General features: G+C 26.8%; 54 protein-coding genes (1 of these 54 cut by a window edge). 10 read left to right on the forward strand and 44 right to left on the reverse strand.

What is annotated here, in order from left to right:
* The 14 genes from AC4FQ1_RS03620 to gdhA all read right to left on the reverse strand — a co-directional run.
* Nucleotides 1–17: the 5' end (the start) of a propanediol/glycerol family dehydratase medium subunit gene (locus AC4FQ1_RS03620; protein ID WP_303128387.1), read on the reverse strand. Its footprint begins 559 nt before the window's first position; 17 of the gene's 576 nt are visible here — the first part of the coding sequence; the start codon lies at nt 15–17; the stop codon falls past the left edge of the window.
* A 17-nt stretch (nt 18–34) separates the two neighbouring features.
* Nucleotides 35–1,699 carry a propanediol/glycerol family dehydratase large subunit gene (locus tag AC4FQ1_RS03625; protein ID WP_491146753.1) on the reverse strand — a complete coding sequence of 555 codons (1,665 nt, stop codon included), beginning with the start codon at nt 1,697–1,699 and terminating at the stop codon, nt 35–37.
* Nucleotides 1,700–1,948: 249 nt separating this feature from the next.
* Nucleotides 1,949–2,704, reverse strand: a complete 756-nt coding sequence (locus AC4FQ1_RS03630) for a response regulator (RefSeq protein WP_303130908.1) — start codon at nt 2,702–2,704, stop codon at nt 1,949–1,951.
* A gap of 5 nt (nt 2,705–2,709) precedes the next feature.
* Nucleotides 2,710–3,963 (reverse strand): sensor histidine kinase, encoded by a 1,254-nt coding sequence (locus AC4FQ1_RS03635; protein WP_303130910.1) that lies wholly within the window; start codon nt 3,961–3,963, stop codon nt 2,710–2,712.
* Nucleotides 3,964–4,140: 177 nt separating this feature from the next.
* Complete coding sequence (nifJ, locus tag AC4FQ1_RS03640; protein ID WP_303130911.1) at nt 4,141–7,653, reverse strand: pyruvate:ferredoxin (flavodoxin) oxidoreductase; 3,513 nt, start codon at nt 7,651–7,653, stop codon at nt 4,141–4,143.
* Between the two features lie 297 nt (nt 7,654–7,950).
* On the reverse strand, nt 7,951–9,009 hold the full coding sequence (gene murG, locus AC4FQ1_RS03645) for an undecaprenyldiphospho-muramoylpentapeptide beta-N-acetylglucosaminyltransferase (protein ID WP_491148124.1): 1,059 nt from the start codon (nt 9,007–9,009) through the stop codon (nt 7,951–7,953).
* 49 nt (nt 9,010–9,058) lie between these two features.
* On the reverse strand, nt 9,059–10,825 hold the full coding sequence (gene recJ, locus AC4FQ1_RS03650; protein ID WP_491168937.1) for a single-stranded-DNA-specific exonuclease RecJ: 1,767 nt from the start codon (nt 10,823–10,825) through the stop codon (nt 9,059–9,061).
* A gap of 14 nt (nt 10,826–10,839) precedes the next feature.
* Nucleotides 10,840–11,385 carry a DJ-1 family glyoxalase III gene (locus AC4FQ1_RS03655; RefSeq protein ID WP_491146749.1) on the reverse strand — a complete coding sequence of 182 codons (546 nt, stop codon included), beginning with the start codon at nt 11,383–11,385 and terminating at the stop codon, nt 10,840–10,842.
* Nucleotides 11,386–11,413: 28 nt separating this feature from the next.
* Nucleotides 11,414–14,320, reverse strand: a complete 2,907-nt coding sequence (locus tag AC4FQ1_RS03660) for a DNA topoisomerase IV subunit A (protein ID WP_491168938.1) — start codon at nt 14,318–14,320, stop codon at nt 11,414–11,416.
* Between the two features lie 20 nt (nt 14,321–14,340).
* Nucleotides 14,341–16,290, reverse strand: a complete 1,950-nt coding sequence (locus AC4FQ1_RS03665) for a DNA gyrase/topoisomerase IV subunit B (RefSeq protein WP_491168939.1) — start codon at nt 16,288–16,290, stop codon at nt 14,341–14,343.
* Between the two features lie 13 nt (nt 16,291–16,303).
* Nucleotides 16,304–17,341: a tRNA 2-selenouridine(34) synthase MnmH gene (mnmH, locus tag AC4FQ1_RS03670; protein WP_491168940.1), complete on the reverse strand. Its 1,038-nt coding sequence runs from the start codon at nt 17,339–17,341 to the stop codon at nt 16,304–16,306.
* A 116-nt stretch (nt 17,342–17,457) separates the two neighbouring features.
* On the reverse strand, nt 17,458–17,955 hold the full coding sequence (tpx, locus tag AC4FQ1_RS03675; protein ID WP_491168941.1) for a thiol peroxidase: 498 nt from the start codon (nt 17,953–17,955) through the stop codon (nt 17,458–17,460).
* 212 nt (nt 17,956–18,167) lie between these two features.
* The gene (locus AC4FQ1_RS03680) at nt 18,168–19,556 is read right to left on the reverse strand and encodes a glycosyltransferase family 2 protein (RefSeq protein WP_303128367.1); all 1,389 of its coding nucleotides are present in this window, start codon (nt 19,554–19,556) and stop codon (nt 18,168–18,170) included.
* Nucleotides 19,557–19,783: 227 nt separating this feature from the next.
* Nucleotides 19,784–21,130 carry an NADP-specific glutamate dehydrogenase gene (gene gdhA, locus AC4FQ1_RS03685; RefSeq protein ID WP_491168942.1) on the reverse strand — a complete coding sequence of 449 codons (1,347 nt, stop codon included), beginning with the start codon at nt 21,128–21,130 and terminating at the stop codon, nt 19,784–19,786.
* A gap of 161 nt (nt 21,131–21,291) precedes the next feature.
* Here gdhA and uvsE point away from each other — a divergent pair, with 161 nt between their 5' ends.
* Nucleotides 21,292–22,530: a UV DNA damage repair endonuclease UvsE gene (uvsE, locus tag AC4FQ1_RS03690; RefSeq protein ID WP_491168943.1), complete on the forward strand. Its 1,239-nt coding sequence runs from the start codon at nt 21,292–21,294 to the stop codon at nt 22,528–22,530.
* A 30-nt stretch (nt 22,531–22,560) separates the two neighbouring features.
* Here the strand turns inward: uvsE and AC4FQ1_RS03695 are convergent, their stop codons facing one another.
* The 4 genes from AC4FQ1_RS03695 to AC4FQ1_RS03710 form a co-directional block, all read right to left on the reverse strand.
* On the reverse strand, nt 22,561–23,163 hold the full coding sequence (locus AC4FQ1_RS03695; protein ID WP_303128359.1) for a DUF2238 domain-containing protein: 603 nt from the start codon (nt 23,161–23,163) through the stop codon (nt 22,561–22,563).
* Nucleotides 23,164–23,179: 16 nt separating this feature from the next.
* Complete coding sequence (locus AC4FQ1_RS03700) at nt 23,180–24,148, reverse strand: rhomboid family intramembrane serine protease (RefSeq protein WP_303128357.1); 969 nt, start codon at nt 24,146–24,148, stop codon at nt 23,180–23,182.
* Between the two features lie 99 nt (nt 24,149–24,247).
* On the reverse strand, nt 24,248–26,044 hold the full coding sequence (gene pepF, locus AC4FQ1_RS03705; protein ID WP_491168944.1) for an oligoendopeptidase F: 1,797 nt from the start codon (nt 26,042–26,044) through the stop codon (nt 24,248–24,250).
* 99 nt (nt 26,045–26,143) lie between these two features.
* Complete coding sequence (locus AC4FQ1_RS03710; RefSeq protein WP_491168945.1) at nt 26,144–26,548, reverse strand: DUF6762 family protein; 405 nt, start codon at nt 26,546–26,548, stop codon at nt 26,144–26,146.
* A 158-nt stretch (nt 26,549–26,706) separates the two neighbouring features.
* Here AC4FQ1_RS03710 and AC4FQ1_RS03715 point away from each other — a divergent pair, with 158 nt between their 5' ends.
* From AC4FQ1_RS03715 to AC4FQ1_RS03725, 3 genes are all read left to right on the forward strand, one after another.
* A complete protein-coding gene (locus AC4FQ1_RS03715; protein ID WP_303128348.1) occupies nt 26,707–27,084 on the forward strand; it encodes a hypothetical protein in 378 nt (125 codons plus the stop codon).
* A 72-nt stretch (nt 27,085–27,156) separates the two neighbouring features.
* Nucleotides 27,157–27,831, forward strand: a complete 675-nt coding sequence (locus AC4FQ1_RS03720; RefSeq protein ID WP_491146741.1) for a metal ABC transporter ATP-binding protein — start codon at nt 27,157–27,159, stop codon at nt 27,829–27,831.
* A gap of 16 nt (nt 27,832–27,847) precedes the next feature.
* The gene (locus AC4FQ1_RS03725) at nt 27,848–28,642 is read left to right on the forward strand and encodes a metal ABC transporter permease (protein WP_303128339.1); all 795 of its coding nucleotides are present in this window, start codon (nt 27,848–27,850) and stop codon (nt 28,640–28,642) included.
* 16 nt (nt 28,643–28,658) lie between these two features.
* Here the strand turns inward: AC4FQ1_RS03725 and AC4FQ1_RS03730 are convergent, their stop codons facing one another.
* Entirely contained in the window at nt 28,659–29,078 is a 420-nt protein-coding gene (locus tag AC4FQ1_RS03730; protein WP_303128336.1) for a Fur family transcriptional regulator, read from the reverse strand.
* Between the two features lie 269 nt (nt 29,079–29,347).
* Between AC4FQ1_RS03730 and AC4FQ1_RS03735 the strand changes: the two genes are divergently transcribed.
* Nucleotides 29,348–30,565 (forward strand): 6-phosphofructokinase, encoded by a 1,218-nt coding sequence (locus AC4FQ1_RS03735; RefSeq protein ID WP_491146740.1) that lies wholly within the window; start codon nt 29,348–29,350, stop codon nt 30,563–30,565.
* 335 nt (nt 30,566–30,900) lie between these two features.
* Here the strand turns inward: AC4FQ1_RS03735 and AC4FQ1_RS03740 are convergent, their stop codons facing one another.
* On the reverse strand, nt 30,901–32,205 hold the full coding sequence (locus AC4FQ1_RS03740; RefSeq protein WP_491168946.1) for an aminotransferase class V-fold PLP-dependent enzyme: 1,305 nt from the start codon (nt 32,203–32,205) through the stop codon (nt 30,901–30,903).
* A gap of 135 nt (nt 32,206–32,340) precedes the next feature.
* Here AC4FQ1_RS03740 and AC4FQ1_RS03745 point away from each other — a divergent pair, with 135 nt between their 5' ends.
* Together AC4FQ1_RS03745 and AC4FQ1_RS03750 are read left to right on the forward strand one after the other, a co-directional pair.
* On the forward strand, nt 32,341–32,880 hold the full coding sequence (locus tag AC4FQ1_RS03745; protein WP_491168947.1) for a hypothetical protein: 540 nt from the start codon (nt 32,341–32,343) through the stop codon (nt 32,878–32,880).
* Between the two features lie 8 nt (nt 32,881–32,888).
* Complete coding sequence (locus AC4FQ1_RS03750) at nt 32,889–33,509, forward strand: DUF4397 domain-containing protein (RefSeq protein WP_491146738.1); 621 nt, start codon at nt 32,889–32,891, stop codon at nt 33,507–33,509.
* A gap of 43 nt (nt 33,510–33,552) precedes the next feature.
* Here the strand turns inward: AC4FQ1_RS03750 and AC4FQ1_RS03755 are convergent, their stop codons facing one another.
* A complete protein-coding gene (locus AC4FQ1_RS03755; protein WP_303128317.1) occupies nt 33,553–34,158 on the reverse strand; it encodes a TetR/AcrR family transcriptional regulator in 606 nt (201 codons plus the stop codon).
* A gap of 148 nt (nt 34,159–34,306) precedes the next feature.
* Between AC4FQ1_RS03755 and AC4FQ1_RS03760 the strand changes: the two genes are divergently transcribed.
* The gene (locus AC4FQ1_RS03760; protein ID WP_491168948.1) at nt 34,307–36,241 is read left to right on the forward strand and encodes an ABC-F family ATP-binding cassette domain-containing protein; all 1,935 of its coding nucleotides are present in this window, start codon (nt 34,307–34,309) and stop codon (nt 36,239–36,241) included.
* 37 nt (nt 36,242–36,278) lie between these two features.
* On the opposite strand, the gene AC4FQ1_RS03765 is transcribed toward AC4FQ1_RS03760, so the two are convergent.
* The 3 genes from AC4FQ1_RS03765 to AC4FQ1_RS03775 all read right to left on the reverse strand — a co-directional run bounded on the left by AC4FQ1_RS03765 (nt 36,279) and on the right by AC4FQ1_RS03775 (nt 38,559).
* Nucleotides 36,279–36,755, reverse strand: coding sequence for a dUTP diphosphatase (locus AC4FQ1_RS03765; RefSeq protein ID WP_303128313.1), 477 nt, complete (start codon nt 36,753–36,755; stop codon nt 36,279–36,281).
* 89 nt (nt 36,756–36,844) lie between these two features.
* On the reverse strand, nt 36,845–37,225 hold the full coding sequence (locus AC4FQ1_RS03770) for a SpaA isopeptide-forming pilin-related protein (RefSeq protein WP_303128310.1): 381 nt from the start codon (nt 37,223–37,225) through the stop codon (nt 36,845–36,847).
* Between the two features lie 68 nt (nt 37,226–37,293).
* Entirely contained in the window at nt 37,294–38,559 is a 1,266-nt protein-coding gene (locus AC4FQ1_RS03775; RefSeq protein ID WP_491146735.1) for a uracil-xanthine permease family protein, read from the reverse strand.
* Between the two features lie 348 nt (nt 38,560–38,907).
* Between AC4FQ1_RS03775 and AC4FQ1_RS03780 the strand changes: the two genes are divergently transcribed.
* Complete coding sequence (locus tag AC4FQ1_RS03780) at nt 38,908–39,609, forward strand: polysaccharide deacetylase family protein (protein WP_491168949.1); 702 nt, start codon at nt 38,908–38,910, stop codon at nt 39,607–39,609.
* Between the two features lie 221 nt (nt 39,610–39,830).
* On the opposite strand, the gene AC4FQ1_RS03785 is transcribed toward AC4FQ1_RS03780, so the two are convergent.
* From AC4FQ1_RS03785 to AC4FQ1_RS03820, 8 genes are all read right to left on the reverse strand, one after another.
* Complete coding sequence (locus tag AC4FQ1_RS03785) at nt 39,831–39,953, reverse strand: hypothetical protein (protein ID WP_303128305.1); 123 nt, start codon at nt 39,951–39,953, stop codon at nt 39,831–39,833.
* A 121-nt stretch (nt 39,954–40,074) separates the two neighbouring features.
* Nucleotides 40,075–40,263, reverse strand: a complete 189-nt coding sequence (locus AC4FQ1_RS03790; protein ID WP_303128304.1) for a DUF4250 domain-containing protein — start codon at nt 40,261–40,263, stop codon at nt 40,075–40,077.
* A 21-nt stretch (nt 40,264–40,284) separates the two neighbouring features.
* Nucleotides 40,285–41,040, reverse strand: coding sequence for a carbohydrate deacetylase (locus AC4FQ1_RS03795; RefSeq protein WP_491168950.1), 756 nt, complete (start codon nt 41,038–41,040; stop codon nt 40,285–40,287).
* Between the two features lie 22 nt (nt 41,041–41,062).
* On the reverse strand, nt 41,063–42,394 hold the full coding sequence (locus AC4FQ1_RS03800; protein WP_303128296.1) for an MATE family efflux transporter: 1,332 nt from the start codon (nt 42,392–42,394) through the stop codon (nt 41,063–41,065).
* Nucleotides 42,395–42,633: 239 nt separating this feature from the next.
* Nucleotides 42,634–42,996, reverse strand: a complete 363-nt coding sequence (locus AC4FQ1_RS03805) for a C-GCAxxG-C-C family (seleno)protein (RefSeq protein ID WP_491168951.1) — start codon at nt 42,994–42,996, stop codon at nt 42,634–42,636.
* Between the two features lie 317 nt (nt 42,997–43,313).
* Nucleotides 43,314–44,180 carry a tRNA 2-thiocytidine biosynthesis TtcA family protein gene (locus AC4FQ1_RS03810; protein WP_491146733.1) on the reverse strand — a complete coding sequence of 289 codons (867 nt, stop codon included), beginning with the start codon at nt 44,178–44,180 and terminating at the stop codon, nt 43,314–43,316.
* Between the two features lie 84 nt (nt 44,181–44,264).
* Nucleotides 44,265–44,831 carry a DUF3867 domain-containing protein gene (locus AC4FQ1_RS03815; protein WP_303128284.1) on the reverse strand — a complete coding sequence of 189 codons (567 nt, stop codon included), beginning with the start codon at nt 44,829–44,831 and terminating at the stop codon, nt 44,265–44,267.
* Nucleotides 44,832–44,919: 88 nt separating this feature from the next.
* The gene (locus AC4FQ1_RS03820) at nt 44,920–45,426 is read right to left on the reverse strand and encodes a hypothetical protein (protein ID WP_491168952.1); all 507 of its coding nucleotides are present in this window, start codon (nt 45,424–45,426) and stop codon (nt 44,920–44,922) included.
* A 175-nt stretch (nt 45,427–45,601) separates the two neighbouring features.
* Here AC4FQ1_RS03820 and AC4FQ1_RS03825 point away from each other — a divergent pair, with 175 nt between their 5' ends.
* On the forward strand, nt 45,602–45,751 hold the full coding sequence (locus AC4FQ1_RS03825; protein ID WP_491168953.1) for a hypothetical protein: 150 nt from the start codon (nt 45,602–45,604) through the stop codon (nt 45,749–45,751).
* 36 nt (nt 45,752–45,787) lie between these two features.
* Here the strand turns inward: AC4FQ1_RS03825 and AC4FQ1_RS03830 are convergent, their stop codons facing one another.
* The 12 genes from AC4FQ1_RS03830 to AC4FQ1_RS03885 form a co-directional block, all read right to left on the reverse strand.
* Nucleotides 45,788–46,543: a sirohydrochlorin cobaltochelatase gene (locus tag AC4FQ1_RS03830; RefSeq protein WP_303128273.1), complete on the reverse strand. Its 756-nt coding sequence runs from the start codon at nt 46,541–46,543 to the stop codon at nt 45,788–45,790.
* Between the two features lies 1 nt (nt 46,544).
* On the reverse strand, nt 46,545–47,831 hold the full coding sequence (hemL, locus tag AC4FQ1_RS03835; RefSeq protein ID WP_491168954.1) for a glutamate-1-semialdehyde 2,1-aminomutase: 1,287 nt from the start codon (nt 47,829–47,831) through the stop codon (nt 46,545–46,547).
* 13 nt (nt 47,832–47,844) lie between these two features.
* The gene (gene hemB, locus AC4FQ1_RS03840) at nt 47,845–48,810 is read right to left on the reverse strand and encodes a porphobilinogen synthase (protein ID WP_303128269.1); all 966 of its coding nucleotides are present in this window, start codon (nt 48,808–48,810) and stop codon (nt 47,845–47,847) included.
* Between the two features lies 1 nt (nt 48,811).
* A complete protein-coding gene (gene cobA, locus AC4FQ1_RS03845; RefSeq protein ID WP_491168955.1) occupies nt 48,812–50,284 on the reverse strand; it encodes a uroporphyrinogen-III C-methyltransferase in 1,473 nt (490 codons plus the stop codon).
* Between the two features lie 17 nt (nt 50,285–50,301).
* The gene (hemC, locus tag AC4FQ1_RS03850) at nt 50,302–51,171 is read right to left on the reverse strand and encodes a hydroxymethylbilane synthase (RefSeq protein ID WP_303128265.1); all 870 of its coding nucleotides are present in this window, start codon (nt 51,169–51,171) and stop codon (nt 50,302–50,304) included.
* A 9-nt stretch (nt 51,172–51,180) separates the two neighbouring features.
* Nucleotides 51,181–51,855 (reverse strand): NAD(P)-dependent oxidoreductase, encoded by a 675-nt coding sequence (locus tag AC4FQ1_RS03855; RefSeq protein ID WP_491168956.1) that lies wholly within the window; start codon nt 51,853–51,855, stop codon nt 51,181–51,183.
* Nucleotides 51,813–53,009 (reverse strand): glutamyl-tRNA reductase, encoded by a 1,197-nt coding sequence (gene hemA, locus AC4FQ1_RS03860; protein WP_303128252.1) that lies wholly within the window; start codon nt 53,007–53,009, stop codon nt 51,813–51,815. Before hemA ends, AC4FQ1_RS03855 begins: the two co-directional genes overlap by 43 nt.
* A 244-nt stretch (nt 53,010–53,253) precedes the next feature.
* Entirely contained in the window at nt 53,254–54,225 is a 972-nt protein-coding gene (gene asrC, locus AC4FQ1_RS03865; RefSeq protein WP_491168957.1) for a sulfite reductase subunit C, read from the reverse strand.
* A gap of 13 nt (nt 54,226–54,238) precedes the next feature.
* A complete protein-coding gene (gene asrB / locus AC4FQ1_RS03870; RefSeq protein ID WP_491168958.1) occupies nt 54,239–55,033 on the reverse strand; it encodes an anaerobic sulfite reductase subunit AsrB in 795 nt (264 codons plus the stop codon).
* Nucleotides 55,023–56,042 (reverse strand): anaerobic sulfite reductase subunit AsrA, encoded by a 1,020-nt coding sequence (asrA, locus tag AC4FQ1_RS03875; RefSeq protein ID WP_303128244.1) that lies wholly within the window; start codon nt 56,040–56,042, stop codon nt 55,023–55,025. Before asrA ends, asrB begins: the two co-directional genes overlap by 11 nt.
* A 13-nt stretch (nt 56,043–56,055) precedes the next feature.
* Complete coding sequence (locus AC4FQ1_RS03880) at nt 56,056–56,829, reverse strand: formate/nitrite transporter family protein (RefSeq protein WP_491168959.1); 774 nt, start codon at nt 56,827–56,829, stop codon at nt 56,056–56,058.
* Between the two features lie 53 nt (nt 56,830–56,882).
* A complete protein-coding gene (locus tag AC4FQ1_RS03885) occupies nt 56,883–57,566 on the reverse strand; it encodes a Crp/Fnr family transcriptional regulator (RefSeq protein WP_491146725.1) in 684 nt (227 codons plus the stop codon).
* Between the last annotated feature and the right edge of the window lie 105 nt (nt 57,567–57,671).

Raw genomic sequence — 57,671 nt, forward strand, 5'->3', positions numbered from 1 at the left:
TTTGCTCCATTTTCCATATGTATACCACCTTTTCTTATTCAATATCTTCTGGTTTTATTACGTTAGGAATATTTTTAATTTCTTCCCATCTTTCTTTACTTAATCTGTATCCTGTTCCTGGTCCTTTATAGTCATTTACATCATTAACAGCACTTATTACATCAAAATCTCTATCAAGTATTGCTGATGTTTGAAGATAATCTCCAGTAACTCTTTGCTTAAGCATATTTAATATATTGTTTGCTACATCTTCAAATCCATTTGAACCTAAAGCTTTAACAATATCTAATCCTGTTATTCTTTTCTTAAGCATTTCTTCTGCAGCCTTTAAATCTTCAACTACATTTCTTTCTGGCATATCTTTACTTCCATGTGCATAAGTTGCAGCTATAACTTCTTCATCAGTTATTTTAGGGAATCCAAGCTCTCTAAATACTACTTGAATAGCTTTTGCAGCTTTATTTCTTATTGCAATTGTTTCCTCTTCTGATACTGGTCTTAATCCACCATCTACCATTAAGTCTCTTTGAAGTACATTATAATCATCAAAATCTTCCGCATCAAAGTTTGAACCTGCAAACATGTTATCATAGTTTGGAACTGCACTATATCCTGAGAATATAAAATCTGTTCCTGGAAGCATTTGCATTAATGTTCTAGCTGTTCTTCTTATATCTGAATGTGAGAATGTTTGGTCATTAGCTGATGCTACTTCTATATCAAGCATTGAAGCTATTAAGTTTTCAGCAAGTACTGCTCTTATTCCTGATGGAACTGCTCCTGTCATACCTATACAACTAACTGCTCCATTTTGAAGTCCTTGAACTCCAGCTCCTTTAGTTATGTAAATACATCTTGATTCTAAGTAAAGCATTGATTTACCTTCTGCATATCCCATTAATGCTTCTGAACCAGTTCCTGATGTATATCTCATTTTAAGTCCTCTTGAAGCATAAGCTGATGCTAAAAATGCTTTTGACCATGGAGTATCATCTCCATCTGTAAATACTGATTCTGTTCCATATACTGAAACTGTTTCTGCATAACTTGTAAGTCCTCTCATTCCAAGATCAAGTTCTGTAGCTTCCTCAACTGAACATTGAGTTAATACTCCAGGACGACCAACTTGTGAACCTATAAGTATTGCTAATGCATTAAATGGTGCATATCTTACTATACCAACTGTAGTTTCTTGTTCTGAGAAACCTCTTATACCAGCTTCTGCTGCATCTGCTGCAATTTGTACTGGATTATCTTTAAGGTTTGTAACGTGACATTGGTTTGATGGTGTTTTTCTAGCTCTCATCTTTTGAAGTGCCATCATCATCTCAACAACATTCATATGAGTCATAACTTCAACAGCCTTAGCTGGAGTTATTGCTGTAGTTATTTTAACTATTTCATCTCTACCAACATTTATATCTACTAATTTTCTAGCTATTTCAACTGAATCTAATTTCATAGCTTCTTCTGCATTTTCTAAATTTATTGCATAGTCAGCTATGAATCTGTCTATCATATCAAAATCTTCTCTTTTTTTACTATCTAATTCTACTACTATTCCATTTTCTATTTTTATAGATGACTTTGGATCATTAGGACTTTCCATTGCTATTAGACCTTCATCAGCCCATTCTCCAATTAAACCATCTTGATTTACAGGACGTTTTGCTAAAGCTTCAAATCTTTTTGATTTCACTGTAAAATTCCTCCCTCAGAATATAATTACGTTATATAATTGCATTTGTTATTTTTTTATCGATGTATACATTTTAATATAATTAAAATAAAAATCCATTAAAATTTATTGTCTTCTTCTATGACTATATTGTTTACTTTTTATCAACGAAAATAGTACTTTTTTGTCTTTTAGAAAAACTAGAACTTTTTTGCTATTCATATAACAATAAAAGGGAATGTATAAAATTTTATACATTCCCTTTTATTGTTATATTATTTCTCTATATCTTTTAGGCGTTAAGCCTTCACTTTTTTTAAAGACCTTTATAAAATAACCGCAATCCTCAAACCCCAAGTCTAAAGCAATATTAAGAATAGGAGTGTCCGTTGTCTTCAATACTTCCTTTGCATATTCTATTTTCTTATTATTTAAATATGTATTAAAATTTATTCCCATTTCTTTTTTGAATAACTTACTAAAATAACATGGACTCAAATTACAAATAGATGCTATTTTATCTAAAGTTATGTTTTCTTTAAAGTTATTCTTTATGTAATCTATTGCTGTCCTAATCTGATTATTATTAGAATTTGAAGTTTTATTATTACCTTCTTTATTTTGAACAGTATTATTGAATTCATTATAATCGTTAATTTTATAATTAACAATTATCTTTTCAATTATATCACATATTTTTTTAGGATTTATTGGTTTTAATATATAATCATCAACTCCAAAGCTTACTGCTTTTCTAACTATACTTAAATCATCATGAGCAGTTACCATTATTATTATCTTATCTTTATTGTATGCTTTTATTATTTCAGTAGCTTTACATCCATCTATACCTGGCATTTTTACATCCATTATTATTAAATCAGGATTATATTTTTTATCTAAATCAATTGCTTCCCTGCCATTTGATGCTTCTGCAACTATACTTAAATTATCTATTGATCCTAATATTACTCTTAATGCTTCCTTTTCTAAACTTTCGTCATCAACTATCATCACTTTTAACATTTTTATCAACTCCAGCTAAAACTTCTATCAAAAAACTTTATTTTTATAATAGTTCCTTCCCTAACTTTACTAATTATATCTATTTTATAATCTTCACCATAATAGTTAGCCATTCTTTTATTTACATTATTAATTCCTATTTTATCTAAATTATTATCATATTTAGTTTCTAATTCCTTTTGTACTTCATATAATCTTTCTTCTGTCATTCCAACACCATTATCCTTTATAATAATACTAAAACCATCTTCTTCTTTTTCAGAATATAATAAGATTTTTCCACCTTCTTCTTTATTTTCAATTCCATGAACTATAGAATTCTCTACAAATGTTTGTATAGTCATAAATGGAACTTTTTTTTCTATAAATTCATTATCAACTTTAATATCATAATCTAATCTTTTTCCAAATCTCACCTTCTGAAGACTTAAATATGATTTTATATATTCTAGTTCTTCTTCTAAAGAAACTATCTTATCAGATTTTTTTAAAGTGTATCTTAACATGTTTGATAAATTATAAATTACTTCTTGTGTTCTAGTTGCATTTTCAATTATAGCTAAAGATGAAATGCTATTTAAAACATTAAATAAAAAATGTGGATTTATTTGAGATTGAAGCGCTTTAAGTCTACATGCTTCATATTCTTTTTCTAATTCAGCTTTTTCTCTCTTTGCTTCTATTATTTTTATATTTTTATCATTCAATTCCTTTTGAGCCATTTTAAGTACAGCTTCTTCAACTATATAGTTGCTTATATGAAACATCATATTTGCTGTAGCTTTTATTTTTTCAAACTCAACTATCGGTAATTTTCTATAAGCCTCTAAAAATTTTTTATTTTCTTCATTATCTAAGTCATTTAATTTATCTTTAGTTGATACTATATCTTCTAATTCTAAATTATCTTCTTTTGCTAACACTTGTCCTGCCATTACGGAACCTAAATATTGTCCGTCAACTATTATAGGTGTAGCAAAATCAATTAGACCTTTATGACATTTATATATATATGGTTTTTCAAGCCTTGCTGCTTCAAGCCCTCCTCTTGAATCACACCTTTCACATAATTCTGAATATGATTTTTCTTGTCTCATAAGATTACAGAAATCACTACATTTACTATGTTTCGTCGCGGGTTTGCCTTTATAATCTACTGTTATTATTGATATTCCTGTTGCTTCTGCAATATCATCTTGAATTTTTTGAAATATATCTATATCTATGACATCATTCAAATGTAGAATTTTTTTACCCATATTAATCTCCTATTACAAATAAACTTATTTAATAAATTTATTTTTTAAGCTTTTAAATTTTATTAAATACTTATTTATTATACTTTGCAATAACGATAAATTTCAACATATTTTTTAATCTTAATAAAAAAGACTAGATAAGAATTAACTTATCTAGTCTTTATATTTAATAAGCTATTATTTTCCAGCTAATTTCTTGTAGCCTTCTAATCTTTCCATAGCGTCATTATAAGTCTTTTCAAATAAAGCATCAGCAGCTTCTGGGAATGCCTTAGCAAGTGAAGCATATCTAACTTCTCCCATTAAGAATTCTTTGAAATCTCCCTTTGGCTCTTTTGAATCTAATGTGAATGGGTTCTTATCAGTTCCCTTTAATTGTGGGTTGTATCTGTACATAGCCCAGTATCCACATTCAACAGCTCTTTGAGCTTCTAATTGGCTGTTACCCATACCAATCTTAATTCCGTGGTTAATACATGGTGCATAACCAATGATTAATGATGGTCCTGGATATGCTTCAGCCTCAGCTATAGCTTTAAGAGTTTGGTTCTTGTCAGCTCCCATTGCTATTTGAGCAACATATACATATCCGTAGCTCATTGCTATCATACCAAGATCTTTCTTCTTAGTTTTCTTACCTGATGCAGCAAATTTAGCTATTGCAGCAGTTGGAGTTGATTTTGATGATTGACCACCAGTGTTTGAGTAAACTTCTGTATCAAATACAAATATGTTTACATCTTCTCCTGATGCTAATACGTGGTCTACTCCACCAAATCCGATATCGTATGACCATCCGTCTCCTCCGAAGATCCATTGTGATGGTTTTACTAAGAAGTCTTTTTCTTTTAAGATTTCTTTAGCAAATTCATTATCTAATCCTTCTAAAGCAGCGATAACTCTATCAGCTCTATCTCTAGTTCCTTCTCCGATTTCAACTTTTTCAACCCAAGCTTTAAGAGCTTCTTTAGCTTCTCCTTCTTCTAATGATTCGATAGCTAAGTTAGCTTTTTCAACTAATCTTTCTCTTATAGCTTTTGCTCCTAAGAACATACCTAATCCGAATTCAGCATTGTCTTCGAATAATGAGTTAGCCCAAGCTGGACCGTATCCTTTATGGTTAGTTGTGTATGGAGTTGAAGGTGCTGATCCTCCCCAGATTGATGAACATCCAGTAGCATTTGCTATCATCATTCTGTCTCCGAATAATTGAGTTATAAGTTTAGCGTAAGCAGTTTCTCCACAACCTGCACAAGCTCCTGAGAACTCGAATAATGGTTGTTCAAATTGGCTACCCTTAACTGTATTTTTGTTCATTGGGTTCTTCTTAACTGATACTTCATGTGTTACGTAATCCCAATTAGCAGCTTCTCCTTCTTGAGTGTTAGCTGGCTTCATAACTAAAGCTTTTCCTGGAGCTGGACAAACTTGTGCACAGTTTCCACATCCTGTACAATCAAGTGGTGAAATAGCCATTGTGTAGTTCATTGGCTCTTCTGTCTTTAATGCTCTAGCAGCAACAATCTTTAATCCTTCTGGAGCATTGTTGCTTTCTTCTTCAGTTAATAAGAATGGTCTAATTACAGCATGTGGACATACATATGAACATTGGTTACATTGGATACATTTATCCTTATCCCATTCAGGTACATTTATAGCTATACCTCTCTTTTCAAATGCAGCAGTACCTTGTTCAAAAGTACCATCTTCCATTCCATCGAATGCTGATACTGGAAGTTCAAATCCTTCTTGTCTATTCATTGGATCAACAATGTTTTTAACGAATTCTGGTCTTGGTCTTCCTTCTTCTTTAACTTCATCTTTAGCATCTTTCCATGTTGCTGGAACATTAATTTCAACAATTGATTCAATTCCTTTATCAATAGCTGCATTGTTCATATCAACAACTTTTTGACCTTTTTTACCGTATGAAGTTACAACGGCATCTTTAAGATATTTAACAGCGTCTTCTACAGGGATAATGTTAGCTAACTTGAAGAAAGCTGATTGCATTATCATGTTAATTCTTCCGCCTAATCCGATTTCTTGAGCTATCTTAACAGCATTTAAAGTGTAGAACTTAATGTTGTTTTCAGCAATATATCTCTTATATGAAGCTGGTAGATGTTCTTCTACTTCTTCTGGGCTCCAGATAGTATTTAATAAGAATGTTCCATTCTTCTTTAATCCTTCTAGAACATTATATTTGAATACATATGATTGGTTGTGACAAGCTACGAAATCAGCTTTATTTATTAAGTAAGGTGATTTAATTGCTTTCTTACCAAATCTTAAGTGTGATACAGTTATACCACCTGATTTTTTTGAGTCATATGAGAAATATCCTTGAGCATACATATCTGTATGGTCTCCGATGATTTTTATAGCACTCTTATTAGCACCAACAGTACCGTCTGATCCTAATCCCCAGAACTTACAAGCTGTAGTTCCTTCTGGAGTAGCATCGATATCTTCATGAACTTCTAATGAAGTGTTAGTTACATCATCAACTATTCCTATAGTGAATCCATTCTTTGGTTCATCTTTAGTTAAGTTTTCATATACTGCAGCGATATGACCTGGGTTTGGATCTTTTGATCCTAATCCGTATCTTCCACCAACTATTACAGGTGCATTTTCTACTCCGTAGTATGCGCTCATAACGTCTAAGTATAATGGTTCTCCATTACATCCTGGCTCTTTAGTCTTATCTAAAACAGCAATTTTCTTAACTGAAGCAGGAATAACTTTCTTTAATCTTTCAACGTCGAATGGTCTGTAAAGTCTTACTTTAACAACTCCAACTTTATTTCCGTTAGCATTTAAGTAATCAACTGTTTCTTCACATACATCTGTACATGATCCCATTGCTACGATAATTCTATCTGCATCAGCAGCTCCATAGTAATCGAAACAGTGATATTCTCTTCCTGTTAACTTAGTGATTTCAGCCATATATCCTTCAACGATATCTGGAACAGCATCGTAGAATTTATTAACAGCTTCTCTTTCTTGGAAGTAGATATCAGGGTTTTGAGCAGTACCTCTAGTTACTGGGTGATTTGGGTTTAATGCTCTATCTCTGAATGCTTGTAATGCTTCCATATCAACTAATGGTTTTAATTCTTCTTGATCTAAAACTTCAATTTTTTGTATTTCATGTGAAGTTCTGAATCCATCGAAGAAGTTACAGAATGGAACTCTTGATTTAATAGCTGATAAATGTGCTACAGCTGATAAATCCATTACTTCTTGAACTGATCCTTCTGCAAGCATAGCAAATCCAGTTTGTCTTGCAGCCATAACGTCTTGGTGATCTCCAAAGATGTTTAATGCTGAAGTAGCTAATGCTCTAGCTGATACATGGAATACTCCTGGAAGTAATTCTCCAGAAATTTTGTACATGTTAGGAATCATTAATAATAATCCTTGTGATGCAGTATAAGTAGTTGTTAATGCACCAGCTTGTAATGATCCGTGAACTGCTCCTGCAGCTCCAGCCTCTGATTGCATTTCCATAACCTTAACTGGTTGACCGAAAATATTTTTTCTTCCTTGCGCTACCCACTCATCAACGTGCTCTGCCATTGGTGATGATGGTGTTATTGGATAGATAGCTGCAACTTCTGTGAATGCGTAAGATATATGAGCAGCAGCTGTATTACCATCCATAGTTTTCATTTTTCTCATCGCGTGACCCCTCTTTCTGAAAATAAAAATCAACTTTTTAAATTCTTTTGTGTATCAATAAAAAGCTAGGAACTTCTTATTAATCTTATATAAAATAAAATTATATATTATAGCAATAATAAATGCATAAAATACAATTTTATTTAATATCTGTTTAAGTTTAATGTTAAATTAATAAATAAATTAACTTAACACAAACTTTCTCTTTTATTATATAACACTATTTTAAATTTGCAAGAGTGTCATAAGCTTTAATACACTAAATTTTAGTGTTAATTTTTTAACTTTTATTTTTTCTTATCTCTTAGCTGTAATACTACTTTTTATCACATTTATAATCTCTTTAACTCCGTCATTCATCTTACTATTTTCCATATTTTTAATAAGTTCTTGTTCATTTTCTTTTAACATTTTTATTCCCTTTAAAATTCCGTCCTTTTGAACTTCCTCTTCTTGCATAACAATTGAAAATCCTTCTTTCTTAAATGAGTTTGCATTCAAGATTTGGTCTCCCCTACTTGCATTTTTTGAAAGTGGAATTAATAGTGTTGGTTTTCTAAGAGCTAAAAATTCAAATATTGAGTTTGCTCCTGCTCTTGAAATTATATAATCTGCATAACTCATTAAATGGCTTAACTCCTCGCTTACATACTCAAACTGTTTATAACCTTCAATATTCTTCATGCTGTCACATATATTACCTTTACCACAAATATGAATAATATTATTAAATTTCAGAATATTATCTATATTCTCTCTTATGGCGTCATTGATTACTTTTGAGCCCAAACTCCCCCCCATTATTAATATTACGTCTTTTTCATTTTTAAAGGAACAAATCTCTTTCCCTTTTAACTTTGAACCATTTAAAATTTCTTTTCTTATAGGACTACCAGTCAATACCCCTTTATTATTTTTAACAAACTGTAAACTCTCCCTAAATGTTACACATAATTTATCACAAAATGGTGATGCAAGCTTATTTGCAAGACCTGGTGTAATATCTGATTCATGAGAAACTACTGGTATTTTAAGCATAGAAGCAGCTATAACAACAGGAACTGTAACAAATCCCCCTTTTGAAAATATAACATCTGGTTTCTCTTTAGATAATATTTTTCTAGCTTGAACTATTCCTTTTAATACTTTAAAGGGATCTGTAAAATTTTTAACATCAAAATATCTTCTAAGCTTTCCTGAAGATATTCCGTAATAAGGTATATTGTTTGATGTTATTATTTCTTTTTCTATACCATCTGTACTTCCTATGTATTTTATTTCAAATCCTTCTTCTTTTAATGATGGAACTAATGCTAAATTTGGAGTAACATGACCTGCTGTTCCCCCACCAGTCATTATTATTTTATATTTACTCAAAAAATATCCTCTCCTTATTTTATATTTATTATATTCTAAAACTCTTTATAGATAATTGAATATTTCTATTTCCATTAAATTCATTTACTTCTGGATAGTATAATATATCCATCTTAAAGTTACAATATCCTACATCTTGAAGCTTTAAAAATTGTTCTTTTCCATATTTATTTTCATACAACTCTTTAAAGTAATCATATTTATTAAAATTTACACCATCTATCATTTTGCCATCTTTCATTTGAATTTTGAATCTTAAAAATTTCTTTTCTTTTCCCATAAATATTACTCTTTTTATAAGTATATCTTTTACAGCAAATATAGGACTATTATTTCCTTTCCCAAAAGGTCTCATATCATTAATCTTTTCTATTATATTAAAATCTATATATTCTAATGATAAAGGAGAATCTATAATAACCTTTGGTATTATGTCATCTTCTGTCAATGTACAATTTTTATTTAAAGTTTCCTTAAGTAATTGTATATTTTTTTCTTCAACTGATAAACCTGCTGCCATTGGATGACCACCAAACTTAAATATAAGTTCTTTGCATTTAACCAATTCTTCAAACATATTGTATTCTTCAATGGATCTTCCTGATCCTTTTGGCATATCTTTTCCTCTAGTCATAACTATACTAGGTAGATTATACTTCTCTCTAATTCTTCCGGCTACTATTCCAGCAATACTTTCATGTATATCCTCTTGATATACTAATATTACCTTTTCTGATTCTTTTTTAGTAGCTTCTATTTGTTCTATTACCTTTTCAGTGCTTTCAACTGTTAATTCTTGTCTAGTTTCATTTAAATCATTAAGTTTAATCGCTAATTCTTTAGCTCTTTCATCATCTTCTGTTATTAAAAGTTCTAAAGATATATCTGCAATTTCTAGTCTACCAGTAGCATTTATACAAGGGCCTATAACAAATCCAAAATGATATTCTGATATTTCTTTACCTGAAAGTTTTTTAACTTTTATAAGCTCTTTTATACCTTTTTTATTTGTATTATTTATAAGTTCCAAACCTTTTTTTACTATTATTCTATTTTCATCTAAAATATCTACTACATCACAAACTGTTGCAATAGCTGCATATTCTAAAAGTTCTATAATTTCTTCTTCATCTTTGTTAAAAGCTTTATATAATCCTTGAACAAATTTATATGCAACACCTGCCCCACAAAGACTTTTAAATGGATAACTACAATCTTCTCTTTTAGGATTTATAACAGCATCTGCATTTGGCATAATATTTCTTTTAATTCCATCTTCTTCTATAAAAGGTATGTCGTGATGATCTGTTATTACAACTGATAAACCTAATTCTTTTGCATACTTAACTTCTTCAATAGCTGATATTCCATTATCACATGTTAATAAAATTTCAGCTCCTTCATCCTTTAAAATTTTGATTCTATTTGAGTTCATACCATAACCTTCGTTTTCCCTATTAGGTATATGATAATCAAAGTTTGCATTTAAATTTTTAAGTGCTTTATAAAGTATGGCGGTGCTACAAACTCCATCACAATCATAGTCCCCATATATTACTATCTTCTTCCCTTTTTCTATGGCATCTTTTATTATATTAACTCCTTTTTCTAAGTCCTTCATTAAAAAGCTATCATACATATCAGAAATTGTACCACTAAGAAAAAGAGAAGCGGATTTTTTATCAGAAATTCCTCTATTAGCTAATAACCTTAATATAAGACTATTTTCATTAAATTCTTTAGCTAAATTTTGAAATTCTGATTTTTTATTTCTTACTAGCCACTTCTCTTTCATTCTAATTCACCTTTTTATTTCAATAAATTATATAACATTTCTTCTCTTAAAATTTCAGCTTTATCTGAACCTAATTCTTTTAATATTGTATAAGCAAATTCTAATGCAGTTGCAGGACCTCTACTTGTTATTATATTTCCACTTACAACAACTAAATCTTCTTTGTAATTTGCTCCTTTTAATTCATTCTCGAAACCAGGATAAGATGTAACGCATTCCCCATCTATTACAGAAGCTTTTTCTAAAACAATTGGAGCTGCACATATAGCTGCAACCTTTTTATTATTTTCTAATAAATTCTTTATTAAATTTATAACTCTAGAATCATCTCTTAAATTAGTAGCTCCTGGCATTCCACCTGGAAGTATTAACATATCTACATTTTTTATATCATCAATTAAAACATCAGCTTTGACTGTTATATTATGTGCTCCAGTAACATATTCTTTTTCAATTGATACAAGTTCACATTCTATATTAGCTCTTCTTAAAACATCAACAACTGTTAATGCTTCAATTTCTTCAAAACCATTTGCTAGTAATACACAAACTTTTTTCATAAATACTCATCCTTTCTAAAATTAATATTTAATTATATTGTATAGTTTTTATTTCATCATCTAAAGAAACTATCATAATATCAGTTCCTCTACCTGCTCTATTTTGTAATTTTATATCAGTTAAGTTTATTTCTTTAGTATCTTTATTAGATGTTATTAATGTAAAAGTCTTATCAAAATCAGAAGTAATTGCTATTTCATCATTATTAATATCAATAACTTTAGCATATATAACTTCATCATCTTCTTTTAAACTTATTCCAGTTACTCCTGATGCAATTTTACCCATAGTATTTATATTAGATGATAAGAAACGAATTGCCATTCCTTTTTTAGTTATAAGTACTATTTGACCATTATTTACTTTACTTATTTGAACAGATACAACTTCATCATCTTCATGCTTTAATTTATAATATTGAGTTTCTGAAAAATTATTATTAAACTCATTTAATAATGTCTTTTTTATAAGACCACTATTTATAGTTGCATAAACTGCTAAATCATCACTATATTCTTTTAAAGAAACTATTTTAATAATTTTCTCGCCTTTTAATAAACCATCAATTACTTTATTTAATTCAATATCATTTTTAGTAACACTATCTATTATAAATGATTTTACTTTAAATGATTTACCTTTATTTGTGAATAATAATATATCACTTAAAGTATCAGTATAAGTTTTTAAATCATCATTTTTATTCATTCTTGAAAATACTTTTAAAGTATTTTTATTAGTTACACCGACTATAAACTCTTTAACTTCTAATTTATCTACATATTTACATTCTATAACCTTATCTTTATCTACAAGTTTAAATAATTCACTTCCTAATACATTTCTAGGAGTTTCTATTATTTCTTTAAGTTCTAAATTAAACTCTAATCCAAGTTTAGTTTTTACTTTTAAGAACTCTTTATTTTCTTCTTCATTTAATACAATTACATTTATAACATTTTCTTCATTTTTAAGTTTTAAAGCTTGAAGCTTAGTATATGAAGTTTGGAATTTATCTAATGATGTTTTCTTTATTATTCCTCTATCTGTTATAAATTGAACATATTTATTAGGACTAAATGTAGTTTGAGATGTTACAAATAATATTTCCTCTTCATCTAAATTAATAGTCTTAATTAAAGTATCTAACTTTTCACCTTTATCTTTCCATTTACCCTCCGGAATATTTATACCTTTAATTTGATACATATTACCTTTATTGGTAAATAGTAATATATTGTCTCTTGTATTTGATTCAAATAAAAACTTAAGTTTATCTCCTTCTCTATACTCAATAAGATTTACATCTTGATTTGATCTTATATAATTTTTAGTTGGGATTCTCTTTATAAATCCATCCTTTGATAATGTAACCATTACATCTTCAATAACTATAAGTTCTTCAACATCTATTTTTGCTTCACTATCATCTTCTATAATTTTAGTCCTTCTATCATTTTTATATTTATCAGTAACTTCTTTAAGTTCTTTTTTTATTACTTTTAAAAGTTCTTTTTCTTCTGATAATATTTTCTTTAATTTTTTTATTAATTTTAAAAGTTCCTCATACTCTTTTTTAAATACTTTTATTTCAAGACCAGTAAGTCTGTAAAGCATAAGTTCAAGTATTGCACCAGATTGTATTTCTGTAAATCCAAAATTATTAATTAGATTTTCTGATGCATCTTTTTTAGATTTTGAAGCCCTAATTGTTTTTATAACTTCATCCATAATATCTATAGCTTTTATAAAACCTTCGACTATATGAAATCTCTTTTCCGCTATTTCAAGCTCTTTTTTAGTTCTCCTAGTAACTATCTCTTTTTGATGATTAACGTAATGACTTATTATAGTCTTAAGTCCCATAGTTTCTGGTTTTCCATTAGCTAATGCAACCATATTAAAACTTATATTACATTGAAGATCTGTTCTTTTAAATAAATATTTTAAAACTTTTTCTACTTCAACTTCTGTAAATGCTTTTTTAAATTCTATAACGGCTCTAATCCCATTTCTATCCGATTCATCTCTTATATCTGTTATTCCCTCTAAAACTTTAGCATGCTTTTTATCAGCTGTCATTTCTGAAATTACTTGAAGAAGTTTTGATTTATTTCTTCTATATGGGAATTCAGTAATTACAATACCTAACCTTCCATTTTCTAATGTTTCTATAGATGTCTTAGCTCTACAAGTTACCTTTCCTTCACCTGTTGCATAAGCAGATTTTAATGAATTTTTACCAATTAATACTCCACCAGTTGGAAGGTCTGGACCCTTTATGTATTCCATAAGCCCTTCTGTTGTTATTTCAGGATTATCAATATATGCTAATACTCCTTCTGTAACTTCTCCTAAATTATGTGGAGGTATATTAGTTGCAAGTCCAACCGCTATCCCAAAGGTTCCATTAACTAAAAGATTTGGATATCTACTTGGAAGCACTGTTGGTTCCATTTCACTATCTGAATAGTTTGGAACCATATCAACAGTATCTTTATCTATATCTCTTATCATTTCCATTGCAATAGGAGCAAGTCTTGCTTCTGTATATCTCATAGCAGCAGCTCCATCTCCATCTATTGAACCCCAGTTACCATGACCATCTATTAGAGGTTCTCTAGTTGAAAAATTTTGCGCAAGTATTACCATAGCATCATATACTGATGAATCCCCATGGGGATGAAATTTACCCAAAATATCTCCAACTATTCTTGCTGATTTATAATAAGGTCTATCTGGAAATGCCTTTAAAAGATAAGCTCCATAAAGAATTCTTCTATGAACTGGTTTAAGCCCATCTCTTACATCTGGAAGTGCTCTATCTTTTGCAACTTCTATAGCATAAGGCAAATAATTATCTGGCATAGCTTCTTCAAGTGGAACTCTTATTATATTTCTATCTATCGGTATATTATTAACTTTTTTAGCCATAACATTACTCCATTTCTATTTTAAAATTCTCCATATTTGTACATATACTTTCTTCTAGGCTCAACTATATCTCCCATAAGAAGTGATACCATTTTTTCAGCTTTTGCTGCATCTTCTATTGTAACTTGAAGTAAAGTTCTAGTTTCTGGATTTAAAGTTGTATCCCATAGTTGATCAGGATTCATTTCCCCAAGTCCTTTATATCTTTGAATAAGAGCACCTTTTCCTATTTCCTTTTTAACATCTTCAAGTTCTTCATCTGAATAAGCATATTTGCTTACTTCCTTGCCTTTAACCTTTTTATAAACTTTATAAAGAGGTGGCATAGCTAAATATAAATGACCATTTGCAATTAATGGTCTCATATATTTATATATATAAGTCATCCATAAAGTTCTTATATGGTATCCATCTACGTCAGCATCACTCATAATAATTATTTTGTTATATTTTAAATCATCTTCACTATAATTATCTAAAGTTCCTGTACCTATAGCTGTATTAAATATTTTTAACTCTTCTGAAGCTAGTACATTTTCAAGTTTTTGCTTTTCTGTATTCATTATTTTACCTTTTGATGGCATTATACTTTGAAATCTTCTATCCCTAGCTTGCTTTACTGAACCTCCAGCTGAATCTCCTTCCACAACTATAAATTCATTGTATTCTTTAGATCTTCCTGTACAAACTGCTACTTTACCAGCAAGTGGAGCAGTTCCCTTTCCTATTTTTTTCTTTTCAGCTTCATTTATTTTTTTAATTTTCTCTCTTCTTTGAGCTGCTGATAATGCATTATTTATTATTTTAGATGCTAAATCTTTATTATCTTCTATCCATTCTGAAATCTTAGTATATGCAAGTTCATTCATCATAGTATATGCTTCTGCATTTCCAAGCTTAGTTTTAGTTTGCCCTTCAAAAACTGGATTTGAAACTTTTATTCTCACTATGGCAGTCATACCTTCTCTTAAATCATCGCCCTCAAACTCTTTATCCTTTTCTTTAACAAGCCCAAGTTTTTTAGCCCATTCTTTAAAAGCTCTAGTCATACCTGTCTTAAATCCAGTTTCATGAGTACCAGCTTCAGTTGTTGGTATATTATTAACATAACTTGCTATATTATCAGTTGTTGAATCTGTAAATTGTATACAAACTTCTCCTGACATAAATATACCACTAATTTCTTTATCACCTTCAAATAATATTGGATCTTTGTGAAGTGGTACCTTGCTTTCATTTAAATATTCTATAAAATCTAAAAGACCTCTTTCTGAATAATATTCTTTTTTAACTTCCTCATCTTTTCTATTATCTATAAGTTCTAGTTTCATTCCTTTATTTTGGAATGCTAATTCTTGAAGTCTTTCATCTATTATGTCAAACTTAAATTCAGTTGTTGAAAATATATCTTTATCAGGCAAAAAAGTAACCTTAGTACCTGTATCTTTACATTTTCCAATGACTTCTAAAGAAGTTACAGGGGTTCCTGGCATATCTTTTTTAAGTTCTTTATCATAAGCATATTCAAATCTTTGCTTATAAATATTACCGTTTTGATGAACTTCTACTTCTACCCATTTAGATAGAGCATTTACAACAGCAGCTCCAACTCCATGTAATCCACCTGAAGTTTTGTAATTTTTATTATTAAATTTACCACCAGTATGAAGTTCAGTATAAACCATCTCAACTCCACTCTTTTTTTTAATAGGATGTATACCTGTTGGTATTCCTCTTCCATCATCAATTATAGTTACACTTTTATTTTTATTTAAAATAATAGTTGCTTTACTTCCATAACCATTTGATATTTCATCTATAGAGTTATCTAATATTTCCCAAACGCAATGATGTAAACCCTTGCTTCCTGTAGAACCTATATACATTCCTGGTCTTATCCTTACTGGTTCTAATTTTTCTAAAGACGTTAAATCAGTAACATCATATGATACTTTACTTTCCTTTACCATCATTACCTCCATGCTAAGAATTTTTATTATATATATCAATTAATTTATTTATCGTATCTTCTTTATTTTCATTAATTATAGTTTCATAAAACTCCTTTACCTTAAACCCATTTAAATAGAGAGGATCATAATATTTAACCATAAGTTCTTCACATACAGTTTTATAATCTCCTTTTTCTAATAAACTTTTATATTCGTCTATTCTTTTTCCACTTATATATTTCTTTAAATTATTTAAAGCATTAATAAGCTCTTTTACACTATCTTCACCATTTATGTATTCATTTATCAATAATTTACTTCTATTTTCTATAGAATCTTCTATGCATACTCTTATACTATTATTATTCATTGAATTCCATATAAAATCTGGAATTATTACATTACCTATTCTTTTACTTTCACCTTCAACAAATACTAAGTTGTTTTTTCTATTTTTAAGTGTTTCAAAAATTTCTGTTTCAAATTTTTTTTGAGAATTACATCCACCAAGAGCTACTGCACCTAAAAATGAACCTCTATGATTAGCTGCACCTTCAAGATCTAAAATATCATATCCTCTTTCTTTTAAAGCCTTTAAATATTCAGTTTTTCCAACTCCTGTTTTACCATGTAATACTATATATTTAACATCTTCATTTATTTTTTCAAAGTTTTCATTTATATAATTTCTATAAGCTTTGTATCCACCTCTTAATTTATATACCTTTATACCCAATGAATATAATAAAGAATATATACTTCCGCTTCTCATTCCACCCCTTGAGCAAAATACTATAATTTTTTTATTTCTTATCTTATATAAATCTTGCATCTTATTAAAAATTTCTGGAAGTCTCTTTGAAATAAATTCAATCCCTTTACTTCTTGCTTCTTCTACTGACTTTCTAACATAAAGAGTACCTACTTCTGCCCTTTCATCATCTAAAAGAACTGGTATATTTATTGCTCCCTTTATTGTTGATTTATTAAATTCACTTTCGCTTCTAACATCAACAAAAATACAATTTTTATCATCTGCTATTTTCTCGTAATCTATTATGTTAAACATATCAAAACTCCTATTCAAATTATTAACCATTCTATTCTATCACATTTTTATCAAATTAAAAAAGAAAAAAAGTCGTACATATGTTTGTACGACTTTTTTAAGTTAATATTAATTTATTATTTACTTAAGTTATCTAAAACCTCTAAAACTTTATCATAATTTGGATGATCACTTACATTTTCACAATATTCTGTATATACAACTTTATTATCTTCATCAACAACAAATACTGCTCTTGCTAAAAATCCTACTTCTTCTATGTATACACCATAGTTTTCTCCAAAACTTCTATCTTTATAGTCTGATAAAGTAATTACATTATCAACATCTTCAGCTCCACACCATCTAGCTTGAGCAAATGGTAAATCTACTGAAACTACATATATTGTAGTATCTTTATATTTTTCTGCTTCTTTATTAAATCTTTTAACCTCTAAATCACATACTGGTGTATCTATTGATGGAACAGTTAAAAATACTCTTTTACCTTTTGTATCTTTTAATGTAACTGGTTTTAACTCAACGTTTGAAACTATAAAATCTGGTGCTTCTTGACCAACTCTAATTTCACTTCCTCTTAATGTTACCTTTTCTCCATTTAATTTTATATTCATATAAATCTCTCCTTCTCATAATTTTTATATAATATCTCTTTTTATTTAACAATCATTATTTATAAATATATTATACAATTAACCAAAATAATTTCAATATAAATTTTTTTAATATTTTATTAATTGAAAAATCTATAAACAACAATATTATTATTATCAAAACTATTTATTTTTATTAAAAAAAGATTTAAGGTAAAAAACCTTAAATCTTTTTATAAATCGCATATCTCAACATTTCTTACGTGTTTAGTATGGCTCCATTCTTTATTATTTTTATTTAGTATACCTTGAATTGTAATTGGAATCCAAGTTAAAGTATACAATCCATATAATAGGAATCTTATAAATAATATTAAACCACTTTTTCCTAAAGCAATAAATGTAATTATAAGCATAATTAAATTAAATAATGCAGTTACAATCCAAAAGGCAAACTGGCCATCTAACATGCTTGATAATATTGGTAATATGAATACATTCATTGAATATATAAATATTATCGCAAAGAATCCCATTGAAACTTTTTTCTCTAATTTTAAAACTAAAGGTGTTACTAAGAATTGACAAATTATAAATACTTTCCATCCAATATCACTAAATACATTACTTATTACAAATATATCTGATGTTCCAAAATTACCTTGAATTAATGTAAGTATAGCTGATGCCGCTAATAAAAGTGTTACAAATGGTTGTAATACATAAAGTGCACAATCAAACATATACCATTTTCTCTTTTTAATAGATTCTTTTATTAATTTAAAGAAATATCTTGATGATACATCAGCAAACCCTTGCATCCATCTTTTTCTTTGTGACCATGATTGCTTCAAAGTTAATGGTTTTTCATCAAATATTCTTGCATCATGCGCCCAACCAACCTTCTCTCCATGAGATACAAGTTTACAAGTAAACTCTAAATCTTCTGTAAGGCATGTTGCACCCCATCCTAATTTTTGTAACATATTTGTATCTATAGCAAATCCAGTACCACCTAATTGATTTGATAATCCAACATTATTTCTTGATAATTGGAACATTCTATTTTGTGACCAGAATGCTATTGAATATGAAGTTGCAATCCAAGAGTCATTTGGATTTTTACTATCTATATATCCTTGTACAACTTTATATCCTTCTAACATCTTTGAGTTTATTTCTTTTAAAAAGTCTTCATGAACTAGATTATCTGCATCAAATATACATATAGCGTCATATTTATCATCCATTTTAAAAAGTTTATCAAACATCCACTCAAGAGCGTATCCTTTACCTCTCTTGTCTTTATTAAAACGTTCAAAAACATTTGCACCATGTTTTCTTGATATTTCCGCAGTTTTATCTGTACAGTTATCAGCAATTACAAAAACATCATATAATTCTTTTGGATAATTTAGTTTTTGCATACTATCAATAAGTTTGCCTATAACTACTTCTTCATTATGTGCCGCTACAATCATAGCAAACTTTTTAGTTGGCGTATAATTTTTCTTTTCTTTTTTTCTGTATAGCCCAAAGAAAGCCAATACTAAATAATACATAGTTATGAAAAATACTAAGAATTGAAAAATTGCTGTTACGGCATAAATTATCTTTCCCATTAAATTCACTCCTAATGACAAATGGAAATTCTTCCCCATTCATTTTTCTATTTTCTCTAAAATACATCCTTTTAAATATAATTCAATATAACATAAAAATCAAGTATATAAAAATTAAATTTATTTAAGAATTTATAGTTAATTTTCCATTTTATAAATTTATGTTTGACTTTCTTATAATTATAAAAAAATAGGTTTAGAATTTACTAAACCTATTCTTACATATATTATACTATTCCTTGTGCAACCATTGCTTCAGCAACTTTTAAAAATCCTGATATATTTGCTCCCATTAATAAATTTCCTTCTTCTCCATACTCCTTAGCTGCATCTCTTGAGTTTATATATATATTTCTCATAATGTCTTTAAGTTTTTCTATAACTTCATCTTTAGTCCATGATAATCTCATACTATTTTGTGACATTTCAAGAGCTGAACATGCAACCCCTCCAGCATTTGCTGCTTTAGCAGGTCCAAACATTACATTATTATTTTGAAATACTTCTATAGCTTCCAAACTTGATGGCATATTAGCTCCTTCTGCAACTAACAACACTCCATTTTTAACAAGTATTTCTGCTGACTCTTTATTTATTTCTCCTTGTGTTGCACATGGAAGAGCTATATCACATTTTATTTTCCATATATTTCTATGACCTTCTTCGTATTTTGCAGTTTTAACATAATCTATATATTCTTTTATTCTACCTCTTTTAACTTCTTTTATTTCTTTTACAACATCTAAATTAATTCCATTTTCATCATATATGTATCCATTTGAATCACTAAGTGCAACAACTTTTCCACCTAATTCTTTTACCATTTCTGATGCATATATAGCAACATTTCCTGAACCTGATATTACAACACTTTTATTTTTAAAACTATCTCCTTTATCTCTTAGCATTTCATCTACAAAATATACTAATCCATAACCTGTAGCTTCTTTTCTTCCAAGACTTCCACCGTAAGTTAAGCCTTTTCCTGTTAATACACCTTGCTCACTTAAATTTCTTATTTTTTTATAATATCCATACATGTATCCTATTTCTCTTGCTCCAACTCCAATATCTCCAGCTGGTACATCTATATCGCTGCCTATATGTCTACAAAGTTCTGACATAAAGCTTTGACAAAATCTCATGACTTCCATATCAGACTTTCCTTTTGGATCAAAATCTGATCCTCCCTTGCCACCACCTATTGGTAATCCTGTAAGTGAATTTTTAAATATTTGCTCAAAACCTAAAAACTTTATTATACTTTGATTTACTGATGGATGGAATCTAAGTCCTCCCTTGTATGGTCCTATTGCACTATTAAATTGAATTCTAAACCCTCTGTTAACTCTAACATTTCCTTCATCATCAACCCAAGGTACTCTAAAGAAAATTTGTCTTTCTGGTTCTACAATTCTTTCTAATATTCCATTTTTAATAAACTCTGGATTTTTATCTAATACAGGAACTAAAGAATTTAATACCTCTGTTACTGCATCTATAAATTCGTTTTCACCATAGTTTCTTTGCTTTACTAATTCTAATACATTTTCTACATATTTTTGTCCATTCATAATTTAAGCCCCCTTAAATATTTTATTTATATAATACAACTTTTCTATATAATTTTCCATATAATTATATATTTTTAAAAATTATTCCTTTAAATTCATGAATTTTTTCTATAATAGTTTCTAAAACTATATATAAAAATAAATATGCTTGGAGAGTAATTATGAAAATAGGTTATGCATGTATCCCTTTAAAAATACCAAATAGAACTAATAGAAGTTTTTCAATAAAAAACTATAATGAAACATTACTTATAGAAAAAATTAATTCAAACTTAGATGACCTTTTAAAAATTTTAAAATATAATATATCGAATGATATATATTTATTTAGAATCGCTTCTGATATTATACCTTTTGGCAGTCATCCTATAAACAATTTTAATTGGAGTTATGAATTTAAAGATAAACTAAAAATTATAGGTAATTTTATTAAAAAAAATAATATAAGAGTTTCTATGCATCCTGGTCAATACACAGTAATAAATAGCAATAACTCTGATACAGTAAAAAAATCTATAAAGGATTTAGAATATCATACTAAATTTCTAGATAGTTTTGACTTAGATAATAAACATAAAATAATTTTGCATATTGGTGGTATATATAATGATAAGCCCACAGCAATAAATAACTTTATAAATACTTACAACTCTCTTCCTTTAAATATAAAAAATAGATTAGTTATAGAAAATGATGAAAAAAACTATAGTATTGATGATTTAATATATATTAGTGAAAAATGTTCTATACCAATAGTTTATGATAATTTGCATAATTATTGCTTTAATGAATTTTATGAAAATCCATGCTCAATTTTAAGTAAAATAAAACACTCTTGGAAATATACTGATGGAAATATAAAAGTTCATTACAGCGAACAAGATATTAATAAAAAACAAGGTTCTCATTCTTTTACTATAACTTCTCAAAAAATATTAGATTATATTTTAGAAACTCAAAATTTTGATATAGATATAATGCTAGAAGTTAAAGATAAAGATTTTTCAGCAATAAAAGCTATTAATTTATTTAAAGAATATAATAAATTAACTAATATATTAGATATAAAAAATGAACTAAACGCTTATGAATTTTATTTAAAAGAAAAAGATAAATTTGCTTATGAAAAAGGAGAATACTTATTAAATACTTATGGATTTAATAAATTCTATTCATTTATAGAAAGCCTTTATTATAAAACTTCAAATGAAGATACTTATATATTAGCATTGAAAGAAATATATTTTAAATTAGAACCTTTATTATCTAACTTTGAAATAAATCATTTTAATAAATTAATACAAAATAAGGACTTTATAAAAGGAAAAAATTATTTATATAAATTATGCCAAAAGAAAAATTTATATAATATGATTTCTATGTATTATTTTTATGTTTAAACAAAAAAGTAGGAGAAAAAACTCCTACTTTTAATCTTCTATTTCCTTTACTATTTTATCTAAAATTTTAAATTTCTTTCCTTTTGTATATAAGTAAATCGGAATTGATACTATTATCCCACTTAAACTACCAAGTATTATATCATACATAGTATCATGTAACCCATTTTGTGCCATAAGTCCAAATAATTGATCTGTAGTAAACTCCCATATCTCCCACGCTCCTGCTGATGCAATAGAAAACATAATAGTAAATATTACAACAGCTATACTTTTTGCATTTTTATTTTTTATTCCAAATAAAAATACATAAAGTGCAAATCCAAATATACCTATTAGAAAGCCTGATGCAAAGTGAAGTATTTTATCATAGCCATTTATGGAATAAAAATCTAATACATTGGCTAGATACATTGAAAAGAATATAAAAATAATAACACAAACATAAAGCATTTTACATTTTTTTAAGAAAGTAAATTTAAATAGTAATTTAACCCCAATAACTGTAGCAATTATAAGTAATATTCTAGGAAATTTTACTCCACCTCTATATATAAAATCCCAGATACCTGTTATTGCTACTAAAACAATAAATCCATAAGTTATTATACTATCATAGCTTAACTTTTTCATCTTATTACTCTCCTTTCTAATCTCTATCTTTATATAAGAATATTGACAGTATAAATCCTCCTAAAAATCCGCCTATATGACCTAAATTATCTATACTTGTTGATGTAAATCCAATATAAAGATTTAAAACTATAACTGCTATAATATTTCCTAAAGTACCTCTTTGAAGATGTTTTCTTTCTTTAATTGCAAAATATAAGAAAGCTCCTAAAATACCAAATATAGCTCCTGATGCCCCAACTGATATAGTCATAGGTGCTAACATATAACTTAAAATACTTGATGTTAATGCTGATAATATATAAATACTAATGTATTTCTTCCAACCATATATCTTTTCAACAACTGTACCTACTATATATAAAGAATACATATTAAATAATATATGCATTATTCCTCCATGTAGAAATGCTGCTGTTAAAAGTCTAAAAATCTGTCCTTTATTTATTAAATAATTTACTTTTGCTCCACATTCAACTAAAACAATAGTATTTATATCAATAATACTTTTTGATAATATAGCTGTTATTATAAAGATAATTACATTAATTAATATAAGTATCATTGTAACAGGATATTCTTTAAATATTTTAACTCTTTTATTTATATCATTTTCTTTATCTATAATATTAATACATTCTTTAAGAGGAATAGCACTTTCACTACAAAATAAAACCTCTTTAGTAATAGTATTGTATACAATCTTGCTATATTTATTTTTATATGAGTTTATATAATTATCATTAACCAATACCAAAATATTTAACAAAAAATTTTTTCCTAAAGTTTTTAAATAATTATATGCTTCATCATAATCTATATCTTCTTCTGAATCTTTTGATATTATTACAGCATAAATACCACCTTCAACATCTTTTAATGCAATCCATAAGTTATCATTATGAAAATTACTATAATATTGATTCATATAAAATCCTTGTGTATTAGCAAGAAAAGAATAAATTTTATTTTTTAAATTTTTCATATCTCCTCCTAAAGTACATTCATAATATTACCATTATAAAAGATTATTATATAATAAGGCAATCTAATAAAATATATTTTAGATTGCCTCTTGTTAATATTATAAAGTTCTTTCTAACATTTCCAATAATTCGTTGAATCTATTTATTGTAGCTTCTAAAGGTTTTGATGTTGTCATATCTACACCAGCATTTTTAAGTAAATTTATAGGATAATCTTTTCCTCCACTTTTTAAGAATTCTATATATCTATTTACTGCATTTTCCTCTTTATTTAATATTGAATTTGCAAATGCTGATGCTGCTGCATATCCTGTTGCATATTGATATACGTAAAAATCTGAATAGAAATGTGGTATTCTAGCCCATTCAATATCAATTTCTTCATCAATTATTATATCATCACCAAAATATTTTTGATTTAATTCATGCCATTTATTTGAGTATTCAGAAGCTGTAAGTGGATTTCCACTTTCTATACTTTCATGAGAAAATAACTCAAATTCTGCAAACATTAATTGTCTAAATACTGTAGTTCTTATTTGCTCAAGCTCTTGATTTATTAAATATAATTTTTTATTTCTATCCGTTTCTTTTTCTATTAAATAGTGTATAAGTAATGCTTCATTTGTTGTTGAAGCTACTTCTGCACAAAATAAAGTGTATCCTGCATAAAAATAAGGTTGAGTCTTTCTTGAATAATATGAATGTATTGAATGACCCATTTCATGTACCAATGTAGATACATCATTTAATTCAAAATTATAGTTAAGAAGTACATAAGGCATTGTATCATATGAACCCCAAGAATATGCTCCCCCTCTTTTACCTTTATTTTGATATTTATCTATCCATCCTGAATTAATTCCTTCTTCAAATATATGAAGATATTCTTCTCCAAGTGGATTTAAACCCTCTTTTGCAATTTTTACACCTTCATCAAATTCTATATGTTCCTTTTCTATCTCAATAACTGGAACATATAAATCATACATATGCATTTCATCAAGACCAAGCATCTTTTTCTTTAAGGACACATATTTATGAAGAGATCCTAAATGTTTATTTATAGTGTTAACAGCCTCTTTATATACTTCTACAGGTATATTATTAGGTTTAAGTGAGGCTTCTAAGCATGATTTATAATTTCTTACTTTAGCATTAAAATAGAAATTTTTTATTGATGATGTAAGAGTTGTTGCAAAAGTATTTTTTAATTTATTATATGAACCAAATAATGCTTTAAATGCTTCTTCTCTAACTTTTCTATCTTTAGATTTTATAAAACCAGAGTAGTTTCCTTCTGTAAGCTCTATAAGTTTTTTGTTTTCATCCTCTATTTCTGGAAAAGTCATATCTGCATTACTTAATATATTTTGAATTGAACTTGGAGCATCTAAACAATCTGATACTTTAGCCATAAGTTCTTCCATTTCTTTATTTAAAACATGATCTTTTTCACTTAAAATGCTTTCAAATATAAATTTATATTTTTTAAGCTCATCTTCTATTTCCATAGCTGATTTAATATACTCTTCTCCAAGTGAAAGTATTTCTGGAACAAAATATGCTGTATAACTTGAAAATTCAGCCATATAACTATCAATTTTACTCATTCTAGCTTGATTTTCATTATTTGTAGTATCTTCATCACTTTTTAAATGGGCATATACATATAATTTTTCTGCAAGTCTTGAAAATTTTTCTGTTTCTTTTAAATAATCTACAATATTTTTAGGATTATTTAATTTTCCATTAAATTCTTTAAGTTTTGGTGCTTCCTTTTTTAAAAATTCAAACTCATCTTCCCATTTTTCTTTTGAATTATATATTTTTTCTATTTGCCATTTATCTTCTTCTTTTATTTCGCTTCTATTTTTTAATATATCATTTGCCATTCTCTTTCCTCCTTTTATTATATTAATAGGTGAAGCTATATTTTGAGCTTCACCCGTTATGTTTTAGCACTAATTTTATTATATGTTTTAAAAAAAATTCTAATCTTCTTTATATTCTTCTTCTTTTCCTTTTATATTATTAAATACAACTTCCATTTCATTTGAAATTAAAAATAAAATTTCATTAACTTTATCTTGCATTTTATTATGGTCATCTACATAATTAAATTTTAAAATAAATGTAGGGTTATATTCATCTAAATCTTCTTCTACTTTATATCCCTTTTCCTCAAAAACATCTTTATTAAACAAATCATATATAGCTGAATATTCCCATTCTTCAACATCTTTATTAGTATCAAAATAAAGATTAACTTCTTCACCTTCTAAAAAAAACTTTTTTACAAATAAAGCACTTTCATCTACACTATAGCTTCCTAACTCCTTCTTTATAAAACCTGTTTCTTTATCTTTTTCCATTAAAACTAAACTTGAAAAATCCATAGTTTACATCCTTTCTATTCTGCCTAATTTATTATTTGTTTTTATTATAAACCATACTTACTAATTTATGAAATAATTTAATATAATATTCTTTACATATTTACTTTATGGTAAAATATGGTAATATTTTATTATAAGGTATTTTTGGGGGAGATATTATGGGAAAAGCTAAAATAAAAAGAAATAGAAGACTTACTAGAAGAGAAAAATATATACGTATGCAAAAAAGAAGAAGAACATTTTTTATTTTAATTTTATCAATTTCTTTAATTACTGTATTTACTACAAAAAAAGTATATGCCTATATAAAGTGTCAAGATATTTCTTCTGCTGTTGAATATATTATGACATCTAATATTGACAATGCATTACTAAGAGTTCAAACTATGAAACTTAAATTTTCAGATGGAAATTCTGCTGTTGTTGAGATTTCAGGCCTATCAAAAAATAAACCACATGAATCTCTGAAGGTTGAGTGCCACTTAAAATACTCTAATAATCACTGGAAATTAGAAAACTCATATTTATTAAAATAACCCTATTAAACTTGCAAATTATTTGCACAAAAGTGTATAATAAGGAGTAATTATTTTTTAGGAGATGATAATATGATTGATATAAATAATCTTACATTTTCATATACAAATAAACCTCCTTATCTTATAGATAATGTTAATTTAAAAATACCTAAGGGTGTTTATCTTTCGATAGTTGGAGAAAATGGTAGTGCAAAAACTACTTTATTAAAACTTATATTAGGTCTTTTAAAGCCAACCTCTGGAACTATAGATGTTAATGCTAAAGGAATAGCTTATGTTCCTCAAAAATTAGAAAGCTTTAACTCTCAATTCCCTATTTCTGTATACGAAATATTAAAAACTCATGGTAAATCAATTGGAGTATGTAACAAAAATGAAATTAAAAAAGTTCTAGATAAAGTTAATATGATAGAATTTACAAATAAATTAATAGGAAGTTTATCAGGTGGTCAACAACAAAGAATTTTTATTGCTAGAGCTCTTATGGGAAATCCTGAACTTATTATTTTAGATGAACCATCAACAGGAGTTGATTATAAAAATCAATCATCAATCTATTCTTTACTTCATAAATTAAATACAGAAAACGGTAAAACTATAATTTCAGTAGAACATAATATTGATATGGCTTTAAAATATTCAACTCATATACTTGAAGTAATAAATGGCTCTCCAACTTTATATACTAAAGAAGACTATTTAAAGCATAGAGCTTCATTTGACAAAAAAATTTTAAATCTATAATAGAAAGGAGCTTTTTATGTTTGAATTAGATTTTATGAGAAATGCCTTCATAGCTGGTTCTGTTATATCTATACTATGTCCTTTTATAGGATTATTTCTAGTTTTAAGAAGGTATTCAATGATTGGTGATACTCTGTCACACTCATCTTTTGCAGGAGTTGCAATAGGTCTTGTTATAGGGGTTAATCCAATTATAACAGCATTTTTATTTACTACACTTTGTGCAATAATAATAGAGTTTTTAAGAGATTATTATAAACGTTATGCAGAACTTGTAATGTCCATAGTACTTACACTTAGTTTAGGTATAGCTATAATTCTTATAAGTAGCGGAAAAGCATCTGCAAATGTTAATTCTTTTTTATTTGGAAGTATACTTACAGTAACTAAACAAGATATTATTTTAATACTTATAACAGGATTTATATGCTTAGCTATTCTTCTTTTAATATATAATAAACTGTTATATGTTACTTTTGATGAAGAAGGTGCTAAAACTTCTGGAATAAGAGTTAAACTTATAAACTATATTTTTACTATGCTAATAGGTGCAACTATATCAATGTCAATAAGAATAATGGGGATACTTGTTATATCTTCAATAATAGTAGTTCCAGTTGCAACAGCAATACAATTGAATAAAAATTTTAATAAAACACTTATTTTTTCAATATTATTTGGTTTATTTGATATAATGTTTGGACTAGTCTTATCTTATTATATAAATAGTGCACCAGGTGGTACTATTGCTATAGTATCTGTATTTACTCTACTTTTAACAATTCTTATTAAAAATTTATTTTCTAAATAAAAAAACATCTCAAAATTTATTTTTGAGATGTTTTTTTACACTCTTCGCATATTCCTTTTATTTCAATATTATGCTCTGTTAATGTAAATCCTGTTTGTCTTTTTATTAACTCTTCTATTTGCCCTATAGGACATGGCATTTCAACTTCTTTATGACATATATCACATTCTAATAAATGACTATGATTATGCTTATGAATTTTATAAGATGATACTCCATCTTCTAAAATATATTTATCAACAATTTTATTCTCATGAAAAGAATCTAAAGTTCTATATACTGTACTTAAATTTATATTTACTCCTTCATCTTTACATACTCCTAAAATTTCTTCAGCTGTTATGCCATCTTTTTTATCTAATAAGACTTTTAAAATTTCCATTCTAGCCTTAGTTACTTTTATTTTTTTACCTCTTAGTATCTTTTGAATATCCATTAAATATACTCCACCCTAAATTTAAAAGATTTTATATTTAAATATTAACACTTATTTATGTATTTTTAAAGGAATAGGTATGTAAAAATTTATTTTCTTTTAGTATATTCTATTTTAAAAATTAATTTAAAATAATATATTTTTTAATTTTTTTAATAAAAATACTTTATTTTATACATTTTTTATTGTATATTAATAAACAGAGTAGATTAATTTTTAAATAGTATATCACATATACTAAATATATGTTGTTCTAAAGGAGAGTATTTATGTCAAATTGTATTATAGCACAATCAGGAGGTCCAACTTCAGTAATTAATTCAAGTGTAGTTGGTTTAGTTAAAGCAAATGAGGAATTAAAATTATATGATAAAGTATATGGCGGATTAAACGGAATTGAAGGCATACTAAAAAATAATATTATAGAATTGTCCTCTAAAAGTTGTGATGAATTAAATACATTCACATACACTCCATCATCAGGATTAGGATCTTGTAGATATAAATTAAAGCCAATTGAAGATTCAACTGAAGAATATGATAAATTATTAGATATTTTATCTAAATTAGATATAGAAGCATTTTTCTATGTAGGCGGAAATGATTCAATGGATACAACTGCGAAGTTATCTAAATATGCTAAAGAAAATGGTTTAAACATAAAATTTATAGGAATTCCTAAAACAATAGATAATGATTTAATGTATACTGATCACACTCCTGGTTTTGCAAGTGCTGCAAAATTTATTTCAACTGTAGTTCTTGAAACTTATCTTGATGCATCAGTATATACTAATAACGGAATATTTATTATTGAAACAATGGGAAGAGATACTGGTTGGCTTGCAGCATCTGCATGTTGTGCAAAAATTAATGGTAGACAAGTTGCTGATTTTATTTATCTTCCTGAAGTAGCTTTTGATAAAGAAAAATTTTTAATTGATGTAAGAAAAAAATTTGAAGAACAAAATCAAGTATATATTGTTGTTTCAGAAGGATTAAAAGATGAAAATGGGAAATTTATAACTGAATTTAACTGTATCTCACAAGATACTTTTGGACATACCCAATTAGGTGGAGTAAGCGAATGCTTAAGAAACCTTATATTAACTGCTGGTATTACAACTAGAGTTAAAGCATTAGAACTTGGTGTACTTCAAAGATGTGCTATGCACTGTGCTTCAAAGGTTGATATCGAAGAAGCTTACCTTGCCGGATATGAAGCATTAAAGTATGCTATGGATAATAAAAATGGTTCTATGGTTGCTATAAAAAGAGAAAGTAATTCACCTTATAAAACATCATTTTTTGAGGTTGAAGCATCTAAAGTAGCCAATAATGTTAAATACTTTCCTAAAGAATGGATTAATAAAGATGGAAATAATTTAACTGAAGAAGCTTTTGAATATTTTTCACCATTATTTGAAGGAACTCCTTCTTTATGCTTGGAAAACAATCTTCCAAAGTATAAAGTTTTTTATAAATAATATATGACCATAATGTAAAAAAGCACAGCATATTCGCTGTGCTTTTATTCATATGAATATAATAAAGGTCTTATTAAATCGATAAATAATATTACCCATAAAGCTATAAAGCTGAATTTAGTAATATATCTTATAGGAAATATTATTATCAAAGCCGAAATTAAAATTAAGGTAGAGTCTGCAAATAACTTAGATATTTTATTCACCTTTAACTCTTTAGTACAATAAGGACATTTTATTTTATTAATATCCTTTTGCTTTAATAAATATTTTATCTCTATTTCTCTATTACAATAGACACATCTTTTCATATTTAACTACTCTCTTCTATTTTATTAAATTTTTTTAGAATAATTTTTTGATATATATTCAAGTTCATTTAATAAATCATATATTTCATCTATTGTATTATATGGAGAAAGGCTAACTCTTACCATTCCATACATTTTCTTTGAATTATCTATAAGATACTCGGAAGCTTTAACCTCATCAATTCCCATAAGCCTTCTACAATATGGATGAGCGCAAAACCACCCATGTCTAACTGCTATTCCTTTGTGTTCTGCTAAAAGTTTTGCTACATCTCTATGATAAATACCTTTTATATTAAATACTTCTATACCTAATCTGTCTTGTATATTTTTACAATCTCCATAAAGTACTATATTATTTATATTTTTAAGTCCTTCATTTAATACTCCTAATAACATTTTTTCCCTAGCAATAAGTTTATTAAAGCCTATTTTATCTAATTCTTCTAAAGCTTTAACTAAAGATGCTACACCAAAAAAATTAGGTGTTCCAGCTTCATTTTTTTCTGGAGTATTTAAATACTCTACATCAAAATCCTTTACTAATTCAACAGTCCCACCACCTTGCATATTAGGTTTCTTTGAATTAAATTCATCTTTTTTACATATTATTGCTCCTCCTCCAAAAGGAGCATATAATTTATGAGCTGAAAAAACTAAAAAATCTATATAATCATCTGAGCTTTTTCCACTCATATCTACCTTTACATGAGGAACTAATTGGGCTCCATCAACAATTATCTTTCCCCCAACTTTATGAATTAATTTACTAGCTTTATAAATTTCATTCATATAACCTGTTACGTTTGATGCACCAGTTATACTTAAAAATTTTATATTACCATTATATTCATTAATTTTTTCATTTAAAGAATTAAAATCTATTCTTCCAAGTTCATCAACCTCTACATAATCAACTTTAGAATTTTCTCTCCATGGAAGGTCATTTGAATGGTGTTCCATCCTTGTTGTTAATACTACATCTTTTTTATTTACTAATGTTTGAGCAATTTTATTTATTCCTTCTGTTGTGTTATGAACAAATATAGCTGTATATTTATCTTTGTTTTTTATATTGAAAAAATCTAAAAGATATTCCCTTGCTTCATTATAAATTTTTGTTGTAAAACTTGCCTTCTGCCCTGTCCCTCTTCCTATAGATGCATAATAATTTGATAATAAATTTATATAATCAATCACGCTCTTTAATGGAGGTGTTGTGGCAGCATTATCAAAATTTATTTGACATGATTTATTACCATTTTTCAATGTAATTTTACTATCTAAACCTATAATCTTTTCTCTTAATTCATTTCGATACATTTCCATTTAAACAACCTCCCCACTATATAGTACTCACCCTAACTTATATTGTTCTATATAATAAAATTTAAGAATATGTATAAGTAACAACAATATTTTAAATTCATATATTTAATATATATTATTCTTTGGAGGTAAAAAATGAAACCAGATAAAAAATATATGTATTTTCTAGAAGAAGATGAGCCTATCTTTGAAACTTTTAATATAGATTCATCCTTTAGAAATTTAAGTTCAGGATTTAGTCCAAACGTTGATTCAATAAAATTAGCTAATTTTTCAAACTTTGATAATAAACTTCCTGAAGGTTTTGGTTTTCAATTTGACTTAAGAAAACAAGCTATAGAAGATGCTTTAGGTAAAAATAATGAACTTTATTGTTATAACAAAGCAGTTAGTACTGAATTGAAAAATGAATTTAATGTTCCTATACCAACTGAAATTTTAAGAAATTTTGATATGGATTTAGATGAAAATGACCTTATAGATATTTGTAATGATAATAAATTTAGACCAGTACCTCAAAACAAATGTAATCCAAATGAAATATTCGAAAAAATTAGAGTTAATAATCCAATGATTTTAAAAACTATGCAATCTTATAGGATTCCATTTCCGATTGCTAAAACTCTAATAAAAAGAATTATAAAATTAACAAATATGTATTGTTATAGAGAGTAGGTGTTTAAATGTTTTTATTAAATTCTAATCTTCCTAACTTATCATGTAAAATTAGATTTATTCACGCAGTTTCAGGAGCCGAATCTTATGATATATATGCTAATGGTTCTTTATTAGCATCAAATGTTAAATTTGGCACATTAACTCAATATGTAAATATGGCTCCTGATACTTACTTAATAGAACTCTTTAAAGCTGGAACATACGATAATCCAATTTTAAAAGAAAATATAACTTTACTACCTTCTAACGTATATACTGTAAGTTTAGTAACTAATAATTCTAATCTTTCATTATTTAGCTTAAAAGATGCAGGTAGTAAAACTAACTCTGAAATATCTTTTTTAAGATTTATAAATTTATCTCAAAATTCTCCACTTCTTACATTATCACTTAAAAATTCTGATCCCCTATTTAATGAAGTTGAGTATTTAGAGACAACCGGCTATTATCCTCTCTCCCCTGGAATATATGATTTTGATTTACTATTTTCAGATAGTAATATAACTACTAAGACATTAAATGACGTATCTTTAGTTCCTGGAGAATTTGAAACATTATATATTATAGGCTTATTAAAAGGTGAACCTCAACTTGGTTATATACTTGCAAAAGACGGTGATAAATAATTTAATTTTGGAGCTTATCTTGAAGTGATAGCTCCTTTCAAAATTATCTAAGCATACATCTAACCTTCTTAAATAAAATAGGTTTTATAACTTCTATATCTGCTGGCTCATTTAAAATTATTGAACTATAACATACACTTCCAACTAGCTCTAATATCATGAATAATGTTATTTCTCCTTCTTCTTTCTTAATCCCTTTTTTAGATAATTCTTCTAAAAATACATCTATTATTTCTTTTACTTCTTTATTACTCTCTAAAAGTTTAGAATCTTTATGTATAGCATAAGAGAAATTTTTATTTATAACCTTTAATAAAAGTTTGTCCCCCTTAAAATAATCTATTATATATTCTATAAAGTAAAATACCATATCTTCAAACTCTTTAAAATTTTTACTTTGAGTTTGCTGATAAGCTTTTTTTATTAACATTGAGCTTTTTAAGTTAATTAATTTATCTACAACATCATACTTATCTTTAAAATATAAATAAAATGTCCCCTTTGCAACCCCAGCTTTTTTTACTATTTCATCTATAGATGTATTATTAATCCCCTTGTTTTTAAAAAGCTCATAAGCCGAATTATACAAATCTAATTCTTTTTTTTTCTTTTTCAAAAGTAAAGTACTAACTATATTATTTTCCCTCATATTATCCTCCATAAAAATACTTATAATTATATTTATATTATCACCTATTAAAGGATATTAAAACCTCTATTTATGTAATAAATTGATATAAAACTTTATAAATAGTATAATAAAACAAGATTATAAAAATACGAGGCGAGGATAAAATATGATTGTTTTAAGTTGTAGAAATATAAAAAAAAGTTATGGTATACAAGATGTATTAAAAGATGTAACTGTATCTATAAATGAAGGTGATAAAGTTGGTTTAATTGGTCCTAATGGTGAGGGCAAATCTACTTTATTTAAAATATTATCTAAAAATTTAACGCCTGATTCAGGTGAAATATTTTTAGACAAAAATAAAACTATAGGTTATCTTGCTCAGCACTTAAACCTTGATTCAACAAATACAATATATGAAGAAGCATGTACTGTTTTTAATTCACTAATTCAATTAGAAAATAAAATAAAAAATTTAGAAATAAAAATGAATGAACCTTATGATGAGTCTAATTCTAGCTATCATGAAAAATTAATAAAAGATTATACAACAGCTCAAGACTTATATACTCATAGAGGTGGTTATACATATAAAGGGGACATAGCTAGAGTACTTAAAGGTTTAGGTTTTTTAGAAGAAGATTTTGATAGAAAAATTCAGAATTTAAGTGGTGGACAAAAAACTCGTGTTGCACTATGTAAATTACTTCTTCAATCTCCAGATATACTTTTATTAGATGAGCCTACAAACCACCTTGATTTAGAAGCAATTGAATGGCTTGAAGAATTTTTAAAAACATATAAAGGTACTCTTCTTGTAATATCCCATGATAGATTTTTCTTAGATGCTGTAACAAATAAAACATTTCAAGTTATAAATGGTCATGTTAACTGTTATAATGCACCTTATACAAAATATTTAGAACTTAGAAAGAAAGACTATGAATCTCAGCTTAAAGCTTATAATCTTCAACAAGCTGAAATAAAACGACAAGAAGAAATAATTCAAAAATTTAGATCTTTTAATAGAGAAAAGAGTGTAAGAAAAGCTGAAAGTAGAGAAAAGGCTTTAGAAAAAATGGAAAGATTAGATGCTCCAGATAAAGAAAAAGAAGCTTCTAAAATCTCTTTTGAAACAGCTATAAAAAGTGGTTATGATGTTCTTCACATAGAAAACTTATCAAAATCATTTGAAAATAATAAGCTATTTTCAGATATATCTTTTGATTTAAAACGTGGAGAAAAAGTTGCTTTAATTGGTGAAAATGGAAGGGGTAAAACAACTCTTCTTAATATAATTATGAAAAAAATTAATAGTGATAAAGGAAAGGTTGTACTTGGTACTAATGTAAATATAGGCTATTATGATCAAGAACAATCAGACCTTGATTATAATAAAACTATTTTAGATGAAGTATGGGATGCTTTTCCTGACCTTACTACTACAAAAATACGTAATGCTTTAGCTTCATTTTTATTTACTGGAGATGATGTATTCAAGAAAATTGAAAATTTAAGTGGTGGTGAAAAGTGTAGAATAAATTTATTAAAGCTTATGCTATCTAAATCGAACTTTTTACTTCTTGATGAACCTACAAACCACTTAGATATTCCATCTCGTGAAGCATTAGAAGATGCAATTTTAAGCTATGATGGAAGTATGCTTATAGTATCTCACGATAGATATTTCTTAAATAAAGTAATAAATAAAATCATAGAACTTAAAGAAAATGGCATGAATGAATATCTTGGTAATTATAATTATTATATAGAGAAAAAAGAAAACCCTACAAGATTTAAAGAATTTGAAGATTTCTCTAATGGTAAAACAAAAACTCAAATAAAAGAAGAAAAGAAAAAAGTTAAACTTGCTCAAAAAGAAATTAGAATTAAACGTACAAGACTTAGAGAAATTGAAAGTGAAATATCTAATTCTGAAGAACTTTTAGAAAAACTTAATAATGACTTATGCTTAGAAGAAATCTATTCTAATCCTAAAGAATCAGAAAGAGTTAACAAAGAAATTTCTGAAACTGAAGCTAAAATAGAAAGTCTTTATGAAGAATGGGAAATTTTAAGTGAAGAATTAAATAATGATTAAAAAAAGACAAAAGCTTCAAAGCTTTTGTCTTTTTTTATTATCTTTTGCCTGTGCTTCCAAATCCACCACGATCAGAATTTCCAAATGATTCAACCTCTAAAAACTCAATTTCTGGCATAACTTCCATTATTCTAAACTGAGCTATTTTATCTCCTCTTTTAATCCAAGTTCCTTCAAACTTTTCATTTTTATCTAAATTTTTTTCATCTTTAAAATGTTTGCCTTCAAGACAATATACAGGCATATGCCACTGATCATTATCTCCTATATATGTATCATCAACAACACCTACTGAATTTGTTTGTATTATACCCCATGTTTTAAATGTTGAACTTCTTGGAGCTAAATGAGCTTCCCATCCACTCGGTAATTCTAAAGCAAATCCAAGTGGTATCATAGCTCTTTCATTGACAGGAACAAATACATCCTTATTTGAATATACATCAATCCAATTACCTTTTTCTATTTTTTTTAATCTAGTTGCACCTTCAAAATATTTAACTCTTATCTTCATAAGTGTATCTCCGTTTCTTCTATCTATTAAAGTTTTTATAAATTATATCATAAAACAAAGAAAAAAATCCAATTTAATGGATTCTCTTATTAACTTTTATATGTTTTCTTTTCTTTATTAATTATATATATAGTTTCTTCAGTGTAATTATTTGTAATATTTATTTCATTCCATTTTATATAAACTGGCTTATCATATTTACTTTTATCAATTATTTCTATGACTCTATAATTACCATTGTCTATGTTCAAAAATTCAACTTTTCCAAGCTTGTTTGTATAACAGCTTCTTTCAAGATGAGGAGAAATACCATTTATTCTATAAAGGTTAATTTTTATGTTTTCTAGTTTTTCTCCATCTAAACTATCTTTAAAGGCATATACAGTTATTTTCCCAAGCTTTTCTTTCTCACATTCTTTACTAAATGTAGATTTCTTTTTGTCTTTATTCTCATAATTTCTTTTTCTCAAAATAAAAACCTCCAAATAATAATCCTATTACACAATATGATTATTACTTGAAGATTGTGATTAAATTACTATTTTCTTTTTATACCATTTAATAGTATATTAACTATAACTCCTACTATAGCTGCAAAGCTTAATCCTGATATAGTTACGGCTTCTGTAACCTTAATTCCTATTATAAATCCAAAGTTTTGATCTAAATATGGATTTATATATGGTGCTATAAGTCCTACAAATAATATTGAAGCAATTACTATAATATTTTTCCAATTAAATTTAACTTTTTCGTTCTTAATTGTTTTAGCTCCAATTAACGCTATCATAGTAAACAACATTAAGCTTATCCCCCCCATTACTGGTTCAGGTATAGTTCTTATTACTGTTCCAAACTTAGCAATAAAACTAAGAGCTATAGCAAACAACGCTGTTATTCTTAATATTGAAGGATCATAATTTTTAGTTAATGCAAGTACCCCTGTATTTTCACCATATGTAGTATTAGCAGGTCCTCCTAGCATAGATGCTGTTAAAGTAGCTAGTCCATCTCCAAGTAGTGTTCTATTTAGACCTGGGTCTTCAATAAAATTTTTACCTACTACAGTTCCATTAGTTGTTATATCACCTATATGCTCCATAAAAACTGCAAGAACTACAGGTGCTATTATCATTATTGCTCCTATGTTAAACTTAGGTAATGTAAAGTTTGGAATTGCAAACATTGATGCTTCGCTTATTAATGCTGTATCTACAAATCCAGTTAAAAGTGCTACTGTATAACCTACTCCAACACCTATGAGTATAGCTATTTGCTTTGTAAATCCTCTTCCAAAAAATTTTATTAATAATGTTATGCCAAGAGTTAGTAGTCCAAGAATAATATTTTTACTTACCATTCCTGCTGCAGTTGGTAAAAGATTAAGTCCTATAACCATTATCATAGGTCCTACAACTTGAGCTGGTAAAACTTTTTTTACTTTTTCTACTCCAATTTTTTTAATTAAGAAAGATGTAAGAACATATATAAGTCCTGCAACGAACATTCCACCTTGTGCATATCTTAAATCACCATAATCTGTTTTTACTGCATTTATTACGGCAATAAAAGCAAATGATGATCCTAAAAATACTGGAACTTTTCCTTTTGTACATATATGAAATATTAAAGTTCCAACTCCAGCTGTAAATAATGCTACTGATGGGTCTAATCCTGTAAGCATTGGCACTAATATAGTTGCTCCAAACATAGCTATAAGATGTTGAAGTGCTAAAACGCATCTTAAGGCTTTAGCCTTTAAGTCTCTTTCTACTTTTAATTCACATGTTTCAAATAATTGCATAAAATATCACTCCTCATTATATTAAGGAGAAATTTAAAACTTCTCCTCTTTTCAGCCTCTCTGGACTGGATTAAAAAGGTTTTTATTTATAAAAAAACTTCTTACTAACTAGTAAGAAGTGTATAAATACGACTTTAATATAAATATGGGCATAACTATACAAAGTTATACTATAATTATTTGACTTCTTACTAGCCTCTCTGGACTAACTTAAAGATTATTTTATTTTCTTGAAGTATATCACATCTTTTTATCATATTCAATACTTTTTTATTAGTGAATATAATTATCTTTTTTAGAAAAAATAATATTAAGTATTTATTACTGTTTTTTTAATGAGGTGTTTTTATGAAAAAATTTTTTATTTTAATGTTTAGCTTTATTTTAATTATTACTCTATTTCCAATAAAACCTTGTAATGCTATTGTCAAATCTGAAGAAAAAGTAATTTATCTAACTTTTGATGATGGACCATCAAAAAAAGTTCTTCCTAAAATATTAGATATTTTAAAAGAAAAAAATGTAAAGGCTACTTTCTTTATTATTGGCAAAGAAATTGATGGTAAAGAAGATATTCTTGAAAGAGTTTATAAAGAAGGGCACTCTATAGGATTACATAGCTTTTCACATGAAAGAAATAAACTTTATTCTTCTAATAAAAGCTTTTTAAATGAAATGATTAAAACTCAAGAATTAATTAATAAAACTATTGGAATATGTCCTAAAATTTTAAGGTTTCCTTTTGGAACTAATAATATGACATATAAACTTACTCCTAGTATGGTATCTCTTTTACATGATAATAATTTTAAAATATATGATTGGAATGTTGATAGTGGGGATGGAACAAATCCTAATGGTTCTCCTTCTTCATATATAAAAAATTCTAAAAGCTCTAAAAATAATATTATTTTATTAATGCATTGCGCTGATATAAATAAAAATACAATTAATGCTCTTCCTTCAATAATAGATTATTACAAGTCTAATGATTATACCTTTAAGACTATAAATGAAAATACTAAAGAAGAATTCCATTATATGAAATAAAGCAGCTTTTAAAGGCTGCTTTATTTCATATAATAAAACTTTTTAATAAACACTTTAATAAAAAATTTCAATGAATTCTATAATTAATAGAAATTCTAATTTAATTAAATTTTAAAATTGTCAAGTTAAATATATAGAACTAGATAACTTTTAATACTTATTTTATAATAAATCTTTCAATAGATAAAAATAATATTATATTATTTTTTACTCAAACTTAATTATTCATTTTCATCCTTTTTTAAAGCTTGATCTTTTCTTTTTTTGTCATTAACTAATGATGCTACAAGAGCAGTTGTTGCTGCTAGTAAAACTGTTAATTTACCTGTTTTTTTGATGTTCATATTTAAAACCATCCTTTCAAATTCAAGCATTTATTCATATATTATAACCTATATTATACCATTTATTCTACAAATAATTCAAAATAAAAAGTATCTTATTTTAAGATACTTTTTATTTAAGTTATTTGAATTGATTTAATTCCTTATCGTATAAATAATTCGCCTCTTTTAGCTTATTTATTAATACATCTTTATCAATATCCATATCATAACATAAATTATCTAAATTTGAATAATAATCTCTTAACTTAAGATTTATTATACTTAAAAGTATATTTGAATCCATTTCTTTTATTTCTTCTGTTGTCATAACTTCACTTCCTATATATTATTATAAATCAGAAAAACTTATAACTTTTATATTATTTTTTAATAAATATTCTTTCATTTCATCTGATGTAAGTATTTCTAATTCTTTTTCTCTTATCGTATTATATGATGATATATTTTTAAGCTCTTCTCCATTATTGGATGGATGAGCCATAAATTCTACTGTATTATATTTATCTTTTAAATAATCCAATCTTTCTTTTAAATAATCTAAAGATATATTATTTAAATAAAATGAATTATCAAAATAATCCGGACAAACTACTCCTTTTTTTTCTAAAATATATTTATCTTCATTAAATGGACACCTCATAGGAACTCCTAATTCATCAGCTATATTTACTACTAAATTTAATATATCTTTATTAAATGCGTAAAAGTGATGGTGACTATCTATATGATTTATTTTCATTCCAGTCCTTTTAAACTTTTCTATTTGTGCTCTAATCTCTTTTTCAGCCTCTATAATACTTACATCTTTAGGTATAAGATTAGGCTTTCTATAGAAATTGCCATTTTCATCACATATACTTTTTACTTCTGAAATTTCACTTACAGGTCTTCCACATGTAAAATTTAAGTGAATTCCCATTTCATTTATTCCAGAATCAAAAGCAAGTTTTATAGCTTCTTCAAAAAATGGCATATTTGCCATAGCACTTGTATCACCCATTATACCTTCTTTTAAACATTTTATTATTCCTTCTGATACACCTTTTGATAATCCAAAATCATCACCATTAATTAATAAGTTCATCTTCCCATATCCCCTTTTGTTATTAATATATATTAATTTTATTTTTTACACTACTTACCAATAAAGTTGATATTATAAGAACTGAAAATTCAACTACTGGTATAGTCATCCAAACTCCATATAATCCAAGTAATTTTGAAAATATATTAAGTATTATAAATATCAATACTAATCCTCTCATTAAAGATAAAAAAATTGAAAACTTTGATCTTTCAATTGCTTGTAAAAACCCAATATTTACAATGTTTACACCTGCTGGTATAAATGCAACAAAATAAATCATAATACCTATTTTTGCAACTTCCATTAATTCATCTTTACTACTTGAAAATATACTTACTAAAATTTGTGGTTCTAATATTCCTATAAAGAAAAATATTGTACCTAAAATAAAAGAAATCTTAGTTCCAATTTTATATATAGAAATGACTCTATCAAATTTATTGGCCCCATAATTTGTTCCTAAAAGTGGTTGTATTCCTTGAGATATTCCACTAAATATTGCAATAAATATTAATGCAACATTTGCTATTATACTATAAGCTGATACAGCTATATCTCCACCTATCCTTAATAATGTCATGTTAAACATAAGTATTACTATGCCACCTGATATTTCTAAAATAAAACTTGCAAATCCATTTGTAATTATTCTTTTTATATATTTATAAGAAAATCGTTTTATATTAAGTTTTATTCTACATGATTTTTTGAAAAAATGAGTAAGTAAAACCATTACTCCAAAACATTGACCTATAGTTGTTGCTAGTGCCGCCCCTTTCATCCCCATATTTAATGGAAATATAAATATATAATCTAAAATTATATTTATAATATTTGTTACTATTATTGCCCACATAGAAACTTTAGGGTCATGATCATTTCTTACAAATACATTTAAACAATTAGATAATATGTACATAAAGCTTGCAAATAAAATAATTTTCAAATAATCCATTACTAATGGTAAAAGCTCATTAGATGCTCCTAAAAGTATGGCTATTTTTTTTAAATTCAAACTTCCTACAATAGAAAATATTATTCCTATACCAAAAGCTATAACTATTGATGTTGTAAATATCTCATTTAACACATTATACTTTTTTCTTCCAATATTTATAGAAAGCAACGTAGCTCCACCAACTCCAAATATTAAACCTGTTGCAGTAAATGTACTATACACTGGTAATGAAATATTAAGAGCTGCTAAACCATTATTTCCAATTCCTCTACCAATAAACATAGTGTCCAAAAATATACATAAAGATAATCCAATCATCCCTATTATACTTGGTAACATAAACTTTAAAACCAAACTAATTATATTATCATTTATTGGATCTAATTTTTTCATAAATAGATACCTCGTTATTAAGTAAATTTACTAAATATCTTTAAGCCATTTAATGAGCTTATATAAACATCTATATATATAAAATACTTTTGAAATATATAAATGTCAAGATTAACTATTCATTCAAAATACTATAAAAAAATAATTAATTTTTATCACAGTATTCAAATAAATTTTTATAATATAAAATTGAAACACTTTAAATATTTAACTAAGATTAAATATTTAAAGTGTTTCATTTATTTGCTTAATATATCCTTAAGTGCATCATATGAAAAATTTATTATTTCTCCACACCCTACTTTACTTTTCTTTAAGTCTAAACATATTTCTGAATTATACTTTTCTCTAATTCTATTCATAAATTCTTTTGAATACATTCTTGCTTCATTTTTATCTAATCTATTTTCCCTTCCCTTTAAGTATCCAATTATTAATACTGCAGCATTAACCGCTCCACAAAGACTTCCAACAGCTACTCCTGTACCCATTCCACTTCCTAATGCTACTGGAATATCAGTATTATATTCCTCGTTATATGACTTTATTATAGATTCTGCACAATTATAACCTTGACTATGATATTCTGATGGTTTTATCATTATAAATTCTCCTTAACTACTTTTTATTTTCTATACTATTAATAATATATCAAATTTTTATTTTTTTCTATTTAATTATAATATTTAAATACTATTTAATCAAAATAAAGTATAATTTATTTGAATATTAAATAAATATAAACTATATTATATAAAAATTTCTACTTTTTAATAATTTATATAAATACCAATTAAATAAACTACTGTAAATAAATTATATATAAAATTTAAATCATTAAATATAATTAAATTCTATAGAGATAAATTTAATAAAATAAAAAAGATGATTTTTAAAATCACCTTTTAATAATTGATACCTACTCTTCATCATAAAAATCTAAGTAAGAATGTTTTACTCCATCCTTTTCCCATCCTAAGATAGAATCTATAGAAACATTCTCTGCAGCTTTAAATATTGATTTATCAACACCATCAAAATTTTCTTTTAAGTTCTTTATTAATTCTTTTATTTCAAATCTCTTATTTCCAACTTTTTTAGCTGCAACCATACATGCACAATTAAGTGGCCATATACCACTATAGTTTATAAATCTTTTTATGTAATCTTCTTCTATAAGATACATTGGTCTTATAAGTTCTAAACCTTCAAAATTTTGTGATTTAAGTTTAGGAAGCATAGTTTTAAAATTGCCTGCATATAAAATATTTAAAAGTGTTGTTTCTATAACATCATTATAATGATGTCCAAGAGCTAACTTATTACATCCAAGCTCCTGTGCTTTTGCATATAATGATCCTCTTCTCATTCTTGCACAAAGATAACATGGATAATCACTAGCCTTTTCATCTATAACATTAAATATTCCTGATTCATAAATATGTGCAGGTATATTTAAGTAATTTAAATTATCTATTAATAATTCTTTTATTTGCTTATGATATCCTGGATCCATAGCAATAAATTCTAAATCAAAATTTATTTGACCATGTCTTTTAAGTTCTTGGAAAAGCTTTGCCATTAAAAGTGAATCTTTTCCACCAGAAATTGCAACAGCAATTTTATCTCCTTCTTCAACTAAATTATATTGCTTAATAGCCTTAATAAATTTAGACCAAATATTTTTTCTGTATCTTTTTACAATACTTCTTTCTATTTCTTTTAAAGGCTTTTTTTCTTCTTCTGGAATTAATCTTGGACATCCTTGTCCTGCTATATCGCTCATTTTATCACCTCATTCATCATGATATTATATCATCTTTTAAAAAAAAATAAAATTAAAAGCCAGAAAATAATCTGACTTTTAATTTTAATATTCATATATATTACTATTTTGACATATTGTAACTTTCAATGTATTTCCATCAACCATCTTTTTATATGAACATAAAAACTCATTTAATTCAGTATCATTTAAATCAATAGTTCTTTCACTTATTAATGTTACATATTCTTTATCTAAGTTTATTTTTACATCATTTATTTGATTTCTTATACAATATGTATCAATTGTTTTTGATTCTATTTTTTTATTATACTTTTCTTTAAAAGACATCTTTTTTCTCATTTTCTCATAATCCGGTTGAATATCTTCTAAACTCAAATCTAACCCCATACTCTTAAGATTCTCCTCCATACTAGAAGGATCAAAACCATATCTTTCCATAACCTTTTTTTGTATTTCAAAAAGTTTCTTTTGAGATATATTATTTTTTGCCATGTAGTCTGCAATATTAGTTGAAAAATCACTTAAATTCATTTCACCAGTTTGTGTTTTATAATATAAATCATAAATATAATTTTCAAATTTATCTATATCTTTCTCATTAACTCTATTTTTTAATTCATTAAAATCAATTATTCTATCATCACTCATAAATTTCAGCTCCTTAAAAAAATTTATGTCCCCTTAAATCATATTATATATCAAAATAGGATACCAAAAAAGTGGTATCCTAAATATTTTATCTTCCATTACTTAAAGATATTTTTGTTTTAATATTTTTATTATTTTCAATTATTTCTTTGTCTGCTGCTTTTAATAACTTCAATTGTCCATAAAGGTTTATTAAATACATTGGTATTACTAAAATTGATAAAAAAGGAATCATACTAACTATTAATGATGCTGCTCCAATAGCAATAGGAATTATACTAACATTATATTTTTTACATATTACAAAATACATGTAAACTGAATATACAGTATATATAGCCATTGCAATATCACCAATTAAGCCTGTACTAAACATTGCAACTACCAAAGTAAATACAAAACCAATATTACCTTTTCCTAAGCTAATTAATATGTATGCATTACCAACTGGTATCCATGCAAGCCAAGGCTTATTTAATTTTTCCTTCTTAGCTATTTTATAAAGAGCTAGCGAAACAATAATATAGTTTATAAGTGAAAAGATAGTCATTACAATAAATATTGTACTTAATGATTTTATTAATTCTTCTTGCATTCTACTCCCCCTAATAAACAATTTAGTTTTATATATATTTTATCATAAAATAAAATATTTTAAACTATTTTGTAAATTTTTTAGATATTTAATGAATTTTATTTTTACTTTTTATGAATAATGATTATATATATACATAAACTAATGATTATTGTAAGGAGGTTTTTATTAAAATATGAATAAAAAAAATAAGAAAATAAAAAAAGTAAATATTAATTCACCTGAACCTAATGATGGAACATTTATAAACAGAAGTCCTAAAGATAGTTTTTCAGCTGAGGGAACTGTTAGATATGGTGAAGAAACCGATGTAGATGATATTTAAAAAATAAAGAGGTAATTTTTAATTACCTCTTTATTTTTATTCTATAATCATATTATCAAATATATCTAAAACTATATTTCTAAATAATTTATTTTGTGATAATACTTTATCTATTATTTCTACTTTTATATTCATAGATTTAAGCTTACTTAATATACTATCATCTTTGTCAGATATAATATCTATATTAAAGTGATATCCCTTTGTTATAAGAATAGGAACTATAGCTATCTCTTTTATATTATCTTTCTTTATATCTTCTAACAAATATTTATAAGCCTCTTTATTATTAATTAAAGCTATGTAGCTTTTATCTAGCTTTTTATTAATTTCTATAGCTTTATTTATATATTTTTCTTCAAAGTTATCTTTACTTCCTAATATTCCATGACAAATAAATAATATATTTTTATATTTATTTATGTAAAAATCTATTAAGTCTTCTCTCTCTTCCATTAAAGGTTTTGTAACTTTAATTTTCTCAAAGTACTTTTTATATTCTTCTGTAGCTTCTAATACCTTTAAGTACTCTTTTCCTCTAGATAAATACAGAGCTTCTACATAAACTATTTTATAATTATTATTTTTAAGTTCTTCTAAAGTTTGTTTATAACCCTTTATATCTAAAGATAACTTACTAAGCATTTTTTCACTAGTTAAAGAAAAGAAATAATCATATTCTTTTCCATACTTATCTTTTACATCTTTTAAAAATGGCAATAAGTACTTATTAAACCCTTCATCTTTTGCTGTTCCAAAAGCTACAATAACAACAGCTTTTTTAATATTCAACTTACTTCACTTCACTTTTTGCAAATTCTTCAAAACTAGCTAAAAATTTATCTATATGTTCTTCTTCATGTTTTACTGATAAAAATAATGCTTCAAATTGTGAAGGTGGTATATTAAATCCATCATTTATCATATGAAGGAAGTATCTTTTAAATCTATCTCCATCACACTTCTTAACATCTTCATAGTATTCAACTTTTTCTGCATCAGTAAAGAATACTGTCATCATTCCACCAACTCTATTTACAACAGTTCCAATTCCATACTTATTTGAAATTTCTTTTATACCATTTTCAAACTTTTGTCCTAATTTTTCTATATGATCATACCAATTTAAATTATTTTTAAGTTTAGTTAAAGTCGCAAGACCTGCTGCCATAACAATAGGATTACCTGACATAGTTCCTGCTTGATATACTCCCCCAAGAGGTGAAAGATTTTCCATTATTTCTTTCTTTCCACCATAAGCTCCTGATGGAAGACCACCGCCCATTATTTTAGCATAAGTTACTAAATCTGGCTTATCCTCAAAAAGACTTTGTGCTCCTTTAAATGCAGCTCTGAATCCACTCATTACTTCATCAAATATTAAAAGTGCTCCATATTCATCACACAGTCTTCTCAATGTTTTTATAAAACTATCTTTAGCTTTTATAACTCCCATATTACCTGCAACTGGCTCTATAATTACACAAGCAATATCATCACCATATTTTGAAAATAATTCTTCCATACTATTTTCATCATTATATATGCCTATTAATGTATTTTTTATACTACCTTCTGGTATACCTAATGAGCCTGCTATTCCTTCTGTAAGAACCCCTGAACCTGCTTCAACTAAGAAACCATCAAAGTGACCATGATAACATCCAGCAAATTTCACTATTTTATTTTTCTTAGTGTATCCTCTTGCAAGTTTTATAGCACTCATAGTAGCTTCTGTTCCTGAATTAACCATTCTAATCATATCTACTGTATCTAGATTTTCACACATAAATTTGCTCATTTCAAGTTCAAGCTTAGTTGGCGCTCCAAAAGCTAATGCTCTTTTTGACTCATCATTTATTGCATTAACAACATCTTTATCACAATGTCCAAGTATCAATGGTCCCCATGCTAAAACAAAATCTATATACTCATTATTATCTTCATCTTTAATAATAACTCCTTCTCCACTTTTTATTACTGGAGGAGTTATTCCCATATCCTTAAAAGATCTAACTGGACTATTTACACCACCTGGCATATAAATTTTTGATTCTTCAAATATTTTTTTATTCATCATAATTAATATCTCCTTACTTTCTTAAAAGCTTAGAAGCTTCTAATGCATGATAAGTAATTATTATATCTGCTCCTGCTCTTTTCATTGATGTTAAGGTTTCAAGTATTATTCTATTTTCATCTATTAGTCCCATTTTTCCAGCAGCTTTTATCATAGCATACTCTCCACTTACATTATAAACACATACAGGAAGATTAACTGTGTCTCTAACTTCCCTTACTATATCTAAATAAGAAAGAGCTGGTTTTACCATTACAATATCTGCTCCTTCTTCTATGTCATATAAAACTTCCTTTATAGCTTCTCTTCTATTTGCTGGATCCATTTGATATGTTTTTCTATCACCAAATGAAGGTGCTGAATTTGCAGCTGCTCTAAATGGTCCATAATAAGCTGAACAATATTTTGCTGAATAGCTCATTATTGAAACATTTTTAAATCCTTCTTTATCAAGAGCTTCTCTGATTCTATAAACTCTTCCATCCATCATATCAGATGGTGCTATAACTTCTGCTCCAGCTTTAGCATGTGATACAGCTATTTTACATAAATAATCTAATGTTTCGTCATTATCTACATCATGATTATGTATTATTCCACAATGACCATGATCTGTATATTCACACATACAAACATCTGTAACTATTAAAATATCTTTTGTTATTTCTTTTATCTTTCTTATAGCTTTTTGAACAATTCCATCTTCTGCAAATGATTCACTACCACAAGAATCTTTATGATCTGGTATACCAAATAAAATTACTCCTTTTATTCCAAGCGTTACAGCTTCATTTATAACTCCATCTAACATATCTATTGAATAATGATATACATCAGGTAAAGATTCTATTTCTTTTTTTATTCCATTTCCTTCAACAACAAATAATGGTAATATAAAATCTTCAGGAGCTAATGAAGTTTCTCTTACTAAACTCCTCATATTTTCATTTACTCTTAATCTTCTTCCTCTTTTTATCATTTTAATGCACTTCCTTTAATATATCCTTTATCTCTTTTAAAAATCCTTCTTGTGAATGTTCCTTACAAACAAATGAATTTACTCCACTTTCATTTAATGCTTTATTTGTTATAGGTCCTATTGCTATACAAATTTTTTCTTTTATTTTATCAAGACCAACCATTTCTTTCATATTTTCAAAAGTTGATGGTGATGTAAATAATATTGCATCAACTTCATCAAAAGCTTTAGTATTTTTAACTTCACCTTTTGTTACATCATAAACATTTATTTTTGTAACTACAGCTCCTAATTTTTTAAGTTCTTCAGCTAAGAAAGGTCTGCTTTTTGATGATGAAGGTATAAGGATTCTGTCCCCTTCATTTACAAAAGGTTTTATAGTATCAAAAAGTTTTTCTCCAACAAATTCTCTTGAAGTTTTAAAAGGAATTATTCCTCTCATTTCTAAAGCTTTAGTTGTTGCTTTTCCAATAGATGATATTTTCGCTTTTATATTTCTAACATCAATCTTTTCTTTAACTAAATAATCAAAAAATTTATTAACTCCGTTTACAGAAGTAAATAATATATGGTCAAATGTACTTAAATCATCTTTAATACTATCTAGTTTATCTGATGTATCTTTTATAACTATAGAATTTATTTCTGTAACTTCAGCACCTAATTTTTTAAGTTCAATCTTTAAATCCTTAGATTGTTCCTTTGAACGTGTTATACATATATTTTTTCCAAATAAAGGTTTATTTTCATACCATGATAATTCATTTTCTAAAGATACAACATCTCCAATTACTATTATACATGGAGATTGTAAATTTGCTTCTCTAGCTTTATCACCTATATTCTCTAAATTCCCAATAACTTTTTTCTGTTTTGAAGAAGTTCCTCTCATAACTACAGCAGCTTTAGTATTTCTATCTTTTCCATATTTTATAAGCTCACTTGTAATTCTATCAATATTTGAAAGTCCCATCATAAATACTAAAGTTCCATTTTCTTTAGCTAATGCTTCATAATTTACATTTAAATCTTTAGCTGACATTCCAGTTACAATATGAAAACTTTGTGCTATTCCCCTATGTGTTATTGGAATTCCAGCATAATTTAATACAGCTATAGGTGATGTAACTCCTGGTATAACTTCAAATTCTATACCAGCTTCTCTACATGCTATAACTTCTTCTCCACCTCTTCCAAATACATATGGATCTCCACCTTTTATTCTTCCTACAATATGACCTTCTTTTGCAAGTTTTACAATCATATCATTTATTTCTTCTTGTGTTTTATAATGAGCTCCTGGCTCTTTTCCACAATAATAAATTTCACAATCTTCATTTAAATAATTTAAAATATTATTTGAAACTAATCTATCATAAAGTACTGCTGTACATTCATTTATTACTCTCTTCGCTTTTAAAGTTAAAAGTTCCTCATCTCCTGGTCCTGTACCTATAATATAAGCTTTACTCATAAGTTTCCTCCTAAATCCTACTCACTTAATATTTTCTTTGCTAAAGTTTTTCCTAATTCTTCACCATTATTTTTATGTCCTAATATGTCTTTTTTAACTACTTTCCCATTAACTAAAAAAGTTCCTATCATATATAAATTATCATCTTGAATTTCAGAGTAAACTCCAATCATGCTATGGCAATCTCCACCTAAAGCTCTCATAAAGCTTCTTTCCGCTAATACTTGTAATCTAACTTCTTTATTATCAAGTTTCTTTAAAACTTCTTTATTTTCTAAACTTTCAAGACACTCTATCCCAAGGGCACCTTGTCCAACTGCTGGTAAAAATTCTTTAGGATTAAAATAATCTGTTATTATATCTTCCATGTTTAATCTTTTAAGTCCCGCTGCAGCAAGTATTATTCCATCCATATTTTCGTCTTTCATTTTTTTAAGTCTTGTTTGCACATTACCTCTTATCGGAACAATATTTAAATCTGGTCTAAGTTCTTTAAGCATAACCTCTCTTCTTAAACTACTTGTTCCAATTACTGCACCTTTTTTTAATTCATTAAAATGAATGCCATTTGCTGATACAAACACATCTCTTATATCTTCTCTTTCAGGTATACATATAAGTTCAAAACCTTCAGGAAGTTCATGTGGTACATCTTTCATACTATGTACAGCTATATGAGCTTCTTTTTCTATCATTTTCTGCTCTATTTCCTTAACAAATAAACCTTTTCCACCTATTTTATTTAAAGTTATATCTAATCTTCTATCTCCTTCAGTTATAACTAGAAGTTTTTCACCTTCTACATTAACTGTCTTTAACAAATCTATAAATCTATCTGCTTGAACTTGTGCCAGCATAGATTTTCTTGTTGCTACTACAAATTTCATTTTTTCACCCTACCTAATATAAAATAACTTATCTACTAAATCATTATCATAAAAAAGATTTAATAAAATCTTCTCCTTACCTTTATCTACAGCTAATTTAAAATCATCACTTATTATAAAATCTAATATTTCATTTTTATTACAATCAATATTTTTTAAATTATTTCTAATTATAGAAGTTACTTTTATAAATTCATCTAAATTTTTAGCTTCATTTAATATTTTATTTGATACAAATCTTGCCCCCTTAGGATTTCCTCTTAAAGTATTAATACCTATAATAATTTCATTAGAATTTATATTCATAGGTATCATACCCATACTTTTTGTTGTATCATTACAATTTATATATATTTTATCTTCAGATTTACAATCTTCTATTATATTATACATAGCATATTCATTATCTATTGCAATAATAATTATATGTTTCCCTTTTAAATATGTTTTATTATATTTATCTTTTATTATTTTTAAATTTTCATCTTTTACTTTATAAAAATCTTCACTTATATCTTTTCCAACAACAACAACTTTACTTCCACTTTTTAAAAAAGTATTTGCTTTAATAAAAGCTGCTCTTCCAGCACCAATTACTAATACATTTAAACTTTCTGGTAAAAGTGAAAGCATTAATCTATTTAAACTTCCTCTATGAATATTTTCTCTAAAATCCTCATGCATTCATTACCACGACCTTTTATAGTTTCTTCCTTCAAAACTTCTATAGCCTTATTTACATAAGCATCAGATGTACTTTTCATAAGCATTTTTACTAGCTTATCTTCTTTACTTTCTTTATTTTTAAATGTTTCATACCTTTTCTTATAAATTAAATCTCCATGCTTTTTAAAATTTATTATATATGGCGTTACTTCTCTAAGTCTTCTCCAATTATTATAAACTTCTATGTACTCATCTATTAAATAATAAAATTCTTTCATTCTTTGAACTCTAAGTTCTTTATTTATGTCATCTACTTTACTAATTTCATCTATGTTATAAACAGTAACCCTATTTATATTTTTAACTTCTTCACTAACATCTCTTGGAAGTGCTAAATCAAATATTATAATATCATTACCTTCAATATTTATTTCTTTTTCTGTAATTACTGTATGAGGTGCTGAAGTACAAGATATTATACAATCAACACTATTTATGTACTTTTCTCTATCATTAAAACTTATTACTTTAATATTTTCTTCTTCGTAGCTTAAAGAACTTACATTTCTTACTGCTATAATTATCTCTTTAACATTGTGAGATAACAAATGCTTCACAACAAGCTGCCCTACATCCCCATGCCCTAAAACCATAAATTTTTCACAATTACTCTCAATAGCCTTATTAACAGCAATTGATGCTGATGACACTGGTATTTCATAAAGCTTAGCCTCATTTCTAAATTTCTTACCACATGTTATTCCCTCTTGAAATAATCTTTGAAGTTCTAAATTTATTGATTTTGCTTCTAACGCATACATATACGCATCTTTCACTTGACCTAAAATCTGATCTTCTCCTAATATTTTAGAATGGAAACCACATATTACTTTAAATAAATGTATTGCTGCTTCATCACCTTCTATATAAAAAATATATTCTCTTAATTCCTCTTCCCAATTTAATGCTTTAAATATTTTTTCTAAAGCCTCTTTTTTAGATAAAGAATGATTAAAATATATTTCTGTCCTATTACAAGTACTTAATATAACTACTTCTTCAAGGCTTTCCTTTAGTTCCTTTGTTGCTTTTTCTCTAAGGGTTTGCTTTATAGAAAATTTTTCCCTTATGTGCAATGGAATATGTTTTCGTATTCCTAAAACTGCTATCATCGTCTCACTCCATTAATTAATTTATATAAATTTATAAAATATTATTTATAACTATCTTTAACATTATACAACGATTTATATTTATCTTCTATTTTATTTTTTTATTATATTTTATTAAATAAAAATATCACTAGAAATTTGACTTTCAATATAAATTGTAAATCAGATTCTAGTGATATTCAAATAACTTTTTATTATATTTTATATAAACTCGTAGTTATATGAGATTTAGAACTAAAAATTATTAAAGATTAGGATATTTTATTCCACTCCAGTAAACATTATTTTTCATTATAGCTTCATCTGAAAGAGTAACTCCTTCTAAAGCCCATTTTTTCCATTCCATAAATCCTGTTCTATCAATAATATATCCAATATGCTCTTTTCCACCTGGTGCATCTTTTGCTATATATTCTTTTACGTATTTATAAGTATTTTCTATAATTTTAACTATACTATCTTCATCAGCCCAAATTAAAAAGTCTTCTCCAAGTCTTGGATTTTTCTTTCCTGTTCTTCCCATTATTGAAAGTCTATAATATTTTTCTTTACTTCTAGTCCAAGCTCTTGTAGGACATGACATTACACATTCTCCACAACCTATACATTTACTAGCATCTCTTTTTACTTTATAATTTTCAAAAGTTAATGCCCCTGTTGCTTTCTTCTTACAAGCTTTAACACAAGCTCCACAACTTACACATCTGTAATAATCATATTGTGGTTTTGTCATCCCTATTATTCCAAAGTCGTGCATTCTAGCCTTTATACAATCATTTGGACATCCAGTAAGAGCTATTTTAAAATGAAGATCATTTGGGAATATTGCTTCTTCTATTCTTTTTGCAAAATTAGTTGTGTTATAATTTGCAAAAGGACAAACATTATTTCCTATACAAGCTGCAACGTTTCTTGTTCCAGCTGCTGTATATCCTTGTCCCTTAACTTCTTGATTTATTTGAAGTCCCTCTATTATAGGTTGAAGCATTTTGTTTACTTCATCAATATTTTCAAACTTAATTCCTGGAATTTCAAATCCTTGTCTTGTTGTTATATGAACAGATCCGTTACCATACTTATCTGCAATTTCTTGAATCATTCCTAAATATTTTGAGTCTAAGTGTCCACCTGGTACTCTAACTCTTGAAGCTGTAACTCCTCTTGTTTTAGTTACTCTGAACGCATTTTTCTTAAGCTTCTTTGTATTCATATCCATAAAAACGTTCCTCCTAATCTATTAAAAGTTTACCTTTTGTATAATTAAATACTGGACCATCTAAACATATATATGTATCATCTATCTTACAATGTCCACATTTTCCAAGTCCACAACACATTTTTCTTTCTTGAGAAATCCATATATTTTCTTCTTTTATTCCAAGTTTTAAAAACTCCATTACAGTAAACTTCATCATCATAGGTGGTCCGACAACTATAACTTGAACATTTTCTTTATCTTTAATCTCAAGTTCAGGTATGAACTTAGTTACAAGACCAGTATGTCCATTATATCCTTCTTCTGCTGAATCAACTGTAACTATTAAGTTCATTTTATCTTCCCAAGCTTTTAAATCATCTTTAAAAAGCATATCTTTTGGGCTCTTAAATCCTGTAATTAAAGTTAAACCATTAGTTTCTGAAGAATTATTAGCAAAATAACTTACAACTCCTCTAACTGGTGAAAGTCCTGTTCCTCCAGCTACAACTATTAATTCTTTATTTTTATAATTATCCACATCGAATCCATTTCCATATGGTCCTCTCATGAATAACTTGTCTCCAACGTAATTTTTAAATATTTCATTTGTAACTTTACCAACTCTTCTTATTGTTAAATCAACAAAATTTTCACCTATTCCACTTACTGATATTGGAGCTTCACCATATCTTGGAATTGATACTTCAAAGAATTGTCCTGGTTTTACATCGCCCTTAAATTCCATTCTAAATGTATATTCTATATCTGTATGTTCAATTACTTCTAATATTTTTGAAGGAAATGGTATATAATCATTATTTATCATTTGCGTTCACCTCGTCCATTGCATCTTGTAATTTATTTATACATCCTGATACACTTATGTACTCTGGACATATGTCATCACATCTTCCACATCCAACACACATATGGTATCCCCATCTCTTTTTATAATCATATACTTTATGCATGATCTTGAATCTCATCTTTTCACCATTTGATTTTCTAAACTCATGTCCACCAGCCATTGTAGTATATCCTGGAACTTGGCATGAAGCCCAAACTCTTCTTCTTTCTCCTACATTTTCATTATCGCTGTAATATATGTCTTGCATTGAATTACAAGTACAAGTTGGACAAACAAATGTACATCTTCCACAAGCTATACATCTTTCTGAATATTCATCCCACATTTTTGATTTAAATATATTTATATTTAAATTTTCTGGTATATTAACACTTACCTTATTTTCTAAAACAAAATCTGGTTTTATTTCTTCTTCTTTTTTAGGAATATCATTAAAATAGCCATTAAGTTCTTCATCTTTTATATCTAAGTATGCATATTCATCTGTAACTTTTAAATAAGCATCATAGTTTTCTGATTTATTTGTTCCCATATCAACACAATAACAGCTATCAAAGCTATTTTCACATCCCATAAGAACAAACTTTACATTATCTCTTATTCTTTTATAATAAGGATCTTCAAAGCCATTTCTTAAATAAATATCATCTAATCTTTTAACAGCATGTAAATCACAGCTTCTTAAGAATATTATTTGTGGCTTTTCTTTATAGTCTGGTACTTTATATTCATCTTGGTTAAAAAATAATATTGTTTCTGTTATAGGAATTAATGCTTCCTTATATGAATAATCTGATTTCTTATTAAATTCAATATCCTCTACTTTTTTAACTACATCGTATCTCACAACATCTGTTTCTGATGATCTTCCAGCCCCTTCTATAACAGTTGGTGCCATAATCTTATAACTTTTTGATAAGTTTTCAAAAACATCATTTAAATCTTTAGTTCTAATTTTAAATCCCATAATAAACTCCTTCCTAATGAGCTCTTTTATTTGTTGAAATTATATAATAAGGGATTGCTACAAATACTACTCCTCCTACAATATTTCCTAATGTTACAAATAATAAGTTATACAAACTTCCTATTATATTAACATCTCCATAAGGTACTAAATTTCCAATAGTAAGTAATGACATATTTGCTATACTATGCTCAAAACCTATTGTAAAGAATACATATACACAAAGTGTAATCATTAGAATTTTTCCTAACTCATCCTTCATTCTGTAACAACACCATACAGCTAAACAAACTAATATATTGCAGAGAATTCCTCTTATAAACAATTCTCCTGGAATAACATTAATTTTATTCATAGCATATTCTGCCATATATTCACCTGAAATACCTCTCCAAAGCCCTGATGCATAATAAAGTATCGCTATTAAAACTGACCCAATAAAATTACCAAAGTAACTAACTCCCCATATTTTTATTAAATCATTAAATTTAATTTCTTCACCTAAGCATCCTGATGTCATAACTAAAGCATTACTCGTAAAAAGTTCTGCTCCTGCAAAAATAACTAAGCTTAACGCTACTGAAAACGAAAGTCCCATAACTATTTTTGTAAATGGCGATCCAGCTTCATTTAGTGTACCTCCAACTGTATAAGAAAGTATTACTCCAAATCCCACAAAAAGACCTGCAAGAATAGCACTAACAAAATAACCTCTTAAATTATTAGTTAATAGGTTAGTTTTCTTTCTAGATAGTGCTACAATCTTATTAAAATCTTCTAAATACATTTTTAATTCCCCCTAATTATATTCCCTTTCTTTTTTCTTATCTGTGATAATTATCACAAACCTTTAAAATAATTAGACAAATTGTCTCTATTAATTATAATAACTTTTTTATTTTCTCTTCTTATAAGCCCCTCCTTCTCTAATATTTTTATAGCTCTTGAGATAGTTTCTCTTGGCATTCCAAACATATCTGAAAGATATGTAATGCTTATTTTTAAATTAATTAAAGTTTCAGTTCCACACTCTACCCCATAATCCTTAGATAGCTTCCACAGCTTAGCTGCAAGCCTTTTCTCAATTTTAAGAGGAGTAGAATTTTTCATTTGTCTATATAATCTTCTAACCTTTAAAGATAATGAATCTAAAACTTTTTTTGCTAATTCAAAATCTTCACTCATAATTTTTATAAAGTTATTTCTATCAAAAACATATATATATCCTTCGTCAAACATTTCACAGCTTATTGACGCCTTCATTCTTTCTAATATAACTTCATTTAATATATTTCCTTCTCCTAATATAAATATTATTTTTTTATGTGCAGCTTCATTTAATTTGTATAAAGATACTTTTCCACTTTGCACTATATAAATCTCATCTATATAATCTTTATCTCTAAATACATGTTGTTCTTTCTTAAAGTGAACCTTTTTACCTATTTCACATAATTTTCTTAACGTTAATTCATTAATACCTTTAAACATTTTACATGCTTTCAATTCATTTAAATTTATCATTTTATCACCTATTCGTGTTTATTTCTATCTTACTATACTTTACATTATATATATATTTCAACTGTTTTATAAATTTATATTTGGATAATTTTTATTAATATGGAA

It is taken from the genome of Clostridium sp. TJA020, assembly GCF_058310295.1.

Coding starts and splice junctions, on each gene's coding strand:
- AC4FQ1_RS03655 (WP_491146749.1), bottom strand. CDS start 11,385: ATGAAAAAAGTTTGTGTATTACTAGCAAATGGTTTTGAAGAAATTGAA.
- AC4FQ1_RS03720 (WP_491146741.1), top strand. CDS start 27,157: ATGATTGATATAAATAATCTTACATTTTCATATACAAATAAACCTCCT.
- AC4FQ1_RS03730 (WP_303128336.1), bottom strand. CDS start 29,078: ATGGATATTCAAAAGATACTAAGAGGTAAAAAAATAAAAGTAACTAAG.
- AC4FQ1_RS03785 (WP_303128305.1), bottom strand. CDS start 39,953: ATGAACATCAAAAAAACAGGTAAATTAACAGTTTTACTAGCAGCAACA.
- AC4FQ1_RS03775 (WP_491146735.1), bottom strand. CDS start 38,559: ATGCAATTATTTGAAACATGTGAATTAAAAGTAGAAAGAGACTTAAAG.
- AC4FQ1_RS03745 (WP_491168947.1), top strand. CDS start 32,341: ATGAAACCAGATAAAAAATATATGTATTTTCTAGAAGAAGATGAGCCT.
- AC4FQ1_RS03805 (WP_491168951.1), bottom strand. CDS start 42,996: ATGATAAAACCATCAGAATATCATAGTCAAGGTTATAATTGTGCAGAA.
- AC4FQ1_RS03880 (WP_491168959.1), bottom strand. CDS start 56,829: ATGTATTTAGAAGATTTTAATAAGATTGTAGCACTATCTAGAAAGAAA.
- AC4FQ1_RS03635 (WP_303130910.1), bottom strand. CDS start 3,963: ATGGGTAAAAAAATTCTACATTTGAATGATGTCATAGATATAGATATA.
- AC4FQ1_RS03725 (WP_303128339.1), top strand. CDS start 27,848: ATGTTTGAATTAGATTTTATGAGAAATGCCTTCATAGCTGGTTCTGTT.
- AC4FQ1_RS03800 (WP_303128296.1), bottom strand. CDS start 42,394: ATGAAAAAATTAGATCCAATAAATGATAATATAATTAGTTTGGTTTTA.
- hemC (WP_303128265.1), bottom strand. CDS start 51,171: ATGAAATTTGTAGTAGCAACAAGAAAATCTATGCTGGCACAAGTTCAA.
- AC4FQ1_RS03700 (WP_303128357.1), bottom strand. CDS start 24,148: ATGAAAAATTTAAAAAATAAAATTTATTCTTTTCTTGCTAATACACAA.
- tpx (WP_491168941.1), bottom strand. CDS start 17,955: ATGAATATAAAATTAAATGGAGAAAAGGTAACATTAAGAGGAAGTGAA.
- asrB (WP_491168958.1), bottom strand. CDS start 55,033: ATGATAAATAATGATTATATACCATTTCCTTCAAAAATATTAGAAGTA.
- AC4FQ1_RS03630 (WP_303130908.1), bottom strand. CDS start 2,704: ATGTTAAAAGTGATGATAGTTGATGACGAAAGTTTAGAAAAGGAAGCA.
- asrA (WP_303128244.1), bottom strand. CDS start 56,042: ATGGGATTTAAAATTAGAACTAAAGATTTAAATGATGTTTTTGAAAAC.
- AC4FQ1_RS03780 (WP_491168949.1), top strand. CDS start 38,908: ATGAAAAAATTTTTTATTTTAATGTTTAGCTTTATTTTAATTATTACT.
- AC4FQ1_RS03810 (WP_491146733.1), bottom strand. CDS start 44,180: ATGAGCGATATAGCAGGACAAGGATGTCCAAGATTAATTCCAGAAGAA.
- AC4FQ1_RS03665 (WP_491168939.1), bottom strand. CDS start 16,290: ATGGTAAAGGAAAGTAAAGTATCATATGATGTTACTGATTTAACGTCT.
- AC4FQ1_RS03760 (WP_491168948.1), top strand. CDS start 34,307: ATGATTGTTTTAAGTTGTAGAAATATAAAAAAAAGTTATGGTATACAA.
- pepF (WP_491168944.1), bottom strand. CDS start 26,044: ATGGCAAATGATATATTAAAAAATAGAAGCGAAATAAAAGAAGAAGAT.
- AC4FQ1_RS03795 (WP_491168950.1), bottom strand. CDS start 41,040: ATGAACTTATTAATTAATGGTGATGATTTTGGATTATCAAAAGGTGTA.
- AC4FQ1_RS03715 (WP_303128348.1), top strand. CDS start 26,707: ATGGGAAAAGCTAAAATAAAAAGAAATAGAAGACTTACTAGAAGAGAA.
- AC4FQ1_RS03695 (WP_303128359.1), bottom strand. CDS start 23,163: ATGAAAAAGTTAAGCTATGATAGTATAATAACTTATGGATTTATTGTT.
- AC4FQ1_RS03740 (WP_491168946.1), bottom strand. CDS start 32,205: ATGGAAATGTATCGAAATGAATTAAGAGAAAAGATTATAGGTTTAGAT.
- AC4FQ1_RS03855 (WP_491168956.1), bottom strand. CDS start 51,855: ATGCATGAGGATTTTAGAGAAAATATTCATAGAGGAAGTTTAAATAGA.
- cobA (WP_491168955.1), bottom strand. CDS start 50,284: ATGAGTAAAGCTTATATTATAGGTACAGGACCAGGAGATGAGGAACTT.
- nifJ (WP_303130911.1), bottom strand. CDS start 7,653: ATGAGAAAAATGAAAACTATGGATGGTAATACAGCTGCTGCTCATATA.
- AC4FQ1_RS03815 (WP_303128284.1), bottom strand. CDS start 44,831: ATGAGTGATGATAGAATAATTGATTTTAATGAATTAAAAAATAGAGTT.
- AC4FQ1_RS03765 (WP_303128313.1), bottom strand. CDS start 36,755: ATGAAGATAAGAGTTAAATATTTTGAAGGTGCAACTAGATTAAAAAAA.
- AC4FQ1_RS03735 (WP_491146740.1), top strand. CDS start 29,348: ATGTCAAATTGTATTATAGCACAATCAGGAGGTCCAACTTCAGTAATT.
- uvsE (WP_491168943.1), top strand. CDS start 21,292: ATGAAAATAGGTTATGCATGTATCCCTTTAAAAATACCAAATAGAACT.
- AC4FQ1_RS03750 (WP_491146738.1), top strand. CDS start 32,889: ATGTTTTTATTAAATTCTAATCTTCCTAACTTATCATGTAAAATTAGA.
- asrC (WP_491168957.1), bottom strand. CDS start 54,225: ATGGATATGAATACAAAGAAGCTTAAGAAAAATGCGTTCAGAGTAACT.
- AC4FQ1_RS03755 (WP_303128317.1), bottom strand. CDS start 34,158: ATGAGGGAAAATAATATAGTTAGTACTTTACTTTTGAAAAAGAAAAAA.
- AC4FQ1_RS03820 (WP_491168952.1), bottom strand. CDS start 45,426: ATGCAAGAAGAATTAATAAAATCATTAAGTACAATATTTATTGTAATG.
- gdhA (WP_491168942.1), bottom strand. CDS start 21,130: ATGAATGGACAAAAATATGTAGAAAATGTATTAGAATTAGTAAAGCAA.
- recJ (WP_491168937.1), bottom strand. CDS start 10,825: ATGAAAGAGAAGTGGCTAGTAAGAAATAAAAAATCAGAATTTCAAAAT.
- AC4FQ1_RS03660 (WP_491168938.1), bottom strand. CDS start 14,320: ATGGCTAAAAAAGTTAATAATATACCGATAGATAGAAATATAATAAGA.
- AC4FQ1_RS03885 (WP_491146725.1), bottom strand. CDS start 57,566: ATGATAAATTTAAATGAATTGAAAGCATGTAAAATGTTTAAAGGTATT.
- mnmH (WP_491168940.1), bottom strand. CDS start 17,341: ATGTTTAACATAATAGATTACGAGAAAATAGCAGATGATAAAAATTGT.
- AC4FQ1_RS03825 (WP_491168953.1), top strand. CDS start 45,602: ATGAATAAAAAAAATAAGAAAATAAAAAAAGTAAATATTAATTCACCT.
- hemB (WP_303128269.1), bottom strand. CDS start 48,810: ATGATAAAAAGAGGAAGAAGATTAAGAGTAAATGAAAATATGAGGAGT.
- AC4FQ1_RS03790 (WP_303128304.1), bottom strand. CDS start 40,263: ATGACAACAGAAGAAATAAAAGAAATGGATTCAAATATACTTTTAAGT.
- AC4FQ1_RS03710 (WP_491168945.1), bottom strand. CDS start 26,548: ATGGATTTTTCAAGTTTAGTTTTAATGGAAAAAGATAAAGAAACAGGT.
- AC4FQ1_RS03680 (WP_303128367.1), bottom strand. CDS start 19,556: ATGGGAAAGATAATTTATGCCGTAACAGCAATTTTTCAATTCTTAGTA.
- hemL (WP_491168954.1), bottom strand. CDS start 47,831: ATGATGAATAAAAAAATATTTGAAGAATCAAAAATTTATATGCCAGGT.
- hemA (WP_303128252.1), bottom strand. CDS start 53,009: ATGATAGCAGTTTTAGGAATACGAAAACATATTCCATTGCACATAAGG.
- murG (WP_491148124.1), bottom strand. CDS start 9,009: ATGACTGGTGGGGGAACAGCAGGTCATGTTACTCCAAATTTAGCATTA.